The 57456-nt window shown below is 64.5% G+C and carries 47 protein-coding genes and 1 tRNA gene (2 of these 48 running past the window's edge); 28 read left to right on the top strand and 20 right to left on the bottom strand.

The features are described 5' to 3' along the window. The 5 genes from ABIB99_RS40435 to ABIB99_RS40415 all read left to right on the top strand — a co-directional run. Window positions 1–352, top strand: partial view of an encapsulin gene (locus tag ABIB99_RS40435; RefSeq protein WP_354181255.1) — the end only. 653 nt of this gene lie to the left of the window's left edge; only the last 352 of its 1005 coding nucleotides appear in the window; its start codon lies off the left edge, out of view; it ends in the stop codon at window positions 350–352. 102 nt (window positions 353–454) lie between these two features. Further along, window positions 455–895 carry a hypothetical protein gene (locus tag ABIB99_RS40430; protein ID WP_354181253.1) on the top strand — a complete coding sequence of 147 codons (441 nt, stop codon included), beginning with the start codon at window positions 455–457 and terminating at the stop codon, window positions 893–895. Between the two features lie 251 nt (window positions 896–1146). After that, window positions 1147–4092, top strand: coding sequence for an FAD-dependent oxidoreductase (locus tag ABIB99_RS40425; RefSeq protein ID WP_354181251.1), 2946 nt, complete (start codon window positions 1147–1149; stop codon window positions 4090–4092). 188 nt (window positions 4093–4280) lie between these two features. Continuing rightward, window positions 4281–4979, top strand: coding sequence for a VOC family protein (locus ABIB99_RS40420; protein WP_354181249.1), 699 nt, complete (start codon window positions 4281–4283; stop codon window positions 4977–4979). After that, complete coding sequence (locus ABIB99_RS40415) at window positions 4979–5242, top strand: hypothetical protein (RefSeq protein WP_354181247.1); 264 nt, start codon at window positions 4979–4981, stop codon at window positions 5240–5242. The genes ABIB99_RS40420 and ABIB99_RS40415 overlap by 1 nt, the downstream gene beginning before the upstream one ends. On the opposite strand, the gene ABIB99_RS40410 is transcribed toward ABIB99_RS40415, so the two are convergent. Further along, window positions 5232–8615, bottom strand: a complete 3384-nt coding sequence (locus ABIB99_RS40410) for an adenylate/guanylate cyclase domain-containing protein (protein ID WP_354181243.1) — start codon at window positions 8613–8615, stop codon at window positions 5232–5234. The two genes, ABIB99_RS40415 and ABIB99_RS40410, sit on opposite strands and share 11 nt — an antisense overlap. 261 nt (window positions 8616–8876) lie before the next feature. Between ABIB99_RS40410 and ABIB99_RS40405 the strand changes: the two genes are divergently transcribed. After that, window positions 8877–9422 (top strand): helix-turn-helix domain-containing protein, encoded by a 546-nt coding sequence (locus ABIB99_RS40405; protein ID WP_354181241.1) that lies wholly within the window; start codon window positions 8877–8879, stop codon window positions 9420–9422. Here ABIB99_RS40405 and ABIB99_RS40400 read toward each other — a convergent pair. From ABIB99_RS40400 to ABIB99_RS40390, 3 genes are all read right to left on the bottom strand, one after another. Further along, the gene (locus ABIB99_RS40400) at window positions 9408–10730 is read right to left on the bottom strand and encodes an epoxide hydrolase family protein (RefSeq protein WP_354181239.1); all 1323 of its coding nucleotides are present in this window, start codon (window positions 10728–10730) and stop codon (window positions 9408–9410) included. The genes ABIB99_RS40405 and ABIB99_RS40400 overlap by 15 nt on opposite strands. Window positions 10731–11150: 420 nt before the next feature. Next, window positions 11151–11226 (bottom strand) — tRNA-Ile (locus ABIB99_RS40395). Window positions 11227–11569: 343 nt separating this feature from the next. Beyond that, a complete protein-coding gene (locus ABIB99_RS40390; protein WP_063986651.1) occupies window positions 11570–12547 on the bottom strand; it encodes a Bug family tripartite tricarboxylate transporter substrate binding protein in 978 nt (325 codons plus the stop codon). A 107-nt stretch (window positions 12548–12654) separates the two neighbouring features. Between ABIB99_RS40390 and ABIB99_RS40385 the strand changes: the two genes are divergently transcribed. Further along, a complete protein-coding gene (locus ABIB99_RS40385; RefSeq protein ID WP_354181237.1) occupies window positions 12655–13629 on the top strand; it encodes a TAXI family TRAP transporter solute-binding subunit in 975 nt (324 codons plus the stop codon). A gap of 70 nt (window positions 13630–13699) precedes the next feature. Here the strand turns inward: ABIB99_RS40385 and ABIB99_RS40380 are convergent, their stop codons facing one another. Beyond that, window positions 13700–14929, bottom strand: a complete 1230-nt coding sequence (locus ABIB99_RS40380) for an ABC transporter substrate-binding protein (RefSeq protein WP_063985274.1) — start codon at window positions 14927–14929, stop codon at window positions 13700–13702. Window positions 14930–15027: 98 nt separating this feature from the next. Then, entirely contained in the window at window positions 15028–15921 is an 894-nt protein-coding gene (locus ABIB99_RS40375; protein WP_063985273.1) for a substrate-binding domain-containing protein, read from the bottom strand. A gap of 323 nt (window positions 15922–16244) precedes the next feature. Here ABIB99_RS40375 and ABIB99_RS40370 point away from each other — a divergent pair, with 323 nt between their 5' ends. Genes ABIB99_RS40370 through ABIB99_RS40355 form a run of 4 tightly spaced genes read left to right on the top strand, consistent with a single transcriptional unit; the run spans window position 16245 to window position 21381 of the window. Beyond that, window positions 16245–17078: an ABC transporter substrate-binding protein gene (locus ABIB99_RS40370; protein WP_354181234.1), complete on the top strand. Its 834-nt coding sequence runs from the start codon at window positions 16245–16247 to the stop codon at window positions 17076–17078. Window positions 17079–17132: 54 nt separating this feature from the next. Further along, on the top strand, window positions 17133–18239 hold the full coding sequence (locus ABIB99_RS40365) for a molybdopterin-binding protein (RefSeq protein WP_354181232.1): 1107 nt from the start codon (window positions 17133–17135) through the stop codon (window positions 18237–18239). A gap of 12 nt (window positions 18240–18251) precedes the next feature. Next, complete coding sequence (locus tag ABIB99_RS40360) at window positions 18252–20201, top strand: molybdopterin biosynthesis protein (protein WP_354181230.1); 1950 nt, start codon at window positions 18252–18254, stop codon at window positions 20199–20201. Between the two features lie 49 nt (window positions 20202–20250). Next, a complete protein-coding gene (locus ABIB99_RS40355) occupies window positions 20251–21381 on the top strand; it encodes an FAD-dependent monooxygenase (protein ID WP_354181228.1) in 1131 nt (376 codons plus the stop codon). A 33-nt stretch (window positions 21382–21414) separates the two neighbouring features. On the opposite strand, the gene mobA is transcribed toward ABIB99_RS40355, so the two are convergent. Both mobA and fdhD read right to left on the bottom strand, forming a co-directional pair. Beyond that, window positions 21415–22056 carry a molybdenum cofactor guanylyltransferase MobA gene (gene mobA / locus ABIB99_RS40350; RefSeq protein ID WP_354181226.1) on the bottom strand — a complete coding sequence of 214 codons (642 nt, stop codon included), beginning with the start codon at window positions 22054–22056 and terminating at the stop codon, window positions 21415–21417. Further along, entirely contained in the window at window positions 22037–22927 is an 891-nt protein-coding gene (fdhD, locus tag ABIB99_RS40345) for a formate dehydrogenase accessory sulfurtransferase FdhD (RefSeq protein ID WP_354181224.1), read from the bottom strand. The genes mobA and fdhD overlap by 20 nt, the downstream gene beginning before the upstream one ends. Before the next feature lie 209 nt (window positions 22928–23136). Between fdhD and mobB the strand changes: the two genes are divergently transcribed. From mobB to ybaK, 8 genes are all read left to right on the top strand, one after another. Next, the gene (gene mobB / locus ABIB99_RS40340) at window positions 23137–23664 is read left to right on the top strand and encodes a molybdopterin-guanine dinucleotide biosynthesis protein B (RefSeq protein ID WP_354181222.1); all 528 of its coding nucleotides are present in this window, start codon (window positions 23137–23139) and stop codon (window positions 23662–23664) included. A gap of 9 nt (window positions 23665–23673) precedes the next feature. After that, the gene (locus ABIB99_RS40335) at window positions 23674–24930 is read left to right on the top strand and encodes a molybdopterin molybdotransferase MoeA (protein WP_354181220.1); all 1257 of its coding nucleotides are present in this window, start codon (window positions 23674–23676) and stop codon (window positions 24928–24930) included. Between the two features lie 43 nt (window positions 24931–24973). Next, on the top strand, window positions 24974–25237 hold the full coding sequence (locus ABIB99_RS40330) for a sulfurtransferase TusA family protein (protein ID WP_014497569.1): 264 nt from the start codon (window positions 24974–24976) through the stop codon (window positions 25235–25237). 322 nt (window positions 25238–25559) lie between these two features. Then, window positions 25560–27215 carry an OFA family MFS transporter gene (locus ABIB99_RS40325; protein ID WP_166349984.1) on the top strand — a complete coding sequence of 552 codons (1656 nt, stop codon included), beginning with the start codon at window positions 25560–25562 and terminating at the stop codon, window positions 27213–27215. 110 nt (window positions 27216–27325) lie between these two features. Continuing rightward, entirely contained in the window at window positions 27326–27598 is a 273-nt protein-coding gene (locus ABIB99_RS40320; RefSeq protein ID WP_063985265.1) for a hypothetical protein, read from the top strand. 152 nt (window positions 27599–27750) lie between these two features. Next, window positions 27751–29454, top strand: coding sequence for an NADH-ubiquinone oxidoreductase-F iron-sulfur binding region domain-containing protein (locus ABIB99_RS40315; protein WP_166349986.1), 1704 nt, complete (start codon window positions 27751–27753; stop codon window positions 29452–29454). Then, window positions 29451–32219 carry a formate dehydrogenase subunit alpha gene (gene fdhF, locus ABIB99_RS40310; protein ID WP_354181216.1) on the top strand — a complete coding sequence of 923 codons (2769 nt, stop codon included), beginning with the start codon at window positions 29451–29453 and terminating at the stop codon, window positions 32217–32219. Before ABIB99_RS40315 ends, fdhF begins: the two co-directional genes overlap by 4 nt. Before the next feature lie 235 nt (window positions 32220–32454). After that, complete coding sequence (ybaK, locus tag ABIB99_RS40305) at window positions 32455–32928, top strand: Cys-tRNA(Pro) deacylase (protein ID WP_354181214.1); 474 nt, start codon at window positions 32455–32457, stop codon at window positions 32926–32928. Between the two features lie 10 nt (window positions 32929–32938). On the opposite strand, the gene ABIB99_RS40300 is transcribed toward ybaK, so the two are convergent. Continuing rightward, a complete protein-coding gene (locus ABIB99_RS40300) occupies window positions 32939–33622 on the bottom strand; it encodes a GntR family transcriptional regulator (protein ID WP_354181212.1) in 684 nt (227 codons plus the stop codon). A gap of 151 nt (window positions 33623–33773) precedes the next feature. Between ABIB99_RS40300 and tcuA the strand changes: the two genes are divergently transcribed. From tcuA to ABIB99_RS40280, 4 genes are all read left to right on the top strand, one after another. Continuing rightward, a complete protein-coding gene (gene tcuA / locus ABIB99_RS40295; protein WP_354181210.1) occupies window positions 33774–35165 on the top strand; it encodes an FAD-dependent tricarballylate dehydrogenase TcuA in 1392 nt (463 codons plus the stop codon). After that, entirely contained in the window at window positions 35152–36258 is a 1107-nt protein-coding gene (tcuB, locus tag ABIB99_RS40290; protein WP_354181208.1) for a tricarballylate utilization 4Fe-4S protein TcuB, read from the top strand. The genes tcuA and tcuB overlap by 14 nt, the downstream gene beginning before the upstream one ends. 72 nt (window positions 36259–36330) lie before the next feature. After that, window positions 36331–36489 carry a DUF5993 family protein gene (locus tag ABIB99_RS40285; protein ID WP_166349997.1) on the top strand — a complete coding sequence of 53 codons (159 nt, stop codon included), beginning with the start codon at window positions 36331–36333 and terminating at the stop codon, window positions 36487–36489. A gap of 25 nt (window positions 36490–36514) precedes the next feature. Further along, a complete protein-coding gene (locus ABIB99_RS40280; protein WP_354181206.1) occupies window positions 36515–37066 on the top strand; it encodes a disulfide bond formation protein B in 552 nt (183 codons plus the stop codon). On the opposite strand, the gene ABIB99_RS40275 is transcribed toward ABIB99_RS40280, so the two are convergent. The 3 genes from ABIB99_RS40275 to ABIB99_RS40265 all read right to left on the bottom strand — a co-directional run bounded on the left by ABIB99_RS40275 (window position 37059) and on the right by ABIB99_RS40265 (window position 41776). Continuing rightward, window positions 37059–37751 carry an esterase/lipase family protein gene (locus ABIB99_RS40275; RefSeq protein ID WP_354181204.1) on the bottom strand — a complete coding sequence of 231 codons (693 nt, stop codon included), beginning with the start codon at window positions 37749–37751 and terminating at the stop codon, window positions 37059–37061. The genes ABIB99_RS40280 and ABIB99_RS40275 overlap by 8 nt on opposite strands. Next, the gene (locus ABIB99_RS40270) at window positions 37744–41148 is read right to left on the bottom strand and encodes an acyl-[ACP]--phospholipid O-acyltransferase (RefSeq protein WP_354181202.1); all 3405 of its coding nucleotides are present in this window, start codon (window positions 41146–41148) and stop codon (window positions 37744–37746) included. Before ABIB99_RS40270 ends, ABIB99_RS40275 begins: the two co-directional genes overlap by 8 nt. A 361-nt stretch (window positions 41149–41509) precedes the next feature. Next, window positions 41510–41776, bottom strand: a complete 267-nt coding sequence (locus ABIB99_RS40265; protein ID WP_063985255.1) for a hypothetical protein — start codon at window positions 41774–41776, stop codon at window positions 41510–41512. 51 nt (window positions 41777–41827) lie between these two features. Here ABIB99_RS40265 and ABIB99_RS40260 point away from each other — a divergent pair, with 51 nt between their 5' ends. After that, window positions 41828–42460: a TetR/AcrR family transcriptional regulator gene (locus tag ABIB99_RS40260; RefSeq protein ID WP_231145213.1), complete on the top strand. Its 633-nt coding sequence runs from the start codon at window positions 41828–41830 to the stop codon at window positions 42458–42460. Between the two features lie 13 nt (window positions 42461–42473). Here ABIB99_RS40260 and ABIB99_RS40255 read toward each other — a convergent pair whose 3' ends face one another. The 4 genes from ABIB99_RS40255 to ABIB99_RS40240 form a co-directional block, all read right to left on the bottom strand. Continuing rightward, complete coding sequence (locus tag ABIB99_RS40255) at window positions 42474–45062, bottom strand: autotransporter outer membrane beta-barrel domain-containing protein (RefSeq protein WP_231144288.1); 2589 nt, start codon at window positions 45060–45062, stop codon at window positions 42474–42476. Window positions 45063–45373: 311 nt separating this feature from the next. Further along, a complete protein-coding gene (locus ABIB99_RS40250) occupies window positions 45374–46687 on the bottom strand; it encodes a GGDEF domain-containing protein (protein WP_041955081.1) in 1314 nt (437 codons plus the stop codon). Between the two features lie 246 nt (window positions 46688–46933). After that, complete coding sequence (gene pncB, locus ABIB99_RS40245; protein ID WP_028159033.1) at window positions 46934–48238, bottom strand: nicotinate phosphoribosyltransferase; 1305 nt, start codon at window positions 48236–48238, stop codon at window positions 46934–46936. Window positions 48239–48318: 80 nt separating this feature from the next. Further along, window positions 48319–49248, bottom strand: a complete 930-nt coding sequence (locus ABIB99_RS40240) for a LysR family transcriptional regulator (protein ID WP_063985254.1) — start codon at window positions 49246–49248, stop codon at window positions 48319–48321. 95 nt (window positions 49249–49343) lie between these two features. On the opposite strand from ABIB99_RS40240, the gene pcaH reads away from it, so the two are divergent. Beyond that, a complete protein-coding gene (pcaH, locus tag ABIB99_RS40235) occupies window positions 49344–50126 on the top strand; it encodes a protocatechuate 3,4-dioxygenase subunit beta (protein ID WP_354181198.1) in 783 nt (260 codons plus the stop codon). Window positions 50127–50130: 4 nt separating this feature from the next. Next, window positions 50131–50757 carry a protocatechuate 3,4-dioxygenase subunit alpha gene (gene pcaG, locus ABIB99_RS40230; protein WP_063985252.1) on the top strand — a complete coding sequence of 209 codons (627 nt, stop codon included), beginning with the start codon at window positions 50131–50133 and terminating at the stop codon, window positions 50755–50757. A gap of 24 nt (window positions 50758–50781) precedes the next feature. On the opposite strand, the gene ABIB99_RS40225 is transcribed toward pcaG, so the two are convergent. Both ABIB99_RS40225 and ABIB99_RS40220 read right to left on the bottom strand, forming a co-directional pair. Continuing rightward, window positions 50782–51396, bottom strand: a complete 615-nt coding sequence (locus tag ABIB99_RS40225) for a LabA-like NYN domain-containing protein (RefSeq protein ID WP_063985251.1) — start codon at window positions 51394–51396, stop codon at window positions 50782–50784. A gap of 400 nt (window positions 51397–51796) precedes the next feature. Further along, window positions 51797–52702: a helix-turn-helix domain-containing protein gene (locus tag ABIB99_RS40220; protein ID WP_354181267.1), complete on the bottom strand. Its 906-nt coding sequence runs from the start codon at window positions 52700–52702 to the stop codon at window positions 51797–51799. 51 nt (window positions 52703–52753) lie between these two features. Here ABIB99_RS40220 and pobA point away from each other — a divergent pair, with 51 nt between their 5' ends. Continuing rightward, window positions 52754–53926 (top strand): 4-hydroxybenzoate 3-monooxygenase, encoded by a 1173-nt coding sequence (gene pobA / locus ABIB99_RS40215; RefSeq protein ID WP_231144289.1) that lies wholly within the window; start codon window positions 52754–52756, stop codon window positions 53924–53926. Window positions 53927–54103: 177 nt separating this feature from the next. Further along, on the top strand, window positions 54104–55168 hold the full coding sequence (locus tag ABIB99_RS40210) for an SDR family oxidoreductase (protein WP_063985249.1): 1065 nt from the start codon (window positions 54104–54106) through the stop codon (window positions 55166–55168). 26 nt (window positions 55169–55194) lie between these two features. Here the strand turns inward: ABIB99_RS40210 and ABIB99_RS40205 are convergent, their stop codons facing one another. Both ABIB99_RS40205 and ABIB99_RS40200 read right to left on the bottom strand, forming a co-directional pair. Beyond that, complete coding sequence (locus ABIB99_RS40205) at window positions 55195–57345, bottom strand: adenylate/guanylate cyclase domain-containing protein (protein WP_063985248.1); 2151 nt, start codon at window positions 57343–57345, stop codon at window positions 55195–55197. 18 nt (window positions 57346–57363) lie between these two features. Then, window positions 57364–57456: the final stretch of a hypothetical protein gene (locus tag ABIB99_RS40200; protein WP_283018482.1), read on the bottom strand. It continues 579 nt past the right edge of the window; 93 of the gene's 672 nt are visible here — the last part of the coding sequence; its start codon lies beyond the right edge, outside the window — the gene reads right to left on this strand; it ends in the stop codon at window positions 57364–57366.

Raw genomic sequence — 57456 nt, 5'->3', positions numbered from 1 at the left:
AGCGCAGGGTCACTTCGGACCGTTCGCGGTGGTGCTCGACCAGGCGCTGTTTCTTGTCGCTCAGACGCCATCGCCGGCTCTTGTATTGGCGCAAGATCGCATCCTCCCGTTTCTGGGCGGCGGTCCGCTGCTACGTTCGTCCACGCTTAACGTCACTCCCGCCGTTGCGAACGGCGTGGTTGTGGCACTTGGCGGCGAGCCAGTCGAGCTAGTCATCGCCACAGACGTATGCGTCCAGTTCCTGCAGGTCACAGCCGAGCCGAATTTCGTCTTCCGTGTGTGCGAGAAGATGGCGCTCCGCATCAAGGAACACGATGCGATCGTACAGCTGATTGAAATCGGGGCACCGTAGCGATTGACATTTCCGGCGATCGCGGCGTGTACGGACAAATGTCTCGGGGCTAAGCTCACTTGATCGCTACTCGCCTCGGTACAAGACTAGGAGGAGATGCAAATGCAAATCTCAATAGGCATCGAGGATTTGAAATCTGCCCTTTCGATCGATGACGAGGCCGCCCGGCGAAAAATTGAGAAAACCTATAGAGTGAGGAGGATCGACGACAACACGCTAATCGAACCGAAGCGCCAGAAAGACGGGTTCAGAATAACTGTGGAAGCGCCGAGCAGCGGTCTATTGTTCATTGACTTAATTGACGAACACGGAGCGCCCATCGATACCCTCGCATATGATCTGAAAGCAGGAAAATTCTGTCAGCCTGTGCGAGACCCCGAACCCGCGGCTTCCGCTCAGGCCAAGCCGCAGGCCGATCCAGGGCGCGACCTTGAGCTCGCGCTGGAGATCGGTAGCAAGGCCGCGCTCATCGTGTTCTTGGACCATCATCCCGAGGGGCTCTACGCGGACCTGGCAAAGGCTAAGCTTAAGGAGATGCCGTGAAGGCCAATCGGCAAACTCGCCCAATTCCTAATGCGGATCGCTTCGAGCTCTCTACTTGGTAAAATACAGCTGGCTGCTGGCGTACGTTTGGCAACTTTGTGCAATGAAGCTCATGCTTGAAAGTGCTCGTGAGATCGTCGAGAGTGATCTGATGTATCGCGTCCCGCGCGCTCGGTGACGCCTCCAAAGCTGGCTAAAAGTCGGACTAAGTGGTCATGGCTCGGTGAAGCATGCCTACTAAGGTTATCGTCTTGGGCGGCGGTGTCGCCGGCATGAGTGCCGCGCACGAGTTGGTCGAGCGCGGCTTTGATGTCGTGGTGCTCGAGAGCGGCGATATTGCGGGAGGCAAGGCCCGCAGCATTCCCGTCTTCCACGAGGGCGAGGACACCAGCGGACATCAGGTCGCCGATGGCGCTGGGAGTTCGATCCAGCATCGGGTGCCCGGCGAGCATGGGTTTCGATTCTTCCCAGGTTTCTACAAGCACGTAATCGAGACCATGCGCCGCATACCGTCGTTTGACGGGAGCAAGGTGGCGGATCACCTGGTGCCGACCACGCGACTGGAGTTCACGCAATACGACGAGCCCCCGTTCGTCGTACCGGCGGGCTTTCCGCTCTCGCCCCGCGATGCCGGCACCACGTTGCGGGACATCCTGCTGTTGTTCGAACACTCCACCGGCCTCACACCCGACGATCTGGCATTCTTCGGTGCGCGCGTCTGGCAGATACTCACGTCGTGCCCCCAGCGCCGGCTCGCAGAATACGAACGCACGAGCTGGTGGGAGTTCGTCGGCGCCGAGCAGCGGTCGGAGTCATACCAGAAGTTCCTCGCCACCGGCATAACGCGCTCGCTGGTGGCGTCCAAAGCGCGCAAGGCCAGTGCGCGCACTATCGGCGACATCTTTGTGCAGCTGGTGCTCACGATCCTGAATCCGATCGCGGGATCGACTGATCGCGTGCTCGATGGGCCGACGAATCTCGTCTGGATCGACCCGTGGCTTGCGTATCTCGAATCGAGAGGGGTGCGGTACGTCAAGAACGCACGGGTCGAGGAGATCCTTTACGAGAGCGGACGGATCACCGGCGTCGTCGCTCGCCAGCACGGCCAGCGCATCATGGTGCATGGCGACCACTACGTGGCGGCGCTCCCGCTCGAGGACATCGCCCCCCTGGTGAGCGACCGCTTGGCGGCAGCCGACCCGACGCTCGCCAACCTGCGCGCGCTGGCTCCGAACCTGGAGTGGATGAACGGCGTGCAGTTCTATCTGCACCGCGCGGTGCCGTCGGCGCACGGGCACGTGATTCACATCGACACCGAATGGGCGCTCACGAGCATCTCGCAGCTTCAGTTCTGGCGTGATGTGCCGTCTGAGCTGTTCCGAGATAGCGATGTGCACGGCATCCTCTCGGTCGATCTTTCTGATTGGACGGCGCCGGGATCGGACGGACGCCCAGCCATGCGGTGCTCGCGTGAAGAGGTGGTGCGCGAGACATGGAATCAACTCAAGCGCTCGCTCAATGATGCCGGTGATGAGGTGCTGCGCGATGAGGATTTGCATTCGTGGTTCCTCAGCGCAAACATTGAGAACGATCCCGCACGCCCGGGCTGGCTACGGAATTCCGAGCCGCTTCTGGTGAACCAAGTCGAAACCTGGGCCTTGCGTCCCGAGGCGACCACCGCCATTCCAAACCTTTTTCTGGCGTCGGACTACGTTCGCACGCATACCGACCTCGCGACGATGGAGGCAGCCAATGAGGCAGCTCGGCGCGCAGTGAATGGCCTGCTTGACGCCGTGAAATTCGACGGAAGCCGCTGTGAGCTGTGGCCGCTGCACGAACCTGAAATCCTCCTGCCATGGCGGCTGCACGATGCTGCGCGATACCAGGCCGGCCTGCCGTGGGACGCTTCACTCGCGCAGGTAGCTGCCCACGCCTTACGCGGTGCGTCGCCGCTGCTGGAGCAGGCGAGCTCCCTGCTCGAGCAGGTATCGCCGTTCACCCATGCCGTCGCCGACACGCTCGACTCGCACAGTGCCGCCGCGGATGATGTCGGCGCGCTTGATGCGGTCGACCCGGCGACGATGGCGCGCCGCTTGGTTGATGTGCCCACCCTGCAGGATGCGTTGATCAAGGTCGCGGATACTGTGCCATTGGCCGGCGAGATCGTAGGCCCGGCCGGCTTTCTGGACCGCCTGGTGTGGTATCGCGACATGCTGGCCGATATGCTCACAGAAGGTGTACCGACGTGGGAACCGCAGCGCCACCTGTATGGGCTCGTGACGGATTTCATGGGCCGGTCAGGCAAGGGCCTTCGTCCTGCCCTCTGCATCGCGACCGCGAGAGCGCTGGGCGGCCGCGCGGAGGATGCGTTTCCTGCCGCCGCCGGCCTGGAAATGCTGCACAATGCATTTCTCGTGCACGACGATATTGAAGACGGTAGCGACTGGCGGCGTGGCGTTGCGACAATGCATCGCCGCGCCGGGATTCCAATTGCCGTGAACACCGGCGATTCCATGAACGCACTCGCTATGCGCCTTTTCCGCAAGACCGGCGAGCGGCTCGGCCCGGTGACGGCGCTGCGCATCTTCGACGAAGTCGATCACATGGTCGTCGAGACCTTGGAGGGGCAGGCCAACGAACTAGGATGGGTACGAGACAATGATCTCACAGTTACGACGGACGATTATCTGCGGCTCGTGCTCAAGAAAACGGCCTGGTACAGCTTCATTCACCCCATGCGGATTGGTGCACTCGTTGCCAACGGCGAGGACCAGAATCTCGGTCGATTTGATCGGTTTGGCTATCTGCTTGGACTGGCTTTCCAGATCACCGACGATGTTCTTAACCTGGTTGGCGACATTGGGCGTTACGGCAAGGAGATCGACGGAGATCTCTGGGAAGGCAAACGGACGCTTCTGCTCGCGCACGCCCTGGGTCGGGCGAATCCCTCTGACCGTGCGTGGATTAGCACCTTTCTGGCGCGGCCCCGCGAGCGACGTTTGCCGCGCGAAGTGCTGAGGCTACATCAGATCATCGCGGACGGCGGGAGCATCCCATGGGCGCAGCGAGCGGCAGCCGAATTTGCAGAGGCTGCAGCGCGCGAATTCCACAACTCGGCGTTCGCCGGTGTGCCTGCAGGTCCAGACCTCGAATGGCTGCGCACTTGCATAAACTTCCTGACCCAGCGCGACGCGTAATCGGGTTCAGGTTGGAATGAATGGGGACATCGTAACCCGATTGCTCTTAGATCCCTTGATTGAGTCCCGCCAGGAAAGCTGCATCTGCGCGCGACCGCGGCACAGCCGTCCTACTGCAATTTTCCAGGGTTATAGTAGGTTGTCGCGGAACGTCTGCGCGACAACGTTCGGCAGCACCGGAGAATCGTATGGAGCGCCTCAGCAAGCCAATCGATGCGGACATCCCCTTGCTTGAGAAAAGCGCTGATCAGCTCGGCTATGTGGTGCCCGATCTTGAGCAAGCCATCAAGGGCTGGATAGACCAGGGTATCGGGCCCTGGCTCACGATTGGTCCGGTGGTGGTCACTGATAACAAGTATCTGGAGAGGCCCTCACGCCCGCTGATCATGTTCGGATTCTGCCAGGTCGGCGGGGTGCAGCTGGAGCTTATTCAGCCGCTCGACAATGAGCCGTCAAGCTGGCGCGCCTTCCTTGCGGCCGGAAGGAGCGGTCTTCAGCACTGCGGTTTTTGCGTCGAGCCGCACGATTACCAGCGGTCCGTCGCGCAGACCAAGGCGTGTGGCGCGACGATCCAGCAGATGATGTCTTTTTCGGGCGCCCGCTTCACCTATTTTTCCCTGCCTGCTCGCGCCGGTCCTCTGATGGAACGAATTCGTCTTGGAGAGGTGGCGCCTGAAAAAGCAAATGCAGTGCGCAATTCCATCGCGGGGGGGTGCGAGATCGTAGAACTGATCGAGCTCCAGCCCCGTATCAGCGAGATGTTCGCAAAAGTTACGCAAGCAGCGGCCACTTGGGACGGCAAGGCCAGGCCCGTTCGTCACCTGATAGGGCCTGTCGCAAAGGCAGCAATCGGTTCGCACTTGCTCCGAACTATGCGATTCCGGTGATGTATTTTCGTGGCGGCGCGACGCACGGTATGTGGCGGCATGCTCGCCTTGACGGCGGCGCATTGGCCTTGATCGCGATCCGCTGCACCGGCATCACGCCGAACGAGCGCGGCCGGTTTGCGAGGCTTGGCGGCCAAGCTCGATCCGCCGACATCGCGCGGCGATCCTTTGAAATCGATGGTTGCGGTCATGGCGGCATCGATGCGCGCGCCTGTTCGAGCGATCAATTGCGCGACGTTTCGCTGCTCTCGCTCATGCCTTGAGCTGCTCCAGCAGCGATTTGGCCTCCTTCAAGTCCAGCGTGTCGAAACCCTCGGTGAACCAACCATAGACCGGGGCGAGAATATCGTGGGCCTGCTGTCGTTTGCCCTGATCGTACCACAGCCGCGCCATGCTCACAGCCGCACGCAGTTCCCAGGACTTTGCCTGCTGCTGACGAGCGACCGCCAGCGCATGTTCGAAATATTCTTCCGCTTTCGTTGCGTTTGGGTTGGGCGACGATAGCTCGATTTCGCCTGCCATGCGCTTGATCTCGGCCTCAAACCAACTTTCCTTGGTTGTTTCTACCTGGGTCATCGCTTCGCGAATGCAGTCCCGTGCATCATCGAAGTGGTCGAGTTCAGCATGAGCGCCCGCCAGATACGACAAGCAGAATGGCACTAGCGCTGTTGCCGCCGTTGACCGACGTGCGATGATACCCGAGTCGATCACATGGACCGCGTCTGAGGCCTTCCCAGTGAGGGCCAAGACGCAACCTTGGACCACCATTCCGAGCGACCCCCAAAACAATGAACCTCTCTCGTCTGCCAGGGGGACAAGTTCATTAGCTTCGGCGCTTGCTGCCGCATAGTTTCCGCAGCAGATATGGGTAAAGGATGTATGGAACAGGGCATACATCAAAGTGGCTGCTTGGCCGATCTCGCGCGCTTCCTTGAGCGCCTGTTCAGCGTCTCTGCCTGCAGCCTCGGGGAAGCCAAGAAGCCATAGAGCCCAGGACCGATAGGATAGGGCTGCGACCCTAATGTCCTGGCCAAATCGAGCCGCCAGCGTACGATGCTCGGCGGGTTCGTAGATCGCGATCGCCTGATCGTAGTGTGCCAGACTTTCTGCAAGGACGCCCGTACACGTCAGAGACGTAGCCATAATACGATGCCCAAGCATGAGCGGAACCATTGTTCCCTGCTTCTCGGCAAGCGCCAAGCACTCTGTCGCAAGGTCGAGGAGAGCGTCGCTTTTGAACTTTATATAGTTCGTGACCCAGAACCCATAGAGGACTGAAAACAGGAGCAACGGGTCTTCAGGGGGCTCTCCGAGTGACTCCGCTTGCGCGATGAAGGCGCGGGCTCGATCGAGAGATGCGATAGTCTCAGGGGCCGCGTGGCCCTTGGTGTTCATCAAGGCATTCACAAGCGCGACCTCCAGTTTGATCTGGTCGCCACGCAGCGCTGGTGTGCCCGGCAGCGTCGCAATCTGTGAAAGAGCGCGGATTAGCTGAACCGTCGCCTCTACTAGCGCTGAACGCGCTAGCGACCGCTGTCCCGCCTTGCCCCATAAGGCCGCCGCCCTCTCGATCAGCCCGGCCTCAGTGCAGTGATGTGCTAGCCGTTCCGGCTGGCTCTCGGCTGTTTCGGCGAATTGGCTTTCAATTGCTTCGGCAATGCGTGCATGGAGCGCGCGGCGGGGCTGGCGCAGCAACGTGCTATAGGACGCGTCCCGCACCAAAGCATGCTTGAATAGGTAAGTTGCATTCGGCGGCGAGCCTAACCTGAAAAGCAAACCAGCCTTTATGAGACGGTTCAGCACTGATCCCAGTTCCGCCGCTGGCACGCGCACCACCGCCGCCAGGAGAGCATGCGAAAACTCCCGGCCGATCGCCGCGCCAATCTGTGCCACTTCTTTGGCGGGGCCGAGCCGGTCGAGCCGCGACATCAATGAGGCGTGCAAACTTGCGGGGACTGCCCAGGCCGGGGACGGAATGACGGCAATCGTGCGTTCGACTGCGCCGTGGCCCTCCGCCTCCAGCACTGCCTTCGTCATCTCCTCCACGAACAGGGGGACGCCATCGGTACGTTCGATGATGTCCTGCCTGATGCCCGCCGGCAGGAGCTTGCTGCCGACTACGCCGTCGATCATGGCGCCGACTTGGTGTTTCGTCAGCCGATTGATCGTCATGGCGGTCACGTGCTGCCGCCCGATCCAGGGCGGATCGAATTCCGGGCGGAATATCACAATCATTAGCGCGCGAAGGGTCTCAATCCTGGCCACGATCCGGCCGAAAGCTTCTAGGCTCGTAGGATCGGTCCAATGCGCATCCTCAAAGATTATCAAGACTGGGCTTTGCCGTGTAAGCGCTTCTAATTGTGAGATGAGCGCTTCGAATGTTCGCTGCCTGTGCTGCTGCGGGGTCAATTTGAGGGCGGGATAGCGTCCATCATTCGGAAGCGACAGCATCTCGGCAAAGAGCGAAGCGTCCCCGATCGAGGTCGAGGTCTGAGCGAGCAGGGTATCAAGCTTGTCGAGCCTCGCGTGCAGTGTATCGTCGTGCGCCAGCCCGGCGGCACGTTCCATCTGCCCGATGATCGGATATAGCGCGCTGTCGGTGTGCTGCGGCGAGCAGACATAGCGCAAACGCGTATGCGGCTCTCCGGCGAGTCGTTCCAGAAGCGCGGCAGTGAGACGCGACTTGCCGATCCCAGCCTCACCGGCGATCAGGACCGCCTGGCCTTCACCTGTCTTTGCCCTGGCCCAACGCTGTAGAAGCAATTCGAGTTCTTCCTCCCGCCCGACGAGGGCAGTCAGGCCAGTTGCGTGTAGCGCCTCGAAGCGGCTCTCCACGGAGCTCGCCCGCAACGCCACCCAGGCCCGCGTTGGCGCGGCGATGCCCTTGAGGTCCTGCGGCCGGAGGTCTTGTAGCTCGAAGAGGTTTCCGAGCAGCCTTCGGGTGCCTTCGGCGATGACAACCGTGCTCGGCTCAGCGATCCCCTGCAGACGAGACGCCAGGTTCGGCGTCTCGCCCACCACCCCGCGTTCCTGGGCCTCGCCGGCACCAACGAGATCGCCAACCACGACCAAGCCTGTCGCGACCCCGATACGCACCCGGAGCGGCTCCTGGATACCCAGATTGCCGATCGCCTCGATGATCGCCAGTCCTGCGCGGACGGCACGCTCGGCATCATCCTCATGAGCGTGGGGATAGCCGAAATAGATGAGCACCCCATCGCCCATGTACCTGGCCACGAAGCCGTCGAACCGGGCGACCGTCTCCGCGACGCACTTATGATAAGCGCCGATTACCGAACGCAGATCCTCTGGGTCGAGCGTGGTCGAGAGCGCGGTCGAGCCAACGAGGTCGGTGAACATCACCGTCAGTTGGCGACGCTCGGCGTCGTCTCGCCGAGTTGGCTCGATATCCACGAGTGCAGAAGGTGCCGTTACGGCAGCCGAGACGTTGCTGAGATCGCGGATCGCATGCAGCATTTTCAACCGGTGGCCGAGCGAAACGCCAAGGTCTTTGAGATGTTGGTCGGTCAAGTCGGGGAGAACGGCCATATCAATGTCGTTCTCGGCGAACCTCTGCGCATACTCGGACATGCCGAGCTTTTTGAGCCAGTCCGCAATTTGTTGCACCGCGGTCACCGTGATCCGTGCGTCGCCTATCTAAGTGTTGGCCCGACGACTACAGAAAGAGATTACACAAGAAAGACCGCGAAAGCACGTCCTCACGGGCGCGGAATCGCGATACCAATCGAGCCCTGAATGCCCGCCCTGTGCGCTGGCGATTGGTATAGAGGACCAACAAATCAATGCATGACGTACCGACGCTCGACATGGAGCAGGCCCGGGCGCTATTCCGACAGTTTGCCGAATCCGTGCCCGCGCGGACCTCGGACCAGCGAATTGCTGATCGATGCGCTGGCGAAGATCGCCTGCCCGGGCCCCCCGGCAAAATTGATTTGCCGCTCGGGGCACCGGACCGTTCTCTGGAAGTCGACGACCTTGCTTCACGCAGTCGATGCAGATGAACACCGCATCGATCCAAGAGCGCAACTGCGTCCGCCCACACCCGCCGCAGTAGCGAACATGTTGCCCGCTAGACTAGGCAAATCCGCCGAGGCGCTTGGCGATGCGGTGCGGATGGCAAGTGATTTTGCTCAGCGCGTCGACATTGTCGAGCGCTGGGTCGGGTCGATGCTCGAAAGCGGCACGCAGGACTGCGCGATCGGCCTCTCGTCCCGGATGATGGTCGCCGCCGGCGGCCGCGCGCGGATCAAGGACAGTGTTGCAAAATCCGGCCTTAGCGCCAGTCAATTCCAGCGCCGGTTTGCGACGCAAGTCGGAATGGCACCAAAGCTGTTCGCACGCACCATCCGGTTCGACCGGGCGCTGGCGTCTCGTCGCAATACCCCGAGCCGTCGAGCCTCTGGTCCGTTATTTGCGCAATGATCTGAAGGCTGCGCGTACCTCATCTGAAAACAGCTTCGGCTCCTCCCAGGCGGCGAAATGTCCGCCACGTTCGACCTCGCTGAAGTAGGCGAGGCCGGGGTACATAATCTCGACCCAACTTCGGGGCGCAGCAAAGATTTCGCCGGGGAACGTCGAAAATCCCACGGGAACCGCGACCGCAGGAGGAGACTTGCCGGCCGCACGGGCTGCGGCCTGTCCGGCCTCCCAGTACCACCGTGCGGCCGAGGCCCCAGTGCCCGTCAGCCAGTACAGCGTGATGTTGTCGAGGATGCTGTCCCGGGTGAGATTGCCCGCGGGCTTACCCTCCACGAACGCTTGGGAAATCTTGTAGTAGCTGTCCGTGTCATGGTCGAGCATCCAGCTCGCGAGCCCGAGGGGTGAATTCAGCAGGGAGTAGCCGATCGTCTGTGGCCGCGTCGACTGCTCTAGGAAGTAGCCAAAGCCACTCGCCCTAAACGTCGCGGCCGCCTTCTGCGCCGCGCGTTCCTTCTCGGATTCTGCGGGCAGCTTGTCGGACATTGCCGCCACACCCGCGAGCAAGTTGACGTGGATGCCGAGAAGTCCCTTGGGTGCCTGGCGCCCCATCGCATCCGTTACTGCCGCTCCTACGTCGCCACCCTGGGCGACGTAGCGCGTGTAGCCGAGGCGATCCATTAGCCCCGCCCACGCACGCGCGATGCGCGCGGCGTCCCATCCGAGTTCGGTCGGCTCACCCGAGAAGCCGTAGCCTGGCAAGGACGGCAGCACCAGGTGGAATGCATCGTCGGGAGTGCCACCATACTTGGTCGGGTCAGTCAGGGGACCGACGGTATCGAGGAGTTCGATGACCGAGCCAGGCCAGCCGTGCGTCATGATCAGCGGCAGCGCGTTCTCATGCCGGGACTTGACGTGGATGAAATGGATCTTCACCCCGTCGATCACGGTCGTGAACTGTGGCAACGCGTTCAGCCGTGCCTCGCACTTGCGCCAGTCGTACTCAGTCGACCAGTAGCGGGCGAGCGCCCGCAGCGTCGCCAGTTGCACACCCTGCGACCGATCCTCAACGAGCTCTTTGGTGGGCCAGCGCGTGGACGCGAGGCGCCGGCGGAGATTAGCGAGGTCTTCACCCCGGACATTGACTCGGAAGGGAAGAATTGCGTCGGCTTTGGTAGTACCAAACGGGGACCCTCCTTGCTTCGATTGCGCGCGTGCGGCGACGAAATGTATTGGAAGCAAGCCGACGGCACCAGTTGCGACTGACCCTGCGAGGAGGCTGCGCCGGGTGGGTGAAGAGGAGATTGCAGTCATGTTCGGCCTCCTTGTTTACAAGCCCGCTCCTAGACTAGTGAACTGCGATGCGTCGCTCTGACCCACAAAAGGTTGGCCGAGACATAGGCCCGGTAGGCTCGCACATACTCGCGGAACTCTCGAACCCACTCACGCACAGGGCTCTAACGCCTGATGTTTGCCGCTCGCCTTGACGATTTTACTCTACTTGCGAACGGCACGCCGCCAAATTCAGCGATCCTTGCTCGGCGCAGCTTGTTGAACCAGGGCCCCAGCGCTCGGCCATCGAAGTGATCCGCGATTAGCGCGCGACCTCCCTGTGATGCCCCAGGTTCGTCGGCATGGTAGTCAGCGAAAGTGAACTCACGGTCGGTATTGGCCCGAACGCGAAGCCCTGGAATCGAATCGGACCCAATTTGGCGCGACAAAGCGAGCGAAGGCTGGTGGGCCCGGCAGGACTCGAACCTGCAACCAGACCGTTATGAGCGGCCGGCTCTAACCATTGAGCTACAGGCCCCGCCGCGGGACGGCCGCGGATGTGCGGCCAGCAACGGTGCGCGGTTCGTTTACAGGGATGGAGGCGGGGGTGCAATGCTGGCTCCGGCGGACGGAAACCCCTGGCGCAGCATTGCCGGTGATTTTTGAATTACCGAAATTGACGATGGTGCCCTTATGCTCCTGTTTTGCCCGACGAGTCAAATCGGCTCGCGAAGGCCCTTTTTTCGCTTCCGTAACCCATTGTGATTACGTGGCTTTTCTACTGTGCATGGGGTTGTTTTCGCACATTGTGATTCCGGAGGGGCCTGCAGGTCCCTCCGAATGCTTTGCTGGCGCGCTACGGGCGCCGCGCAGGGCCACCCCTAGTCGACCGATACCCCGGCGAACTCCACCACCTTCTTCCACTTCTCGGTCTCGTCAGCGACCAGCTTGCCGAACTCGGCTGATGTCATCGGCTTCGGGATGCCGCCGTTCTCGGTCAGCCGCGCGATGACCTTCGGGTCCTTGAGGACTTCGCCGACGGCCTTGTTGAGGATCTCGATCACTTCGGGCGGCGTGCCCTTCGGCGCGGAGATGCCGTAGAAGCCGACCGATTCGAAGCCCGGCACGGTCTCGGCGATCGCCGGCACGTCGGGCACGGTTGGCCAGCGCTGCGGCGAGGTGACGCCGAGGGCGCGGACAGTGCCGCCGCGCGACTGCTCGAGCGCGGAGGGGAGGTTGTCGAAGATCAGCTGCACCTTGTTGGAGATGATGTCGGGGAAGGCGATCGCCGAGCCGCGATAGGGCACGTGCACCATGTCGCACTTGGTCATCACCTTGAACAGCTCGGCCGACATGTGCACCGAGGTGCCGTTGCCGGACGAGGCAAAGGAGATCTTGCCGGGATTGGCCTTGCAGTAGTCGATGAACTCCTGAACCGTCTTCACCGGCATCGCATTGGAGACGACCAGCATGTTGGTGAGCTGCATGATGCTCGCGACCGGCACGGTGTCGCGCAGGAAGTCGTAAGGCAGCTTCTTGTAGAGCGAGGTCGAGATCGCGTTGTTGGGTGCGACGAACAAGAGCGTATAGCCGTCGGGGGCTGCGTTGATCGCGGCGGCGGCCGCGATGTTGCCGCCGGAGCCGGCGCGGTTCTCGACGATGAATTGCTGGCCGAGGCGATCCGAGAGCGCCTGCGCCATGATCCGCGCCACGATGTCGACCGGGCCGCCGGCGGCGAAGCCGATCATCCAGTGCACGGGGCGGTCGGGGTAGCCGGCGGCGGAGGCGGGAGGGGAGGCGTTGAGGAGAGTTGAAAGAAACAGCAGCCCAAAAACAGTGTTACGCAAAATTCGCAACATGACGTCTCCCATTGTTCTATTGTCGTTGGGCTGCATGCTTTCACAAAAACCGCCCGCTGCCTACATCGCCGCAAGTCGATGTTGACGCGGGGCGGCCGGGACTCATCATGAGATTCGCAATCGCAATTCTTCTCGGCGCGGCGCTGCTCGCACCACTCGCAAGCCCCGCTGCTGCTCAAACCGGAGGCAACGCCATTCCGACCACGACACTCAGCCTGGGCACCGCGACGCCCGGCGGCGGCTTTCCGCTCTACGGCAACGCGTTTGCGGAGGCGATGAACGCGGCCGATCCGCAAATCACCATCGCGCCCCGCAACACCAAGGGCAGCAACGAGAACATTCCGTTGCTGGAGAAGGGCGAGCTTGATCTCGCGCTGGTCGCGGGCGAGCCCGCCTACGAGGCGTTTGCCGGCATCGGCCGCGCGCCTGTGCGGTTGAAGATCCTCACCGCGATCTATTCCAACCCCGGCATGTTCGTGGTGCGGGCGGACAGTCCGTACAAGACCATTCGCGATCTCGTCGGCCAGCCCGTCGCGTTCGGCGCCAAGGGCTCGGGCCTGCCGATCCTGGCGCGCTACGTGCTCGATGGCCTCGGCCTGAAGCAGGACGAGGATTTCAAGGCGATCTATCTCGACCGCGCCGGCGATGGGCCGGCGATGGTCGAGGACGGCCGCGTTGCCGCGCTGTGGGGCGCGGGCATCGGCTGGCCCGGTTTCGCCGCGGTGGCATCGAGCGCGTCAGGCGCGCGCTTCATTGCGCCGACCGCTGAAGAGATCACGCGCATTCGCGCCAAGCATGCGTTCCTGAAGCCGCTGCGCGTGCCGGCCGGCTCCTATCCGAAGCAGGCCGAGCCGATCGCCTCGCTCGGCTCGTGGAGTTTCGTCCTCACGCGCGAGGATCTCCCCGATGACGTCGCCTATCGCCTCGCGAAGACGCTGCACGGCGCCGAGGCGGCCTTCTGCAAGCAGCTCGCACAGGCCTGCGAGACCACGGCGTCGAACACGGTCGCGGCAGCGCCGAAGCCGGAGCTGATCCATCCGGGCGTGATGAAGTATTTTCGCGAGATCGGGGTCGTCAAATAGCGAATGGCGAGTGGTGAGTAGCAAATGGAAGCGTCCCCATTCGCCACTCCCTATTCGCCATTCGCCAAACCTACTTCTTCACCAGCGGACACGCCGGGTCCGGCGGCCCGAACGCCTTCTCGCCCGAGATGGTCGTGAGGATCTTGTAATAGTCCCACGGATATTTGCTCTCCTCCGGCGTCTTCACCTGCACCAGCCAGAGGTCGTGCACCATCAGATTGTCCTCGCGCAGCTTGCCGTTGCGGGCGAAGAAATCCTCGATCGGCTTTTCCCGCATCTTCGCCGCGACCTTGAGCGGATCGTCGGTGCCGGTCTCCTTGATGGCGTTGAGATAGTGCATCACGCTCGAATAGACGCCGGCCTGCCACATCGACGGCATCTTGTTCATCTTGGCGAAATAGCGCTTCGACCATTCGCGGGTCTTGTCGTCCATGTCCCAGTAGAACGACGTGGTCAGCAACAGCCCTTGGGCGGCCTGCAGGCCGAGGCCGTGGATGTCGGTGATCAGCGCCAGCAGCGCCGCCATCTGCTGGCCGCCCTTGAACACGCCGAACTCCGAGCCGGTCTTGATCTCGTTCATGTTGTTCGGGGGACCTGCGGCAATGCCGATGATCTTGGCCTTGGAGGCCTGCGCCTGCAGCACGAAGGAGGAGAGGTCGGGTGTTGCCAGCGGCGGCCGCACCGAGCCCAGCACCTTGCCGCCATTGGCGGTGACGACGCTGGAGGCGTCGCGCTCCAGCGAATGGCCGAAGGCGTAGTCGTCGGTGATGAAGAACCAGCTGTCGCCGCCGCGCTTGACCACCGCATCCGCAGTGCCGACCGCGAGCGCGCGGGTGTCGAACACCCACTGGATCGCATAGGGCGAGCAGAACTTGCCGTGGAAATCCGCCGTGCCGGTCGAGTGGGTGATGAACAGCCGCTTCTTCTCGTTGGCGATGTTCTGCACCGCGAGCCCGACCGCGGAGACCGGCACGTCGACGATCAGGTCGACCTGATCAACGTCATACCAGCGCCGCGCGATGCCGCCGCCGATATCGGCCTTGAGCTGGTGGTCGCCGATCACGATGCTGATCGGCTTGCCGAGCACTTTGCCGCCGAAATCGTCGATCGCCATCTGCGCCGCCGTGACCGAACCCTGGCCGGTCGGCGCGGAGGCGGGGCCGTTCATGTCGGTGAGCACGCCGATCTTGACGATGTCGTCGGAAACCTGCGCCGACGCCGTACCCGGCAGCAGCGCCGCCGCCAGGAACGTCGCTGCAAAGCCGGCCGCGACCGGCAGTCCAAATCTCGTTGGATTCACGCTTGTCCTCCCCTGATCCGGCTCGTTGGCCGGTGTTGCCCGGGTATGGCCCGGCTGAATTGGTTTCTTTTGCAACTATTTGGGGGCGGGCGTCAACGTCAGGCCGCGAAGCGGATCTGTCCCGCCGGCGAGGGATCGTAGCCGGTCAGCTCCTCGGCGCGCTGTCGCAGCCGCCTTTCGCTGAGGAACCGGATCAGGGCCTGCATCGGCGGGCGGAAATAGCTGCGTTGCCGCATTGCGAGATCAAAATTCTCCCAGACCAGCGGCACGAAATCGAGCCCCGCCGAGCGCGCCGCCGCACGCGTCGCGATTCCGCAATCGGCCTGTCCTGCGCGGACGATCTCGGCGAGATCCGGCCCGGTGAGGGCCGGCGTCTCGATCCGGCGCAGATCGCGCGTCGAGGCGCCGGCGCGCTTCAACAGCACGTCGAGCAGCATCTGCGCGCCTGTGCCCTGTTGTCGCATCGCCATCCTGACACCGAGCGCAAGCACGTCGGAGAGGCCGCGCAGCCGTTTCGGATTGCCCGGCGGCAGCACGAGACCCTGCTCGCGGCGCACGAATGCGACCAGCACCGCATCATGCAGGTCAGGCGCGTCACGCAGCGTCGTCGCACTGGCGTCGGAAGCAAGATTGCCGTCGGCCTCCAGGCTGTGGAAGTGCACCGCCGCCGCCATCACCTCGTCGCGTTGCAAGCGCTCGAGCCCGCGCGCGCTGCCCTCGCTCATCGATCCCAGGCCCGAGCCGGATTCACGCAGGCTCCAGTCCAAAAGCTCGTCCTGGCTGCCGCCCACGACCGGCGGCGGCTCCGCAGTCAGCATGCCGGCCGGACGCGCCAGTCCCGACAGGACCCAGAGGTCGAGCTCGTGCCGCGGGAAGAGCCACTTCCCGGTCACCTTGGTGCAGGGAATCGCGCCGGTGGTGACGAGTTCGTAGAGCTTGCGTTCGCCGAGCCGAAGGTAGTCGGCGGCTTCGCTGGTCGTCAGGAATTCCATCCTGCATTCCTATGCAAATTCTTGCTTCTTTTTGGCGTTCGACGCAGGTGGAATTCTGCATTTCAATTTACGTCCGCCAGGACCATGCCCGATCATCTCGCTGCTTTGCAACACATCCTCACGCGCGATCTCTGCTTTGGTGAACGATCCTGAAGCACCCGCGTGGCGCGGGCCTTGCGGCCATCGCGCTCGCAATTGCAATGGGCGCACCGCGCGGGCCGCATTGCCGAAATATCCCGAGTGGGGAGCGCAACGCGCAAACGCGTCACGAGTGTGGCGCAATCGATCATCATGATTGCGTCATAGCCAATGGGAACCCGATCATGGTCGTCCGCCGCCTGTCCGTTGCACTCGCGCTTCTCTGCGGCCTCGCCGCGGGCGTGGCGGCGTCATTTGCGGAGGACCGCGCGATCGTGCTGGCCTCGACCACGGCGACACAGGAGTCCGGCCTGCTCGATCATCTGCTGCCGATCTTCCGCGAGAAGACCGGCATCGAGGTGACGGTGATCGTGCGGCGTGCCGATGAAGTGCTCGACGGCGCGCGCAGGGGCGAAGTCGACGTCGTGCTGATGCACGCACGGCCGCAGGAAGAGAAGTTCGTCGCCGACGGTTTTGGCGTGAAGCGTTTTGACGTGATGTACAACGACTATGTGCTGATCGGACCGAAGAGCGATCCCGCCGCCGTGAAGGGCAAGGACATCGCCACCGCGCTGAAGGCGATCGAGGCCAAGGGCGCTCCGTTCGTGACGCGCGGCGATCGCTCGGGCACCCATGGCGCGGAGCTCGCGCTCTGGATCGTCGCCGGCATCGATATCTCCGCTGCCAAGGGCGCATGGTATCGCGAAGTCAAGCAAGGGATGGACGCAGCCCTCGACGCGGCGCGCACGGCGAACGCCTATGTGCTGTCCGACCGCGGCAGCTGGATCGCCTTCAAGGATCGCGGCGATCTCGACATCGTCGTCGAAGGCGACAAGCGGCTGCTTAATCAGTACGGCGCGATGCTGGTGAACCCGGAAAAATTTCCGAACGTGAAGAAGGAGCTGGGGCAGACCTTCATCGACTGGCTGATCTCGCCGGAGGGGCAGGCGGCGATCGCCGGCTACAAGGTCGACGGACAGCAGCTGTTCTTCCCCAATGCGGCCAAGTCCGGTGGCTGAGCTCCGCGTTGCCAGCGGTTGCCAAACCGGGCGATGCATGGTCCATCATGGCGCATGACCCAGCGCCTGCCGCCATCGCTGACGCCGCTCGACACTGCGCTCGCCGCGTTGCTGCGAGGCGTTGATCCGATCGCGACGATCGAGTTGCCCCTGACGGAGGCCGCCGGCTGCATCGCGGCAGGGACGCCGCTGCTTGCGGCCTGTCCGTCGTGCGACATCGCCGCTGCGGACGGCTGGGCGCTCTGCGCCAACGATATTGTCGGCGCGTCCGCCTATTCGCCGCTGCCTCTGACGACGGCGCCCGTTTGGGTCGATGCCGGCGACGCGATGCCGCCGGGATGTGATTGTGTGCTCGATGCCGACGCAGTCGAGGTGTCGGGTCCACTCGCTCAGGTGCTGGCGGAGGGCGTGCCCGGACAGGGCGTCAGGCGCGCCGGAAGCGACATCGCCGGGCGGGCACCCGCCGTGGCAGAAGGGCATTTGATCCATCCCGCCGCCTTGCTGCTCGCGCGCACCGCCGGTGTTGAAAAGCTGAGCGTACGGCGGCCGCGGCTGTGCATCGTCCACGTGCCGGGTGCGGCCGTTACGGCGCACATGATTGCCGAGATCGCGCGAGCGGCAGGGCTGCAGGTGCAAACGCGCGAAGCTGCTGCGCGAGATGCGGCATCGATCGCGGAAGCGCTCGGCGATCTCGCCTGCGATCTCGTCGTGACGGTCGGCGGCAGCGGCGCAGGCCGCCGGGATGCCGCGGTTAGCGCGCTGGCCCGGCATGGTGACGTGCTCGCCCATGGCCTCGCGCTCCAGCCCGGACGCACCGCCGCGGTCGGGCGGCTCGGACCGGTTCCAATCGTCGCCTTGCCCGGCTCGCCCGATCATGCGCTTGCCGCCTGGCTCGCGCTCGTGCTGCCGCTCGTCGATCGGCTGTCGGCGCGGCAGCTGCGCCGACGCATGACCTTGCCGCTTGGGCGAAAAATCGCATCCAGTGTCGGCATCGCCGAAATCGCCCTGCTGGCCGAGGAACATCATGCGTGGCTCCCGCTTGCGTTGGGGGAATGGCCGCTTCAGGCCATTGCCCGGGCCGATGCATGGCTGCTCGTTCCCGCCAGCCACGAGGGATTTGCGGCAGGAACGCCGGTCGATGCCTATCTGATGCGGGAGTGATATGGGTTTGGCATGACGATGATCCCGCAATCGCAAGACCGCAGCGCGCTCGAGCAGGAGCAGTTCCTCAAGATCCTCTCGCGTGAGGACGCGCTGGCGCGCTTTGAAGCTGCGTTGTTCCCGCGCGCGGTCCCGAGCGAGGCGCGCAAGCTTGCCGATGCGCTCGGCGCGGCGCTCGCCGAAGACATCACGGCGCCGATCGATGTTCCGCCGTTCGACCGTTCCAACGTTGACGGCTTTGCCGTGCGCTCGGCCGATCTCGCCGCGGCCGGCGAAGGCGCGCCCGTTCGCCTTGCGCTGAACGGCGAGACCATTCACTGCGGCACCGCGCCGAAGCTGCAAGTGGCGACGGGAACCGCAACGCCGATCGCAACCGGCGGGCCGTTACCACGCGGCGCCGACGCCGTCGTTATGGTGGAGCACACCCAGCCCGCCGGATCCGATGCGATCGACGTCCGGCGAGCCGTCTCGCCGGGACAGTTCGTGTCCTACGCAGGCTCCGACATCGCGCGCGGCGAGGCGCTGCTGCGCGCCGGCACGATCATCGGCTCGCGCGAGATCGGCATGCTGGCGGCTTGCGGCATCGCCGAGGTGACTGTCGCGCGCAAGCCGCGCGTTGCCGTGATCTCCACCGGTGACGAATTGGTTCAACCCGGCGAGGCGCTCGCGCCGGCTGCGATCTACGACACCAACGGCGCCATCGTTGCTGCCGCGATCGACGAGAATGGCGGCGAGGCGGTGTTCCTCGGCGCCATTCCCGACGATGAGGCAAAACTCGAAGCCGCCATGCGCCGCGCGCTGGCGGACGCCGACATGCTGGTGCTCTCGGGCGGCACCTCGAAGGGCGCGGGTGACGTGTCCCATCGCATCATCGGCCGGCTCGGCCAGCCCGGCATCATCGCGCATGGTGTTGCGCTCAAGCCCGGCAAGCCGCTGTGCCTTGCGGTGTGCGACAGCAAGCCGGTGGTGATCCTGCCGGGCTTTCCGACCTCGGCGATGTTCACCTTCCACGACATGATCGTGCCGGTGCTGCGCAGGATGGCCGGGCTGCCGCCGCGCTCCGATGCCAAGGTGAACGCAACCGTGCCGGTGCGCGTCGCCTCCGAGCTTGGCCGCACCGAGTTCGTCATGGTGTCGCTGGTCGGCGGCAAGGACGGCCTGATCGCCTATCCCTCCGGCAAGGGGTCGGGTGCGATCACGTCGTTCGCGCAGGCCGACGGTTTTCTGCGCATCGACGCGCTCGCCGACCAGATGCCGGCAGGGACCGACGCCGAGGTGACGCTGTTCACGCCGCATGTGCGGGTGCCCGATCTCGTCATCGTCGGAAGCCATTGCACCGGCCTCGATCTCGTCACCGCACAGCTCGCGCATGCGGGGCTGACCGTGCGCTCGATCGCGGTCGGCAGTCTCGGCGGGCTCGCTGCGGCGAAGCGCGGCGAATGCGATCTCGCGCCGATCCATCTGTTCGACGACAAGAGCGAGACTTACAACACGCCTTACCTCGTTGAGGGGCTCGAGCTCGTGCCGGGTTGGCGGCGGATGCAGGGCATCGTGTTCCGGAAGGGCGACAAGCGTTTTGAGCGGCTCGGTGCGAAGGAGGCCGTCGCTGCCGCGCTCGCGGACCCCGCCTGCATCATGGTCAACCGCAACCAGGGCGCCGGCACGCGCATCCTGATCGACCGGCTGCTCGGCGGTGCGCGCCCGGAAGGTTACTGGAACCAGCCGCGCTCGCACAATGCCGTGGCTGCGGCTGTCGCGCAGCACCGCGCCGACTGGGGCATGACGATTGCGCCGGTCGCCCATGCGGTCGGCCTCGGTTTCATTCCGTTCGCGGAAGAGCATTATGATTTCGCGCTGGTGACGGCGCGCAAGCAGCGGCCGGCCGTGCAGGCCTTTCTCGACGCACTCGGCTCGGATGAGGCGCGTACGGCGCTGGAGCGAGCGGGCTTCCGGCCTGCGTAGAGGCGGCGACGACGCGGCGTTCAAGCCGCGCGACAGGGTGGGGGACGCGATGGCGAGGCCGCTTTCGGTTGCGATCGTCGGTGCCGGCATGGGCGGGCTCGCGACGGCCGCGGCGCTTCGGCGCGTCGGTATCGATGTGATGGTCTACGAGCAGGCCTCCCAGTTCGCCCGCATCGGCGCCGGCATCCAGATCGGCTGCAACGCAATGAAGGTGTTGCGCGCGCTGGGGCTGGAGGCGCGGATGCGCGAGCACTCGTTCTATCCACGCTCCTGGAACAACCGCGACTGGAAGAGCGGCGACATCAAGTTCGACATGATTTTTGGCGAGAGCGCGGAAGAGAAGTTCGGCGCGCCCTATCTGCTGGCCCATCGCGGCGATCTCCATGCGGCGCTGGCGAGCGTGGTGCCGAACGAATTTGTGAGGCTCAGTCACAAGCTCGTCGGTCTCGACCAGACTGGCGATGGTGTCCGGCTGACCTTTGCCGATGGCACGTGTGCCATCGCCGATGCCGTGGTCGGCGCGGACGGCGTCCATTCGACGGTCCGCGATCTCCTGTTCGACACCGCGCCGGCCAAATTCACCGGTCGCATCGCCTATCGCACCACTTATCCCGCCGCGCTGCTCGGCGGCGCAGGGATCGACGACTGCACCAAATGGTGGGGCGAGGACCGCCACATCGTGATCTATTACGTCAAGCCTGATCGCAGCGAGGTCTATCTCGTCACCAGCCAGCCCGAGCCGGACTTTCGCATCGAGTCCTGGTCGGCGAAGGGCGACGTGCGCGATCTGCGCGCATCATTCGAAGGTTTTCATCCGCAGGTCACTCGGGTGCTCGCCGCCTGTCCCGACGTGCACAAATGGGCGATCATGGATCGTGACGCGCTGGAACGCTGGGCCGACGGCAAGGTGACGCTGCTCGGCGATGCCTGCCATCCGATGACGCCCTACATGGCGCAGGGCGCGGCCATGGCAATCGAGGACGCCGCCGTGCTGTCGCGCTGCCTCGACGGTGTCGGCCGCGACGGCGTCGCCAATGCGTTCCGCCGCTTCGAGGCGACCCGCAAGGTGCGCACGACGCGGGTGCAGGAGACCTCGCGCGCCAACATCTGGCTCAAGGAGAGGACCGATACGAGCTGGGTTTACGGCTACGACGCCTGGGAAGTGCCGCTGGCGGCTTGAACCGTCTGCTCGCGCTTGCGCCGACGCTTCTTGTCAGGAGGCCGCATCCAGCGCGGCCAGCCGCTCGGCTTCGGCGATGTCCTCGACCGTGTTGGCGTTGAAGAACGGATCGAGCGGCTCGGCCGGCCATGTCACCGTTGCGAGCGGATAGCGCGCGGTCCAGCGGTCGATCTTGCGGAGGTCCTCGACGACCAGCGCGTGACGCAGCTCGTCGCGCAAGGCGACGCGCCACAGACCGATCACAGGATGCGACTGATCGCCTGATGCGGCGACCGCGAGCTGTGCGTTCTCGCGCTCCCGCTGCTCGTGCAACTGCGCCACGAGATCGCGTGGCAGGAACGGGCAGTCGCCTGCTGCGCTCAGCACCCATTCGATGTCAGGCCGGTTCGCCGCCGTCCAGTCGAGCGCGGCGAGAATGCCGGCGAGGGGCCCAGGAAAGCCGGGGACGTCATCGGCGACAACGGCCAGGCCGAATGCCGCGAAGCGTGCGGGATCGCCGTTCGCATTGAGGATCAATCCGCTGCATTGCGGCGTCAATCGCGCGATCACGCGCTCAAGGATGGTGCGGCCGCCGATGGTCCGCATCGGCTTGTCGCCGCCGCCCATGCGCCGCGCGAGGCCGCCTGCGAGCAGCACGCCCTGCGTTGCCGGAAAGTCAGTCGTCACCACCTTCACCCTTGCGTTTGTGCTTCGTCGATTCCTCCTCGACGTAAGCAAGGTTCTGGTCGTAGACGATCCGCTCTTCGCCCGCGAGCGCGATGAAGCGCTTACCGCGCGTGCGGCCGACCAGCGTCAGTCCGACCTGGCGAGCGAGATCGACGCCCCAGGCGGTGAAGCCGGAGCGCGACACCAGGATCGGAATGCCCATGCGCACGGTCTTGATCACCATTTCCGAGGTGAGCCGTCCCGTGGTGTAGAGGATCTTGTCGGAGGCATCGACGCCGTGGCGGTACATCCAGCCGGCGATCTTGTCGACCGCGTTGTGACGGCCGACGTCCTCGGTGTAACAGAGCGGCTCGCCCTCCTTGCACAGCACGCAGCCATGGATCGCGCCGGCCTCCAGATAGAGCGAGGGCATGGTGTTGATGGTCTGCGTCATCTGGTAGAGCCAGGAGGTGCGCAGCTCGGCCTTCGGCAGCGCGACGCTCTCGACCGCCTCTAACAGGTCGCCGAACGCGGTGCCCTGCGCGCAGCCCGAGGTCTGGGTGCGCTTCTTCAGCTTGGCTTCGAAATTGGTGTGATGTGAGGTGCGCACCACCACCACCTGGAGGTCGTCGTCGTATTCGACCTCGGTGACCTCGTCATTATATTTCAGCATGTTCTGGTTGAGCAGATAGCCCAGCGCCAGATATTCCGGGTAGTCGCCGATCGTCATCATGGTGACGATCTCCTGCGAATTCAGGTAGAGCGTCAGCGGCCGTTCCATCGGCACCTTGATCTCGACCTTGGCGCCGGTCTGGTCGGTGCCGGTCACGCGCTCTGTCAGGCGCGGGTCGTCAGGGTTCGGAACGATCAGGGGCACCGGGGCTTTGTCGATCTTCATCATGGCCGCGACGTTAGCATGACATTCGGGTCAAGCCGATATAAGCATGACGGGGAATGGGTGAAATGCCTCCGTTCGTCATTGCGAGCGCAGCGAAGCAATCCAGAATTATATCCGCGGTGGCAGTCTGGATTGCTTCGCAGCGCTCGCAATGACGGGGAGAGGCCAGGGGTTCCATCGGCTGACGAGCCGTTGGCGGAGATCGAACGGTTATGAAAGTCATCGGCCTTGCGGGCTGGAGCGGTGCGGGCAAGACCACGCTGTTGACGCGGCTGATCCCGCATTTCAACGCGCAAGGCCTGCGCGTCTCCGTCATCAAGCATGCCCATCACCAGTTCGACGTCGACGTGCCCGGCAAGGATTCCTGGCGCCACCGCGAGGCCGGCGCGGCCGAGGTGCTGGTTGCGTCGTCGAACCGCTGGGCCCTGATGCGTGAATTGCGCGGCGCCGAGGAACCGCGGCTGCCGGAGCTCCTGAGCAAGCTATCAGCCGTCGATCTCGTCGTGGTCGAGGGCTTCAAGCGCGAGCCGCACCGCAAGATCGAGGTGCATCGCGCCGCCAACGGCAAGCCGCTGCTGTTTCCCGATGATCCCGGGATTGTCGGGATCGCGACCGACATCGCCATTGAAACCCGCCTGCCGACCGTCCATCTCGATGATATCGAGGCTGCCGCGGCATTGCTGCTGCGTGCGGCGATGCCGGTCGAGGAAGCGGTGGCAAAAAGCGCCGCGATACGCTGACGAGGCACCATGGCGCAACTGTCGGACGATTGCTTTGCCTTCGGCGGACCGATGATGTCGGTCGACGAGGCCGTTGGTCTGATCACCACGCGCGTCAATGCGATCGCCGATATCGAGACCGTGGCACTCGTTGACGCCGATGGGCGCGTGCTCGCGCGCGATATCGCGGCGCCCCTGCCGCTGCCGCCCTTCACCAACTCCGCCGTCGACGGTTACGCCGTGCGCAACGCCGACCTTCCGGAAGGCGCGGAACGGGCATTCCCGCTCGACGGCCGCATCCAGGCCGGCGGTCTTGCGCAGGCGCCGATCAAGGCCGGCCACACTGCGCGCATCTTCACGGGCGCGCCGATGCCGCCTGACGCCGAGACCGTCTTCATGCAGGAAGACGTCCGCCTCGATGAGGCCGGCAGAATCGTGCTGCCGCCGGGGCTGAAGCCCGGCGCCAATGTCCGCCCGGCGGGCGAGGACATTCCACAAGGGCACGTCGCGCTGCGGGCCGGCCAGCGGCTGCGGCCGCAGCATGTCGCGCTTGCTGCAGCATTCGGCCTGACCCGGCTCGACGTCGTCAGGCGCATCCGCGTCGCCGTGTTCTCGACCGGTGACGAGCTGGCTTCGCCCGGCGAGCCGCGCGCGGCCTCACAGCTGTTCGATTCCAACCGCTTCATGCTGATGGCGATGCTGCGCCGGCTCGGCTGCGAGGTCTCCGACCTCGGCATCTTGCGCGACGAGCGCAATGCGCTCGCGGATGGATTGAAGCAGGTTGCAGGCAGCCACGATCTGATCCTCACCACCGGCGGCGTCTCGACCGGCGAGGAGGACCACGTCAAGGCGGCTGTCGAGAGCATCGGCTCGCTGGTGCTGTGGCGGATGGCGATCAAGCCCGGCCGTCCCGTTGCGATGGGCATCATCGGCGGCACGCCGCTGATCGGCCTGCCCGGCAATCCCGTCGCCAGTTTTGTCACCTTCGTCCATGTGGTGCGGCCGACGGTGCTGGCGCTCGCGGGCAGTCTGCCGGAGCCGCTGTTGCCGATCCCGGTGCGTGCCGCGTTCACCTACAAGAAGAAAATCGGCCGCCGCGAATATGTTCGCAGCTCGTTGCGGCGCGGAGAGGACGGCGCGTTGGAAGCGGTCAAGTTTCCGCGCGAAGGCGCAGGCCTGTTGTCGTCGCTGGTCGAGACCGACGGCCTCATCGAACTCGGCGACGACATCACGCGTGTCGAGCCGGGCCAGAGCGTGGGTTTCTTGTCCTATGCGGATTTGCTCTGAGCCTCGCGTTGACGCCATCGCCTCACCCCGCCATGTTGCGCCCATGACCAGAACCACGCTCGATCTCACCGGGTTGAAATGCCCGCTACCTGCCTTGAAGACGCGCAAGGCGCTCAAACCGTTACAGCCAGGCGATCAGCTCGAGGTGCACTGCACCGACCCCTTGTCGGTGATTGACATTCCGAACCTGATCCGCGAGACGGGCGACACGGTGGAGATCACCGAGCGCAACGAGGCGCGCATCGTGTTCTTGATAGAAAAGATCAATGGATCGATAGAGAAAACCAATGGTGCGCTGCGTTCGTAGTGCACGGTCACTCTGCTGATACCTACCTTTTGTCTATCGACATCAATCGTGGCTTCTGCCCCAATTGACAACCTCCGTGCAGGCGCGGAGGTTGAGTCTTGTCTGCGATACGCGGATGAACGGGCCAAGCTCACGAAGCCTGCACGGTGTATCGGCATAGAGCCCCGCTCGAGGGGTTAACGACTCGGACGCGCGTGACGATCCTGGCGCGCGTCGAATGATTGTGCGGAGCAGCAGGGACCGTTGGCTGCGCCGCAACGGGCTGAGGACCAGGATTGCAGCGGCAGGCTTGCTCAGAAGGGCAACTGCAGGGGAGGACTACATGGCAACAATCGAGAGCGCTGGAACACTTTCGGGTGCCGGCGCAGGTTTTCTGGATCGCGAGCGAACCATCGCGACCGCCGGCTTCAATCGCTGGCTGGTGCCGCCGGCTGCGCTGTGCATCCATCTCTGCATCGGCATGGCCTACGGCTTCTCGGTGTTCTGGCTGCCGCTGTCGCGCGCGATCGGGGTGACCGCGCCGAAGGCGTGCGCAGACATGTCGCTGTTTCAGGAGCTGTTCACGACCAGCTGCGACTGGAAGGTCGCCAGCATGGGGTGGATGTACACGCTGTTCTTCGTGTTGCTCGGTATCGCGGCTGCAGTCTGGGGCGGCTGGCTGGAGCGCGTGGGACCGCGCAAGGCCGGCTTCGTTTCGGCGCTGTGCTGGTGCGGCGGTCTCTTCCTCGGTGCGATCGGAGTCTACACCCATCAGCTCTGGCTGTTGTGGCTGGGCTCGGGCGTGATCGGCGGTATCGGTCTCGGCCTTGGCTATATCTCGCCGGTGTCGACGCTGGTGAAGTGGTTTCCGGACCGCCGCGGCATGGCGACCGGCATGGCCATCATGGGCTTCGGCGGCGGCGCCATGATCGGCGCGCCGTTGGCGAACCTGTTGATGAACTACTTCAAGACCCCGACCTCGGTCGGCGTCTGGGAGACCTTCGTCGCGATGGGCGTCATCTACTTCGTGTTCATGATGATCGGCGCGTTCCGCTATCGCTTGCCGCCGCCCGGCTGGCAGCCCGAGGGCTGGACTCCGCCGTCCAAGGCCAACGCGATGATCTCGAAGAGCAACGTCCATCTCAACGACGCGCACAAGACGCCGCAGTTCTGGCTGATCTGGTGGGTGCTGTGCCTGAACGTATCGGCCGGCATCGGCGTGATTGGCATGGCCTCGCCGATGCTCCAGGAGATCTTCGCCGGCAAGCTGATCGGCCTGCCTGAAGTCGGCTTCAACGCGCTCGACGCCGGGCAGAAGGCGCAGATCGCCGCGATCGCCGCGGGCTTCGCCGGATTGCTGTCGCTGTTCAACATCGGCGGCCGCTTCTTCTGGGCATCGCTGTCGGACAAGATCGGGCGCAAGAACACCTACTACACGTTCTTCATCCTCGGCATCGTGCTCTACGCGCTGGCGCCGACGTTTGCAGCGATGGGCTCGAAGCTCCTGTTCGTGCTCGGCTTCGGCATCATCCTCTCGATGTATGGCGGCGGGTTCGCCACCGTGCCGGCCTATCTTGCCGACATGTTCGGGACCCAGTTCGTGGGCGCCATCCACGGCCGGCTGCTGACGGCGTGGTCCACCGCGGGCATCATCGGTCCCGTCGTGGTGAACTATATCCGCGAGTTCCAGCTCGCGGCGGGCGTGCCGCGCGATCAGCTCTACAACACGACCATGTACATCCTGTGCGCGATGCTGATCGCGGGCCTGATCTGCAACTACCTGATCAAGCCGGTCGATTCGAAGTGGCACATGAAGGACGCCGACGTCGCCAAGCTGCAAGCGGCGAGCGCCAGCGCCGCTGCCGCGGGGCCGCACGGCTCCTACGGCATCGGATTTGGCGGGCTTGACGTCAAGGCGGCGATGTTCTGGGCCTTCGTCGGCGTTCCCCTGCTTTGGGGTGTCTGGAAGACGCTGGAGAGCGCGGTCAAGATCTTCTGATCGCCGTCGAGACTGCCGCGGGATGCTGATCATCGGCGTCCCGCGGCGTTTGCCTTTTAGACATCATCGAGAGTCGGACTTAATCAAGAGTGGGACTTAGGGGGATTGAAATGCTTCGCACCCGAATTTGCCTTGTGGCCGTGTTGCTTGTCGCTGGCCTTCATGCCGCATCCGCGCAGACGACGCCGCCGGCGGCGCCTGCCGCAACGACCGAAGCCAAGCCGGGCAAGATCAAGCTCACCATGCAGAAGCTGAAGGACATGAAGGCGAAGTGGGCGGCCAACAAGCCGAAGCTCAAGGCCTGCCGCGCCGACGTGAAGTCCAAGGGCCTCGCTGGCGACGACCGCTGGTTCTACATCGAAGAGTGCATGAGCAAGACGTGAGGTCGCGCCACAAATCGGATCGATGAAGGGGCATGGAGCCGCGCGGCTGCATGCCCCTTAAATGCTTATCGGAACGCATGAATTCTCTTGGCATCTGGTATGCCACAGGCTAGAGTTGGACTCGTTCTAAAGAAGAGATACGAGACGCATCGATGAGTCACGACGTGCACGAGGTCCGCTCGTTCGAACACCCGGGCGAGGGACGGAAGCGAGCCAAGGCCACGCCCAAGGGGCGGCAGGTCGATCCCACCGCCGCGCACGAGATCGAGCAGCTGCTCGGCGACAGGCCGCGGCGGCGCGACCTCCTGATCGAATATCTGCACCTGATCCAGGACAAATATCACCAGATCTCGGCCGCTCATCTCGCCGCGCTTGCCGACGAGATGAAGCTTGCCTTCGCCGAGGTGTTCGAGACCGCGACCTTCTACGCGCATTTCGACATCGTGAAGGAAGGCGAGCCTGATATCGCGCCGCTGACGATCCGCGTTTGCGATTCTCTCACTTGCGCGATGCTGGGCGGCGAGAAGCTGCTCGCCGATCTGCAGAGCACATCGGGTCCGGGCATCCGCGTCGTGCGCGCGCCCTGCGTCGGCCGCTGCGATACGGCGCCGGCGGCTGAGGTCGGCCACAACTTCGTCGATCACGCGACCGTGGCCAATGTGATGGCGGCGGCGAAGGCCGGCGACACCCATGCGCATCTGCCTGAGTACGTTGACTACGACGCCTATGTCGCCGGCGGCGGCTACAAGCTGCTCAATCGCGTGCGCTCGGGTGAGTTGCCGAAGGACGATCTGCTGAAGGCGCTAGACGACGCCTCGCTGCGCGGCCTCGGCGGCGCCGGCTTCCCCACGGGCCGGAAATGGCGCGCGGTGCTGGGCGAACCCGGCCCGCGGCTGATGGCGATCAATGGCGACGAGGGCGAGCCTGGCACGTTCAAGGACCGCGTCTATCTCGAAAGCGATCCGCATCGCTTCATCGAAGGCATGCTACTCGGCGCGCATGTCGTGCAGGCCTCCGACGTCTACATCTATCTGCGCGACGAATATCCGGCATCGCGCGAGATCCTCGAGCGTGAGATCGCAAAGCTTCCTCCGGGCGGTCCGACGCTGCACATGCGCCGCGGCGCCGGCGCCTATATCTGTGGCGAGGAATCCTCGCTGCTCGAAAGCATCGAGGGCAAGCGCGGATTGCCCCGGCACAAGCCGCCTTATCCGTTCCAGGTCGGCCTGTTCGGCCTGCCGACGCTGATCAACAACATCGAGACGCTGTGGTGGGTGCGCGACATCGTCGAGAAGGGCGCGGACTGGTGGAAGGGCAATGGCCGCCATGAGCGTCACGGCCTGCGCAGCTTCTCGGTCTCGGGCCGCGTCAAGAACCCCGGCATGAAGCTGGCACCCGCCGGCATCACTGTGCGCGAATTGATCGACGAATATTGCGGCGGCATGGCCGACGGGCACCAGTTCTATGCGTACCTGCCGGGCGGCGCGTCGGGCGGCATCCTGCCGGCGTCCATGGACGACATCCCGCTCGATTTCGGCACGCTGGAGAAATACGGCTGCTTCATCGGCTCGGCCGCGATCGTGATCCTGTCGCAAAAGGACAGCGTGCGCGCGGCGGCGCTGAACCTGATGAAGTTCTTCGAGGACGAGAGCTGCGGCCAGTGCACGCCGTGCCGTGTCGGAACCCAGAAGGCGGCGCAGCTGATGCAGAAGCCCGTCTGGAACCGCGCACTTCTGGAAGAATTGAGCCAGGCGATGCGCGATGCCTCGATCTGCGGGCTCGGACAGGCGGCATCGAATCCGCTGTCTACTGTGATCAAATATTTCCCTGACGAGTTCAAGGAAGCGGCCGAATGACCAAAATTACGTTCGAGCTCGACGGCAAGCAGGTCGAGGCCAAACCCGGCGAGACGATCTGGCAAGTTGCAAAACGCCAAGGCCGCGAGATTCCGCATCTGTGCTATTCGCCAGCGCCCGATTACCGCCCCGACGGCAATTGCCGCGCCTGCATGGTCGAGATCGAGGGCGAGCGCGTGCTCGCCGCCTCCTGCAAGCGCACCCCGGCGGTCGGCATGAAGGTGAAGACCGAGTCCGCGCGTGCGGTGTCGGCGCAAAAGATGGTGATGGAGCTGCTCGTCGCCGACCAGCCGGCGCGCGAGACCTCGCACGATCCGGATTCGAAGTTCTGGCACTGGGCCGAGACCACAGGCGTCACCGAAAGCCGCTTCCCCGCCGCCGAGCGCTGGGCGACCGATGCCAGCCATCCCGCGATGCGCGTCAATCTCGATGCCTGCATCCAGTGCGGCCTCTGCGTGCGTGCCTGCCGCGAGGTCCAGGTCAACGACGTCATCGGCATGGCGTATCGCAGCCATGGCTCGAAGATCGTGTTCGACTTCGACGATCCCATGGGCGAGTCCACCTGTGTCGCCTGCGGCGAGTGCGTGCAGGCCTGCCCGACCGGCGCGCTGATGCCGGCCGTCATGCTCGACGAGAAGCAGACCCGTGTCGTCTACGCCGACAAGAAGGTGGATTCGCTCTGCCCGTTCTGCGGCGTCGGCTGCCAGGTGACCTACGAGGTCAAGGACGAGAAGGTGATCTACGCGGAAGGCCGCGACGGCCCCGCCAATCACAATCGTCTCTGCGTCAAGGGCCGCTTCGGCTTCGACTACATCCACCATCCGCATCGTCTGACCAAGCCGCTGGTTCGGCTGCCGAATGCGAAGAAGGATTCCAACGACCAGGTCGACCCCGCCAATCCCTTCACGCATTTCCGCGAAGCGAGCTGGGAAGAAGCGCTCGACATCGCAGCCAAGGGCCTCGTCAGGATCCGCGATGAGAAGGGCGTGAAGGCGCTGGCCGGCTTCGGCTCGGCCAAGGGCTCGAACGAAGAGGCCTATCTGTTCCAGAAGCTGGTGCGCACCGGCTTCGGCTCGAACAATGTCGATCACTGTACGCGGCTCTGCCACGCCTCGTCGGTGGCGGCGCTGTTCGAAGGCCTGAGCTCGGGCGCGGTGTCGGCGCCGTTCTCGGCTGCGATGGATGCCGAAGTCATCATCGTGATCGGCGCCAACCCGACCGTGAACCATCCGGTCGCCGCGACCTTCATCAAGAACGCGGTCAAGCAGAATGACGCAAAGCTGTTCGTGATGGATCCGCGCCGGCAGACGCTGTCGCGCCATGCGACCAAGCATCTGCAATTCAAGCCGGGCTCCGACGTCGCCATGCTGAATGCGATGATCAACACGATCATCGCCGAAGGCCTGACCGACGACCAGTATATCGCCGGCTACACCGAGGGATTTGAGGACCTCAAGGAGAAGATCAAGGAATTCACGCCGGAGAAGATGGAGGCGATCTGCGGCATCCCGGCGCAAACGCTGCGCGAGGTTGCGCGCACCTATGCGCGGGCAAAGTCGTCGATCATCTTCTGGGGCATGGGCATCAGCCAGCACGTCCACGGCACCGACAATGCGCGCTGCCTGATCGCGCTCGCGCTGATCACCGGCCAGGTCGGCCGTCTCGGCACAGGTCTGCATCCGCTGCGCGGCCAGAACAACGTGCAGGGCGCCTCCGACGCCGGCCTGATCCCGATGTTCCTGCCGGATTATCAGCCGGTCAGCCGCGACGATCTGCGCGGCAATTTCGAAAAGCTGTGGCACCAGGATCTCGATCCCGTCCGCGGTTTGACCGTGGTCGAGATCATGAACGCGATCCATGCCGGCGAGATCACGGGCATGTATATCGAGGGCGAGAATCCCGCGATGTCCGATCCCGATCTCCAGCATGCGCGCCAGGCGCTCGCCATGCTCGATCATCTCGTCGTGCAGGATCTCTTCGTCACCGAGACCGCGTTCCATGCCGACGTCATCCTGCCGGCCTCGGCCTTTGCCGAAAAGGACGGCTCGTTCACCAACACCGATCGCCGCGTGCAGCTCGCGCGCCAGGTGATCAAGCCGCCGGGCGATGCGCGGCAGGATCTCTGGATCATCCAGGAGATCGGCAAGCGGATGGGCCTGCCCTGGAATTATTCCGGCCCCGGCGACGTCTACACCGAGATGGCGGAGTTGATGCCCTCGCTCAAGAACATCAGCTGGGAGCGGCTGGTGCGCGAAGGTGCCGTGACCTATCCGGCCGACGATCCGAACAAGCCCGGCAACGAGATCATCTTCACCACGGGCTTCCCGACCGCGAGCGGCCGCGGCAAGATCGTGCCGGCCAAGGTCATCCCGCCGGATGAGCTGCCCGACGCCGAATATCCGATGGTGCTCTCGACCGGCCGCGTGCTCGAGCATTGGCACACCGGCTCGATGACCCGCCGCGCGCAGGTGCTCGACCAGATCGAGCCGGAAGCGGTCGCGTTCATGTCGCCGAAGGACATGCACCGGAAGAAGTTGGCGCCCGGCGATTTCATCCGGCTGGAGACCCGCCGCGGTGCAGTCGAGGTCAAGGTCCGCTCCGATCGCGACGTGCCGGAGAACATGGTGTTCATGCCGTTCTGCTACGCGGAGGCGGCGGCCAACCTGTTGACCAACCCGGCGCTTGATCCCTTCGGCAAGATCCCGGAGTTCAAGTTCTGCGCGGCCAGGGCCGAGCGTGCGGAGATGCGGGACGCGGCGGAGTAGGCGATTCGCCGTTTGGCAGCACGGTCTCGCCAACCCACCGCTGTCGTCCCCGCGAACGCGGGGATCCATACCGCGTGATCCATCGATTGCGGACGGTCGCGATCCCGGACCATGAGCCTCCGCCAAACTTCTCCCTGTGGTTATGGGTCCCCGCGTTCGCGGGGGACGACACCGAATGTGTGGCGGGTATATACCCGACATCGCCACGGCTTCGCTCCGGTGGTAAACTTGGCGCATGTCCAAAGTCACCCCCGCGACGCGCGCGCTCACGGCCGCCGGCCTCGCCTTCACCGTCCATAGCTACGACTACGATCCCGACGCCGAGAGCATCGGCCTGCAGGCCGCCGCTGCGCTTGGTGAGGACCCCGCGCGCGTGCTGAAGACGCTGATGGCGCTTGTGGACGGCAAGCCGATCTGCGTCGTCGTCCCGTCCGACCAGGAAGTCTCCATGAAAAAGCTCGCCGCTGCCGCGAGCGGCAAGTCGGCGCAGATGATGAAGCCGCCCGAGGCCGAGCGCGTCACCGGCTACAAGGTCGGTGGCATCAGCCCGTTCGGGCAGCGCAAACCTGTGCGCACCGTGATCGAGCAGACCGCGCTCGCGCATGATCAGGTCTATCTCAACGGCGGCCAGCGCGGCTTGCAGGTTCGGCTGAAGCCGGGCGACGTGCGGGATGTCCTGAAAGCGGTCGTCGCGGATGTGGTCGCGTGAGCGCCGCGCGCTACTGCTTCTGCAGCAGCTTGAGCCGGCAGCGCAGTGCCTCGCGGATATGCGCCCTCGCAAGCTGCTCGGCCTTGTCGCCGTCGCGCGCGGCGATGGCGTCGATGATGGCCTGGTGCTCGCCGTGACTGGTCGAGGGACGGCCCGTCACCGTGAAGGTGGTCGGGCCCAGCAGCGCGATCCAGTCCTGCAATTCGCGCGAGGCGTTGTCGAGATAGCGGTTGCGCGCGGCGCGGCAGATGGCTTCGTGGAAGGCGCGGTTGAGCCGCGCCATCTCGGCAGCGTCTGACGCCGACGCCTCGACAAAGGCCTGCTCGATATCCCTGAGCGCGTGGACTTCGGGAGTGGAGGCGTGCTCGGCGGCCAGGCGCGCTGCAGCACCTTCCATGATCTCGCGCATGGCGTAGAGCTCGAGCACCTCGGAAATGTCGAGGTCGCGCACGATCAGCCCGCGGCCGCCGGCGGGCTCGACGAAGCCGCGGGCCGCGAGACGGCCAAGCGCCTCACGGACCGGCGTGCGGCTGACCTTCAACCGCTGCGCGACCTCTTCCTCGCGCAGCCGGTCGCCGGCACGGTAACTGCCGGCCTGGAGCGCCTCGCACAGCGAGCGGAACACGGCTTCGCCCAGTGCCACGCCGCCGCCGCGTGTGATCGATCCGCCTGACTTTGCCACGCGCTTGGCCATGTTCCCTCACGGCGCATCCTGCCCATGCAGAGATGGCACTTGCAGCGCCGATGTATATCTTTGTATACAAAGGTACGCAATGGCTGCCCTTGGGTCGATCGGGGTCCTCGGCGGCAGAATGTCTCTAACTTCGTCGCATCGGGCAGACGGGATGAGCAGCAAATACGACGTGCTGGTGATCGGCGGCGGCAATGCGGCACTGTGCGCGGCGATCTCGGCGCGCCGCGGCGGTGCCTCGGTGCTGGTGCTGGAGGGCGCGCCAAAATTCTATCGCGGCGGCAACACCCGCCACACCCGCAACATGCGCTGCGCCCATGATGCGGCGACTGAGATCCTGACCGGTCCCTACACCGAAGAGGAATTCTGGCAAGATCTGCTGCTGGTGACGGGCGGCCAGACCGACGAGCTGCTCGCGCGCCACATGATCCGGGAGTCCAAGGATATCCTGAACTGGATCGTGGAGCAGGGCGTGCGCTGGCAGCCCTCGCTCGGCGGCACGCTGAGCCTTGGCCGCACCAACTCCTTCTTTCTCGGCGGTGGCCGCGCGATGCTGAACGCGCTCTATCTCACCGCCGAGCGGCTCGGCGTCGATGTCGAATACGATGCCGAGGTCACCGATCTCGTGATCGACGACGGCATGTTCCTCGCCGCGCGCCTCAAGCGGCCGATCAAGGGCGAGAGCGAGATCCGCGCGACGTCGCTGGTCGCCGCAGCCGGCGGGTTCGAGGCCAACATCGAATGGCTGAAGCAATATTGGGGCGAGGCCGCTGACAACTTCCTGATCCGCGGCACGCCCTATAATCGCGGCTCGATCCTGAAGATGCTGCTCGACAAGGGCGTGCAGGAGGTCGGCGATCCCACCCAGTGCCATGCGGTCGCAATCGACGCCCGTGCGCCGAAATTCGACGGCGGCATCATCACCCGCCACGACTCCGTCGTGTTCGGCATCGTCGTCAACAAGCATGCCCAGCGATTCTACGACGAGGGTGAGGACATCTGGCCGAAGCGCTATGCGATCTGGGGCCGGCTGGTCGCGGCGCAGCCCGACCAGATCGCCTACATCATCTTCGATTCCACCGTCGTCACCAGCTTCATGCCGACGCTGTTCCCGCCGATCGCCGGGCAGACCGTCGCCGAGCTGGCCGGCAAGCTCGAGCTCGATCCGGCTGCGCTGGAGAAGACCGTCACCGAGTTCAACGCGGCCGTGCGGCCCGGCACCTTCGATCACACCATTCTGGACGACTGCGTGACTGAAGGTATCACGCCGCCGAAGACGCATTGGGCACGCAAAATCGAGACGCCGCCTTATCTCGCCTATCCGGTGCGGCCCGGCATCACCTTCACCTATCTCGGCACGCGCGTGACCAAGGAGGCGCGCATGCTGATGGCTGACGGCAGGCCGTCCGCCAACATGTTCGCGGCCGGCGAGATCATGGCCGGCAACGTGCTCGGCAAGGGTTACGCGGCCGGCATGGGCATGACCATCGGCAGCGTGTTCGGGCGGATCGCGGGACGGGAAGCGGCGAAACATGCACGGAACTAGAATTCTGGATGAAGCCGACCGTCTGATGACGGTCTGTAATTCCTGCCGCTACTGCGAGGGTCTTTGCGCGGTATTTCCCGCCATGGAGATGCGGCGCGCCTTCTCCGACGGCGACCTCAACTATCTCGCAAACCTCTGCCATTCCTGCGGCGCCTGCTACGTCGACTGCCAGTTCTCGCCGCCGCACGAGTTCAACGTCAACGTCCCGCAGACGCTTGCGGTTGCGCGTGCCGAGTCCTATGCGGCCTATGCCTGGCCGCAGGCGTTGTCGGGTGCCTTCGCCCGCAACGGGCTCGTCATCAGCGTCATCGCCGCGCTCAGCATGGCTGCCTTCATCCTCGGCTTTGCCGCCCTCAACGACCACAGCGTGTTGTTCGGTGTGCACACCGGCCCTGGTGCCTTCTACAAGCTGATGCCGCACAACGCGATGGCCGCATTGTTCAGCGCCGCCTTCCTCTACGCGATCCTCGCGCTGGTCATGAGCGTGCGTGCCTTCTGGCGCGACATCGGCACCCCCATTGGCGGTCGCGCCGACGGCGGCTCGATCTTCCAGGCTGTCCGCGATGCCGGCGAGCTGCGCTATCTCCACGGTGGCGGCGTCGGCTGCTATAACGAGGACGACAAGCCGACCGATCGGCGCAAGCTTTTCCATCACTTGACGTTCTACGGTTTTCTGCTGTGCTTCGCCGCGACGTCGGTGGCGACGCTCTATCACTACCTCTGGGGCCGCGAGGCGCCGTATCCCTGGTGGGACCTGCCTGTCGTGCTCGGCACGCTCGGCGGCATCGGCCTCATCGTCGGTCCGATCGGGCTCTTCGCCGCGAAGATGCGCCGTGATCCGGCGCTGCTCGACGAGCAGCGCTACGGCATGGACGTCGGCTTCATCGCCATGCTGTTCCTGACCGGTTTCACCGGCATGGCGCTGCTTGTGCTGCGCGAGACCGCGGCCATGGGGCCGCTGCTGGCCCTGCATCTCGGCGCAGTGTTCGCGCTGTTCATCACAATGCCCTATGGCAAGTTCGTGCACGGCATCTATCGCTTCGCGGCGCTGGTGCGTTATGCGCAGGAGCGGCGCAGCGAAGCCGGCTCTTGAGAGGCATGCGCGGCTGACGTATCTCTTGGGCCCGTTCGCGCAGAGAGCGAATCGCTTTGGGAGCCCGCGCTCATGTACATGTTTCTGCCTTTTCTGCTGGCGCTCGCGGGCTGCGCGAGTGTCTGGCGTTCGCGCGCGGGACTAAGCTATGCGCTCTGGAGCGCAACAGTCGTGGTCACGGTCGCATGGTTCTTCCACCACGCGACCGATCCGCTCAAATTCTCGTTCTGACGGTGTCGAGATGGGCACTGCAGAGATGAGCGAGCAACGGCCGGTCGGCGCGATCCTGAACATGCTTGGGCTGCTCGGGATCTCGTTGATCCTGACGGTGGCGTTCACCTATCAGCTTGCGCTCGGCGAGCTGCCCTGTCCGCTTTGCCTGTTGCAAAGGGCCGGGTTCATCGCGGTCGGCATGGGGTTCCTGTTCAACATGCGCCTCGGTGAACGCGGGTCTCACTACGCGATGATTCTCGTTTCCAGCCTCGTCACCGGCTGCATCTCGATGCGGCAGGTGTCGCTGCATCTTGCGCCCGGCGATCCAGGATACGGCTCGGCGCTGTTTGGGTTGCATTTCTACACCTGGGCGCTGATCGCGGCGATCGGGATCGTCTGTTATGTCGCGCTCGTCTTCATCCTGAAGGATGTGACCGGCAAGCGAGACGGGGACGCGCCTTTGAACGGTGCGGCATCGAACACGGTCTTCGCGATCTTTGCGTTGCTGGTCGCCGCCAATCTCTTGTCCACCGTGCTGGAGTGCGGCGCGGGGCAGTGCGACGACAACCCGGTTCGCTATCTCCTGCTCAAGTGATCGGATTGAAGCGGCCGTCGTGCAGGAACGCGATCGTCTGCTCGATCGCGACGGTGTTTCGTGGCAGTCCAGTGTGCGATGCCTTGACGACGATGTGGTCGGCCATGTCGGCCAATTTCGCGCTTGCGACGGAAACCCGTCCGTCATTGGGCCGCGGCAGGACAAAGGCCGAGGCGATTGGCGCGATGGTGCGGCATCCCGCGATGACGCCGATCGCATAATCGGGCGGCGGCAGGGCGGCGATCACAGGGGGCTGGGCTGTCGAAAGCTGCAAGCCGGCCGGCCCGAAAACAGCGCGGTAAAGCGAGAGGTCCTTCAGGAGATCGGCGACTTCGCTGCCACCGTTGGGCGTGCCCAGCATCACGACGCGGCCGAGCCGCACCGGTCGATATCGCGCGATGTAAACCCTCGTGAGCAACCCGCCCATGGAATGGGCGACGAAGTGGATCGCGCCGTCGCATTGCGCTGCAAACGTGGCGACCGGCGCGTGGATGTCTTCCGCAAGCTCCTCGAGCGGCTTCTTGCGGCTGGGGTAGCCGAGATTGAGCGTGGCGAAGCCGTGACGCTGCAACGCTCGATCCAGCCTCTTCAGTGTCCAGGCACCGACGCCGATGCCGTGAAGCAGGACCACGCCGTCGCACCGGGCTTCCGCCGGAGCGACGGACGTGGGCTGGATCTCACGCAACCTCGCGCTCCGGCGAGGACGCCTGCTCGCGGGCCATCGTCGTTGCCGTGACATAGTCGGTCTTGCCGGTGCCGAGCAACGGCACCTTGTCGACCACCATGATCGCCGCGGGCACGGTCAGCTCGGACGCGCCGATTGCCTTGGCCTGGCCCTGCATCGCGCTGCGCTCGGCGGTCTTCTCCGTCGTCAGCAGCACGATGCGCTCGCCCTTGCGCTGGTCGGGGATCGACACGGCGACCGAGGCGGCCTGCGGCCATAGCGCCGTCGCGATGCTCTCGACCGCCGACAGCGAGACCATTTCGCCTGCGATCTTGGCGAAGCGCTTGGCGCGTCCCTTGATGGTGATGAAGCCGGCCGCGTCGATCGCCACGATGTCGCCGGTGTCGTGCCAGCCCTCGGCGAGCGGTTCGAGCACGCCGGGATTTTCGGCCCTGAGGTAACCGAGCATCACGTTCGGTCCGCGCACCGACAGGCGTCCGCCTTCCTCGATGCCGGGGACCGGATCGAGGCGGCTTTCCATCAGCGGTGACAGGCGGCCGACGGTGCCGGGACGATTGGCCATCGGCGTGTTCATCGCCAGCACCGGCGCCGTCTCGGTGACGCCGTAGCCTTCCAGGATGCGGATGCCGTAGCGTTCCATGAACACCTGACGTGTGCGATCCTTCACCGCCTCCGCGCCGGCGATCACCAGGCGCAGCGTGCGGAAGTCGTAGGCGTGCGCCGAACGGGCGTAGCCGGTGAGGAAGGTGTCGGTGCCGAACAGGATCGTGGCGCCGGTCTGGTAGATCAGCTCCGGCACGATGCGGTAGTGCAGCGGCGAGGGGTACATGTAGATCGGAATGCCAGCGAGCAGCGGCATCATCATTCCGCCGGTCAGCCCGAACGAGTGGAACACCGGCAGCACGTTGAACACCTTGTCATTGGCGTTGGCATCGACCCGGGCCAGCGCCTGCGCCGCATTCGCAAGGATGTTGCGATGGGACAGCACCACGCCCTTGGGCGTGCCTTCCGAGCCCGAGGTGAACAGCACGACAGCCGGATCGTCGGCCTGGCGGGCGACGCGCGGCGCAGTGCCCGCGAGCAGCCCCTTGATCTTGTCGGCCGTACCGATCGAGGCGCGGACGTCCTCGAGATAGACGACGCGGGCCTCCGCGGAGATCGCGGCCATCAGCTTGTCGAGTTTGCCCTTCTCGATAAAGGCCTTCGACGTTAGCACGGTCTTGACCTGCGCGGCCTTCATGGCGGCGAGGACGTTGACCGGTCCGGCCGAGAAGTTGAGCATGGCCGGGACCCGGCCGATGCTTTGCAGCGCCATGAAGACGACGGCGACGCCTGCGGAATTCGGCAGCAGCACGCCGACATTCTCGCCGGCCGTGGTGCCGGCTTCGAGCTTGCGGCTCAAGACCTGCGCGCCGAGGATCAGCTTGCGATAGGTCAGCTTGGTGCCGAGCGCGTCCTCGATGATGACCTTGCCGGTGTCACGATCGCGATAGGCGTGTCCGAGTGCTTCGAACAGCGTGTGATCGAGCATGGCGTTCTTCACCATCGCATCGATCATCACGTCCTGAAGTGCGGCGCCCGCGGCATTGCGGCGTGCCTTGCCCTTCAGCGTCGGATCGACCGGAAGCTTGACCGGCGGCAGGATCGTGACCGTCACCCGCGGGAACCACGAGCGTTTGATCTGGCTGCCGTTGAGATAGCTGAGATGCGAGCGCTGCGCGCCCTCGATGCGAATGGGCACGACCACCGCATCGGCCTTGTCCGCGATCATCGCGGTGCCGTCGTAGACCTTCATCAGCGAGCCGGAGACGGTGATGCGTCCCTCCGGGAAGATCACCACGGGCTCGCCGGCGGCGACGAGCTTGATCAGGTCGCGGGCGGCCAGCGGCTTGGTCGGGTCCATGGTGTAGTGCTTGACGACGCGCAAGAACGGCTTGGCCCACCAGGCCTTGGAGATGCCGGTATCGACCGCGAAGCTGGCGTCGATCGGCAGCACGGCGTGCAGCAGCGGGCCATCGATCAGGCTGACATGGTTCGGTGCGATCAGCATGCGCGTGCCCGGAGGCGGCAGGTTCTCGAGGCCACGAACCTCGGTACGGAACAGCGCGCGGAACAGCAGCCCGCCGAAATCGCGTACGCCTTCCTTGCCCCACTTGGTCAGCACGAACCACACCGCGCCGAAGCTGGCGACGCCGAGGCCGAAGAAGATCCAGCCGATATGGAGGCCAGCTGCCTGGAGCAGTGCGACGAACAGCGAGCCGACCACCATGAAGGCAGCCTGCAGCACGTTGCCGGCGGCGATGATGCGAGCGCGCTCGGTCGGTTGCGACCAGGCCTGGACGGCAGCAAAGGACGGAACGACGAACAGGCCACCGCCGAATGCGAAGGCGACGAAGTCGATCAGCATGCGCAGGCCGGCGAACGAGGTTGCGAAGTCGACCGCGGCGATGTCCTGCCCCTTGGCGGTCACACCGATGGCCCAGGCGAGATCAAGGCCGGCAAACCCCATGATGATCGCGCCGATCGGCACCAGCGCGAGGTTCGGGCGGACGTGGCTCAGGCTGGCCGCGAACAGCGAGCCGATGGCGATGCCGATCGCGAAGGTCGCAAGACACAGCGTCACCACGCCTTCGGTGCCACCGACGACCTCCTTGACCAGCGCCGGCAGCAGCGACAGCACGATGGCGCCGACCAGCCAGAACCACGAGACGATCACGGTGCCGTCCCACAGCCGCTTGTCCGCGTAGAGCGTCTTCAACAGGCCGACCGTCGAGGTCCAGGGATTGGCGGTGACGGGCAGGTCGGGGGCGGATGGCGTCGTCTGCGGAATGCGGGAGGCGAAGGCCCAGGACAGCAGGGCCAGCAGGACCACGGCCGATGCAACCCAGCCCATATGCGCGGAGCCGGCCACGAACTGGCCGCCGGCGACGGTGCCGAGCAGGATGGCCATGAAGGTGGCGCCTTCGACCAGCGCGTTGCCGGTTGCGAGCTCACCGAGCTCGAGCTGGTCCGGCAGCATGGCGTATTTCACGGGACCGAACAGGGCGGCGATGACGCCGAACAGCGCGAGCGCCGTGAACAGCAGCGGCACCGAGTGCAGGAAGAAGCCGGCGGCGGCAAAGGCCGCCGCAAAGATCTCCGCGAATTTGAGCCGCCGAGCAACGACGGATTTGACGTATTTGTCGGCGAGCTGGCCGCCGAGCCCCGACAGGATGAAATAGGGGAAGATGAAGACGGCGCCTGCGACCGTCACCAGCGCGTCGCCGTGGCCGGTCGCGGCACTGTAAAGCAGGATGATGACGAGTGCGTTCTTGAGCACGTTGTCATTGAGCGCCGAGAAAAATTGCGCCCAGAACAGCGGCGCAAAGCGGCGTGACGACATCAATTCCCTGATCATGACAAGTCCTGTTTTGGGAAGGCAGCCTGAGATTGTTACGTTGTCGGTGAGGCGTCACGACCGGAAGCTTACGGGACGAACGATGGCTGGATGACGACGGTCGCCGGCCTGCTCTGTCCCCTCGACCCTTCCGATCCTGTTGGTCTCCAAATGGTCTCGTTAGGTTCGCAAATATCTGGTCGCAGCCGTGGTTCGGACGGACTGGCCGCGCTTTTCCGGATACCGCGCGGAGCGATGAGGAAAAGTTGAACCGCATCGCCAAAGGCCGCGACATCGGCTGCGAATGTCGGGACATGGTAAGTCCTTCCTTGCAACCGGGTCTTGCATTCGAGCCGACCGGAACGTCCCGGGTGCGCACGCCTCAGGTGAGATGAGCGAGGTGGCGAAAGGGCGAGAGGCGGCCGAGCAGGCTGAACCGACGGCCCGCGTGACGGCTACGGGCGCGGCTCGCCCGCCACATCCGAAAGGTCGCGCGGCGCTCGGTGAGCACGCCAGCGATGTCGCAGGCATTTGCGATGCGATCGATCGGTTGCATCGCGAACTTGAGGACGGCCCGGCCAAGGCCGGCCACGAGAGCTGCGGCGTCGTCGACGAAGGTGGTGGCGATATCAACAGCGAGGGTTTGCATTTTGCAGATCTCCGGGTTAATTTGAACAATGTTCACATGAGTAGCTTGAAAATGAACAATGTTCAAGAAGAATCGCCACGCGACCAGAAAAAAAATCGGCGGAGGCTCCAGATCCTGGAGATCGCCCGCGACATTATTTCAGCTAAGGGGCTGAGATCATTGAAGGTTCGTGACGTTGCGGAGGCTGCCGGCTGCTCGGTGGGCAGCGTCTATAACGAGTTCGGCGACTTCGACGGGGTGATCCTGACGGTCAATCGGGAGACGGTTCAGGCGCTCACGGTGCGGCTTGGCGAGGTCCCGGGGGAAGATCCCGTTCGCCAGCTCTACGGGCTGGCCGCGACCTATCTCGAATTTTTCGCCGAGCACGCAAACCTGCTGCGCTCGTTGTTCGAGCATCGGATGGAGGACGACCGTCCTTATCCCGACGACATCCTTCAGATGGTGATGGACGCTTTCGCGCTGATGCATCCACCCCTGGTGCGGCTGCTACCGGCTGCGGACGACGTGCGGATCGCGCTGCTGTCGCGCACGCTGTTTTCCGCCGTGCACGGAATCATCTCGCTCGGCCTCGAGGAGCGCATGGTGGCGGTGCCGCCCCAGATGCTGCGCCAGCAGGTCGAGCAATTCGTCGATACGCATCTCGCCGGCCTCGGGATCGTGCCGGTCGGCGCACGGTCGCCTTGAGGAGGCCAAGCGGCTACCAAGCGTATCGCAGGCTCGCGGTGCCGGAATAAGTGGTGCTGCGCGCCGCGAACTCGCCGTCGAACTTCGCCGACAGGGCAACGCCGTTCGAAAACTTCAGCTCGGCACCGGCAGATGCGAGCGCGGTGTTCTTGGCCGGCGTTGCGCCATTGACGATGAAGCTCGCGCCGGGCAGCGTCTGGAATGCGGCGACGAGCGTCGGATCGCTCACCCAATCATGGGCCCAGGCCGCGCGGCCGCGCAACGTGAGGACCGAGTTCGGCGTGACCAGCGTCGCGCGATCGAAGCGCGCGCCGAGCTCACTCCGTGTGTCGGAGGCCGTGCGTCCCTGATAGGTCAGGCCAAAGCCGCTGCCGGCCAGATCGGCCTCGGTATAAGTCGGTGTGCGAAAAGCCTGCGCCTGCGCCGCCACGTACGGCGTGAAGCCGCCAATCGGCGTGGCGAAGCGATAGCCGCCCTCGATGCGGCCTCCGACGGTTTGCGCGTCGAATTTGGCGGTGAGCTGGTTGCCGAACGGAGCGAGCCGGTCTGTCGACATCCAATGATTGGCCACGGCGAGAGAGGCGGCGAAATAGGCCGGCCCTGTACGCACGGCGGTGTAGACGCCGGCCTGGATTGCATCGCTCTTGCCGCCGCCGATCGCCTGCGCGAGGTCCCATTTGGTGCCGCCGCCCGACAGCGCGAAACCGACCAGCGCATCGCGGCCGAAATGATAATCGGCGCCGGCCGCGACGCCGCCGGTGCGCGCGCCGAGGTCGTGACTGCCGATCACGACGGGGTCGCCGCTGGTGCGGTTGGTACCGCCGAACGCCGTGCCCCAAGCCGTCCAGCGCTCCGCAAAGACCGGCGCTTTCATGGCAGGCGTCCCCAGCACCTTGTTGTAGGCGAGGGCGATATCGTCCGGCAGCGCGGCGCGTTCGGGGCTGAAACCAAGCGCCGTGTCGCCGGTGCTCATGCCACTGCGTCCACCTACGAACGGATCAAGCATGAGGCCGAGGAATTGGCTCGTGAACTGGAAGGCGCCCTGCTGGGCGCCGGTGGCGGCTTCACCCGAAAGCTGGTCCAGACTGTAACGGAGTTGGGCGTCGCTCTGGCCTGCGAAGGAGGAGAGGAAAGGCAGGTTGGGACCGAACGCGCTCAAGGCGCCGGCCACGGCCTTCTGGTTCTGCGTCTGGGCGAGGGAGAGGAATGCGGCGTTGTTGTAGTTGAGCGTCAGGAAGACGCTGAACCCGTCATAGCTGAGGGAGGAAGCGAAGAGCAGCGGATTGTATCCGCTGACAGTCACGCCCGAGAAGCTGCCGGTGACGCCAGTCGTCGTGCTCAGGATCGTGTATTGCGTCGAGGGGTTATAGGCGCCGGCGATCGTGTTGACTGCGACGGTGCCGCCGTTCAACGCTGCGCTGACCGCGAGGATCTTCTCGGATTGTCCGGTAGCGGTGACGGAGATCGCGTAGGTCGAGCCGGCGTTGAATGTGACATTGCCGGAGCTCGTCAGCGTACCGAGATTGCCGGGCAAGACCGTGCCGCCCGATAGCACCGTGATATTGCCGATCGCGCCGTTACCGCTGAGGATGCCCGCGCTGACGGTCGTCGCGATGTTGGGCATCGAGCCGTTCACCTCGACGGTGCCGGCCAGGACATTCATGGTCGCGATCTCCGTCGTCGAGCCGTTCATCGTCCAGGTGGAGCTGCCGGTCTTTTCCAGCACCTCGAATTCCCGGAACTGACCGGCCGCGCCGAATATGCTGAGATTGAACGCTGCGTTGGTGGCCCCGCCCAGGCGCAGCGTGTCCGTTCCGTTGCCGCCGAGGACCCATCCCGTGATGCTCGATCCCGCTCGCAACTCGAAGACGTCGTTGCCTCCCTTCAGGTCGACAGCCGTGCTGACGCCACCGCTGATGATCGTGCCTGAGTTGATGATGGTGTCCTGATTGGCCGAGCCGATGATTGCCGTGCCCGAGGCACTCGAGATCGTGCCGGCGTTGCTGACGACGTTGCCGTCGGCCGCGCCGCTCAGATCGACGGCCGCGACATTGATGGCATGGACAAAGCCGCTCGACAGGATGTTCGCCTGATTGTTCGCCGACCCGGCACCGATGCTGATGCTGATGGCTCCGGTGACGCCGTTTCCGACCGTACCTCCGATCACGATGATGTTGTTGCTCGAATTGGCCAGTGCGAGCCCCGACGTGCCGAGGCTCGATGACCCAACCATGGCGCCGGCATCCACGGTGATGGTGTTGCCGCCGCCGCCGATCACTGCAATGCCGTCGCTGTTGGCGGATGTGACCGTTGCGTTGCCGAAGACCTTGGCCGCGCTATTGGATGCCGCCTCGAGGACAACGCTGGCAAAGGTCGGGTCATTCAGAGAGGTCGCGGTGCCGTCTCCAATGTTGACGGTGACACCGCTGACCACGGGCGCCGTCTTGATCTGGGTGTTGCCCGCTCCGGTGCAGGTGATCGAATCGCCTGACTGCAGCGCTGCCTGCGCGCCGCTTCCAGTCACCACACAGGCCGCCTCTGCCGGCGTCGCGAGCCACGGCAGCGCACCACCTGCGGCAACAGCGCCGATCGCGGTGCTCAAGAGAAACGCACGCCGCCGACACGTCTTCGCGCGACGGATCCGGGGCGGGGGCAACAAACCATTCCAGGGCACCTGCAAACTCCTCTTTCGGCACGGTCCGGGCGGAATTCGGACCGCAACGTTGGCTGGTGCCATGCTTAGCGAGGGAGGTTCTGGCCATCGTGGATCAGCGCGCAAGGCGGTGTGGCGGAAAGCGAAAGACGCAGTTTTTTGGGAGCAATGTGGCCGCGGCGTCACATAGCCGCGCCGCTGCGACGCCGTTGGACGATGTCTGCAATCGGATGCCGGGGTTGAGAGGGCGCCGGCGCCTGTCAACCTCGCGCTGCGACGGCCTCGCGCGGACGGGCTGCAACGACGACGACGTCCGGTCTGCCATTGTCGACCTGTACCCGGTTGCGCCCCTTTTCCTTGGCGCGGTAGCAGGCGGCATCCGCGCGCCGCATGGCGTCCTCGAGCGTGGTGTTGCCGTCCGCGATACAGGCGACGCCGATGCTGGCAGTCACCGCGAAGCAACGATCGTCCCAGGCGAAGGTGAACAGCTCGAGCGATCTGCGCAGGCGTTCGGCGATATCGACGGTGGTCGAGGGCGAGCACTGCGGCAGGATCAGGCCGAATTCGTCGCCGCCGAGCCGGGCCACCAGATCATGCGGCCCCCGGTCCTGTTGCAGCAGGCGCGAGACCTGGCAGAGCAGGCGGTCGCCGGCGAGGTGGCCGCAGGTGTCGTTGACGCTCTTGAACTGGTCGAGGTCGAGCAGGATCAGGCCCAGCGAACCCGCCGCGGTGGTGTCCAGCACGCTTTGCAGGCGCGCCTCGAAGGCGCGGCGGTTGGACAGGCCGGTCAACCAGTCGTGCGATGCCTGCCATGCCAGGCGCTCCTTCTCGGCATGCAAAGCATCCTCGAACGCCTGTCGTTGCAGCATCAAGCGCCGCGTGTGCCAGATCAGGAGCAGGATCAGCGTCGCGGCCGCCACGATGTTGATGCACGTCAGCGTGACCTTGATGGCGCGCGAGCCTTCGCCGAGGACGGTCGAGAACCGCTTTGCATGCACCGTGAACTGCGTGTTGAGTTCCGAGAGCCGCGACGACAGCAGCCGCAGGCGGTCGCGGTCCTCAATGGGTCCGTGCGCCAACTCGGACCGGATGACCTCGCCGAAGACGCTGAGCTCCAGCAACATGGGATCGGTGGCCGCCCACTCGTGGATCGCTTCCTGGAGGAAGCTGACGCGGTTGAAATAGCGGAACAGCCAGATCAATCCCGGAACGTCATCGGGATGGTTGCCGCCTTGCAGAAACCCGACGCGGGCGGCCTCGACGTCGACCGGATCGCGCTCGAGTGCCCAGCGCGCGAACTCATCGCCGATGGGAACGGCGAGGGACGCCTGGTAGTGGGTGAACTGGCTCGGTTCGCCTGAATGCAGATAGAGATTGAGGAAATAGACCGCGTTCTTCTGTGACCGCGACCACATCGCTTCGCCCGCGACATAGGCGCGGACCGATGACATCACCTCGAGGCTGAATCCCGCGATCGTTGCCTGGAGCACGACGACCATCACGAATGGCGAGACAAGTTTGATGACGTGAAGGAAACTACGCCCCTTCGTCGACGTCGCTGTTCTGCGAAACACCCTGCATTCCCCAAATCGATCAACGACCCCACCGGAGCGTCGCGCCTGCAACGCCAAGTAGAGGGGAAAGTTGCTTAACTCGACCCCAAGGACGCAGGCGACTGCACTGCAGGGTGAAAGCGTCGTGAAGCGGATGCCCGCAGATCGTTGCAAATGCCGACCAACCGGAACCGATGCGGTCGTGGCGAACCAATGCCTCGCATTCGTCCTGCGCGGTTTACCTGATCGAGAGAGTTTGGTCCGGCGCTAGACCAGCACCGGCTTGCGCACCCGGCCAGCGTCGCCGAACACGCGCAAATAGCGTTCGATCTCGGAGGGCATGCCGGTCGCCTTCTCCGGATTGTCCGAGAGCTTGACGGCCGGGTGGCCGTCAACCGACGACACCTTGCAGACCAGCGAGATGGGATCGAGATTGAACGAGCCGTCCGGCGGGCAGCCGACGAAATCATTGGTGAGGTTGGTGCCCCAGCCGAACGAGAGCCGCGAGCGACCGGAGAAGTGGTGATAGGTCTCCTCAATCGAGCCGACATCCATCGCATCGGAGAAGACGAGCAGCTTGTCCTTGGGGTTGCGGCCCTTCTTTTCCCACCAGGCGATGATCTCCTCGCCGGCCTGGATCGGTGGCGCGCTGTCGGGGCGGAAGCCGGTCCAGTCGGCGACCCATTCCGGCGCATCGCGCAGGAAGGATTTGGTGCCGAAGGCGTCGGGCAGCGCGATCAGGAGATTGCCGCCATAGGTCTGGCGCCATTGGTCGAGAATGCGATAGGGCGCCCAGCGCAACTCCTCGTCGTCCTTGGCAAGCGCAGCCGCGACCATCGGCAGCTCATGCGCATTGGTGCCGATGGCTTCGAGATCATTGTCCATCGCCAGCAGCACGTTGGAGGTGCCGATGAAGGACGGGCCCAGGCCTTCCTTCACCGCCTCGACGCACCAGCGCTGCCAGAGGAAGCCGTGGCGGCGGCGGGTGCCGAAGTCGGAGAGCCGCAAATTCTCGAGCTGGCGCAGCCGCTCGACCTTGGTCCACAGCTTGGCCTTGGCGCGGGCATAGAGCACGTCGAGCTCGAAGCGGCCGCGGCCCTTCATCGCGGCGCGCGACCGCAACTCGTTGAGGATGGCGAGCGCCGGAATTTCCCACATCGTGGTGTGGGTCCAGGGGCCGTGGAAATGCAGCTCGTACTGGCCCTCGACCTTGCGCAGCTCGTATTCGGGCAGCCGGAATTCGGCCAGCCAGCGGATGAAGTCCGCCGAGAACATGTGGGTCTTGCCGTAGAAGGTGTTACCGGCAAGCCAGATCAGCTCTTTCTTGGCGAAGCGGATGGTGCGGGCGTGGTCGAGCTGGGCGCGCAGCTCGCCCTCGTCGATGATCTCGGCCAGCCGCACATGGCGCGAGCGGTTGATGACCGAGAAGGTCACCTGCTGATTCGGATAGTCCTCCCGAATCATCTGCAACATCAATAGCTTGTAGAAGTCGGTATCCAGCAGGCTGCGGATGATGGGGTCCAGCCGCCAGCTATGATTGTAGGTCCGGCTCGCAATATCGGTCACTGTCATGGGACAATTCTAGCGTGGCGGCCCTCGCGCAACCAGTGGGTTTGGCGAAGGGCAGACTTCCCTGAAACCGTAACCGAGGCTCAGTCTCCGGCCGCCGTTGCCGCCACGGTTTCGAGCTGGCCGCGGATCCAGCGATGGGCCGGGTCTTTCTGATAGCGCTGATGCCAGACCATGAACATCGGCAGCTCGGCCAGCGTCTTTGTCCGCGACGCCAGCGGAATCGGTACATGCGCAAAGCCGCGCATCACACCGGAGGCGAGCAGGCTCGGCATGCTGGCCAGCATCTGCGAGCCGTGCAGGAAGGGCGGCACGCCGGAAAAGCTCGGCACGGAGATGGCGATGTCACGAAGAAAGCCGTTCGCCGCCAGCCGGCGGTCGAAGTCGAGCCGCTCGTTGTCGGTATAGACCACCGTGATGTGGCGTGCTGCGAGATAGGCGCTGCGGCCGGCCGGCGCGGTGCGCGCCTTGGGATCGAAGTAGCAGACGTAGTGATCGCTGAGCAGCCGCTTCTGCACGATGTCCACGCCGGATGGCGGCAGCGGCGTGACCATGAGATCGCAGCGGTTTTCGCGCAGCATCGCGGGCGACGGCGATTGCGAGGGGATCACGCGCAGGTTCAGGCTCCTGACCTGTCCCGCGACATGATCGAAGAACCGCGGCAACAGCAGATCGCGCTGGAAATCATTGGCGGCGATCGTCAGCGAAAGCTGCGCGCGCGCCGGCTCGAAGGTGACGCCGCCGGCAAAGCTGCGCATCTCGTCGATCAGCGCCCGCGCTTTCGCAGCCAAGGCCTGGGCATGGGCGGTGGCGACGATGCCGCGGCCGGATTTGGCAAACAGCGGATCGCCCGCGATCCGCCGCAACTTGTTCAGCCCGTGACTGACCGCCGATTGCGTCAGACCAAGCCGCGTCGCTGCCGCCGTGACCGAGCCTTCCTCCAGCACGGCAAGGAACAGTTCGAGGGCGTGGCCGTCGAGCGCCAAATGATCGATTTCCTTCATGTAATTCATTATAATCGATCTATTTATCTTGAGAATAGATCGTCCCATGATCTCCCGATAAGCCGCGCCCCCGGACCCGGGCGCCACAGGGAGAGACAACGCCGATGAACGTCCAGGCGCCAGCCTTGCAGGATCCCCGCCTCAACCGACCCGAGCCGTTCAGCCTTCGCGACGGCGGCTTCTTCCAGCGCGACCGCTCGATCCATCCACCGGCACATGCGCCCGGCTACAAATCCTCGGTGCTGCGCTCGCCGCGCCAGCCGCTGCTGTCGATCGAGAACTCGGTCTCGGAGATCACGGGTCCGGTGTTCAGCCACAACGATCTCGGCCCGCTCGACAATGATCTGATCCGCAACTACGCCAAGGATGGCGATCCCGTCGGCGAGCGCATCATAGTCCATGGCCGCGTGCTGGACGAGACCGGCCGCGGCGTGCCGAACACGCTGGTCGAGTTCTGGCAGGCCAATGCCGGCGGTCGCTACCGGCACAAGAAGGACACCTATCTCGCCCCGATCGATCCGAATTTCGGCGGCTGCGGCCGCGCGCTGAGCGACGACACCGGCTACTATTATTTCCGCACCGTGAAGCCGGGTCCCTATCCCTGGCGCAACTTCGTCAACAGCTGGCGTCCCGCCCACATCCACTTCTCGGTGTTCGGCTCGGGCTTTGCGCAGCGGCTGATCACCCAGATGTATTTTGAGGGCGATCCCCTGATCCCGGTCTGCCCGATCCTGACGACGATCCCGGACAAGGACGCGCTCGACCGCCTCGTGGCGCCGCTCGACCTCAACGCCTCGACGCCGTTCGACTCGCTCGCCTACCGCTTCGACATCGTGCTGCGCGGCCAGCGTTCCACCTATTTCGAAAATCGCACCGCGGGGAACTGAGCCAATGCCGCAGCCGCTCGACTATCTCAAGGAAACCGCCTCGCAGACCGCCGGGCCCTACGTCCATATCGGCCTGATCCCGGCCATGGCCGGCTTCGACATTTTTAAGAAGAACTTTTCTAACGTGCTGGTGACGCCGAACACGCCAGGCGAGCGCATCACGCTGGAGGGCAAGGTGTTCGACGGCAGCGGCACGCCGCTGCGCGATGTGCTGCTCGAAATCTGGCAGGCCAACGCAACCGGCCGCTATAACCATCCGGCCGATCGCCCGGCCGGCCCGGTGGACGAGGAGTTTCGCGGCTGGGGCCGCGCCGGCTCCGATTTCGAGAGCGGGTTGGTGACGTTCGAGACCATCAAGCCGGGCGCGATCACGGACAAGGCAGGCCGCAAAGGCGCGCCGTACGTCAATATCTGGATCGTCGCGCGCGGCATCAACATCGGTCTCAATACGCGGCTCTATTTCTCCGACGAAGAAGCCGCGAATGCCGCCGACCCCGTGCTCAACCTGGTCGAGCCGCCGGTGCGGCGCGCGACGCTGATCGCCACGCGCGGTGAGCGCGCCGGCAAGGTCGTGTACTCCTTCACGATCAATCTGCAGGGGGCGGAGGAGACGGTGTTCTTCGACGTCTGACGATCCGCCGATCGCCCCGCAGGATCATTCCACCTGGTCGCCTCGATTGATCGATCCGCGCGTGGTGGCTTGCGGTGGTTGCGGGCGCATCTCGCGCGATCCCGGCCGCTCGGCCGGGGCGCGCCCCACTCTTGGCTTCAGCTCTGTCAAATCGATGAAGACGTCGGCCTGCCGGCGCAGTTCGTCGGCAACCATGGGAGGCTGGCTCGCAAGCGTGGAGACGACCGTCACGCGGACGCCGCGGCGTTGCACGGCTTCCACCAGTGAACGAAAATCCCCATCGCCCGAGAACAGCACGATCTGATTGACGTGCTCGGCGAGTTCCATGGCGTTCACGGCGAGTTCCACATCCATGCTGCCCCTCATCTTGCGGCGGCCGGTCGTGGCGTCAACGAACTCCTTGGCGAGCTTGGTGACGACGGTGTACCCGTTATAGTCGAGCCAATCGATCAATGGGCGGATTGACGAGTATTCCTGATCCTCGCTCACGGTCGTGTAGTAGAAGGCTCGCAGCAACGTACCTCGGCCGTGAAATTCGCCGAGCAGGCGCCTGTAGTCGATATCGAAACCGAGCGCCTTGGTGGCGGCATAGAGATTGGGGCCATCGATGAAGACCGCAATCTTCTCAAACGAAGACATTATGCACTAATCCCCAGTTCCGCATTGAAGCCGGCAGGTTCAGCCGCCAGGGCTGTGTGCCGGCCGGAAAACGTCGAAGTCGCCGATGGCCCGCGGAAAAAGGCGGCGCAGACGGCCGGAGGGGGGGCCGTCCCGCGCCAGTTAAGGGAGGTTGCTGCTATCAGCGCCAGGATTCCGAATGCAGTCACGTTAATGCGTGCGCATGCCACGCTCAATTGTACGGAGGTAAACGGCGCGTATCCAAAGGGTTGGATGCTCTATACGAAGGTAAGTGGCGCGCTGGTTCGGATCTCGACAGCCCGGCGCGATCGCGGATACGACCGGCCGCAAATGCGCGCCGCACGTCGATGTCTGGATTGTTGCGCGCACCCGAGGACCGGATCATCGACGTGGGATGGCCTCAAGCCTCGCCGCCATGGAGTTGGGCGCGAAAGGCGCGCGGCGACAGGCCCGTGGCCGCGGCATAGACGCGGCTGAAATAGGCGGGATCCTCGAAGCCGAGCGCGTAGGCGATCGTCGAGACCGGCAAATTGGTGTAGACGAGGTTGCGACGCGCCTCGCGGATCAGCCGGTTGAGGATCAGGTGGGAGGCGGTGTCGCCGGTCGCCGCCCGCGTCAGCCGGTTGAGATGGGTCGGCGTGATCGACAGCGCGCCGGCATAGTCCGCAACGCTCCAGCGTTCCAGATGATGCTGTTCCAACAGCGCCTCGAAGCGGCGGAACAACCCGCTTTCCGCCGTGCCGTTGCCGCCGCTCTCGCTGGTGAGCGCGCGGGCCACCAGCCCGATCATGGCCGCCGACAGTGCACGCAGCACGTGCGCGCGGCCGAAAGCGCGCGCGGCGTGCTCGGCGAAGATCTGCTTCATGGTGGTGCGGATCTGCGGCGTGCCGCGCACCACGGCCGATCGGGACAGGGCGCCGCGCAGTCCTTCCGAGGCAAGCAGTGCCTCGTCCAGAATTTCCGCAGCGATGGTCAGCACCCAGCCCTGGGTATCGGGCTCGAAGCGGAAGCCGTGGACATGGCCGACCGGCACATTGACGACCTGCATTGGCCGGAGCGGCACCACGCGCCCGTCGAGCGTCGCCTCGCCACCACCGCGCTCGATCAGCAGCACCTGGTGCAGCCGGGCATGGCGGTGCACGGCCAGCGTCCAGTCGTGCAGCACCGAGCGTGACGCGATCGTCTCGCAATGCACGACGTCGGGCAGATCGCCGGACTCGCCGAAGAGGTTGTAGACCCGGATTGCCGGGGCTGAGGCTGCGCTTTTCATGTTCGAATAGTACAAGACAAAGACGAAACCCTCCATCGGTTTGCGGCGGCGGATCTGCAAAAAACGCAGCGACGGGAGGACGTAAAAATGAAAGTTCAGGTCTGCATCATCGGCGGTGGGCCGTCCGGGCTGCTGTTGTCCCAGCTTCTGCACCTGAAGGGCATCGATACGGTCGTGCTGGAGAAATACAGCCGCGACCACGTTCTCGCCCGCATCCGTGCCGGCGTGCTCGAGCACGGCTTCGCCAGGTTGATGCGCGAGGCGCAGTGCGGCGAGCGGATGGACCGCGAGGGCGAGATCCACAACGGTTTCGAGATCGCGCATGACGGCGTGCTCTCCCACATCGACCTGCACAAGCATTCCGGCGGCAATTCGGTGCTGGTCTACGGCCAGACCGAGCTGACGCGCGACCTCTACGAGGCGCGCGATCGCCTCGGCGGCAAGGTCGTGCACAACGCCGAGGACGTGACGCCACACGATCTGACGTCGGACCGGCCCTACGTGACCTATCGATCGAACGACGAGATCGTCCGCATCGATTGCGACTACGTCGTTGGCGCCGACGGCTTTCACGGCGTCAGCCGCAGGTCCATCCCGAAGGACGTGCTGCGCGAATACGAGAAGGTCTATCCGTTCGGCTGGCTCGGCGTGCTGTCGCGCACGAAACCGGTGTCGCCCGAGCTGATCTATGTGAAGCATGAACGCGGCTTTGCGCTCTGCTCGCTGCGCTCACAAGTGCTGAGCCGCTACTACGTCCAGGTGCCGTTGACCGACAAGGTGGAGGACTGGAGCGACGATGCGTTCTGGACGGAGCTGAAGCGTCGCCTGCCGGACGAGGTCGCCGGCCACCTGATCACCGGGCCCTCGATCGAGAAGAGCATCGCGCCCCTGCGCAGCTTCGTCGCCGAGCCGATGAGCTACGGCCGCCTGTTCCTCGCCGGCGATGCCGCCCACATCGTGCCACCGACCGGCGCGCGCGGGCTCAACAGCGCCGCCTCCGACATCTACTATCTCTACCACGCCATGCTTGCGCATTATCAGCACGGCGACGATTCCGGCCTTGCGGGCTATTCCGCCAAGGCGCTTGCGCGGATATGGAAAGCGCAGCGTTTTTCGTGGTGGATGACGATGCTGCTGCATCGTTTTCCCGACCGTTCCGAATACGAGGACCGGCTTCAGCAGACGGAGCTCGAGTACCTGCTCTCGTCCGAGACGGCGCAGCGGCTGCTCGCGGAGAATTATGTGGGATTGCCGTTTTAGCGACGGTTTGTGACCGCTCAGCTGACGTTGCCGCTCCAAAGGGGAGCTCTCCTCGCGGCACGAGGCGAGTTCGCCTGTCAGGCCGGTTCCCTTTCAATAAGTGGTGACGGACGCCGAAATGCTCTGTTGCCTCGTGCGATCGTTCCTACCTCCTCAACCGAACAGGAGGGCGTAGCGATGACGAACACAGCGCTTGTGGTCGGCGCCAGCGGTATTGTCGGCAGCAATCTCGCCCGCCATCTCAGCGATCGCGGCTGGCAGGTGCTTGGGCTCGCAAGGCGCCCACCAAGCGGCCTCGATGGTGTTCGTCCCATCGCGGCCGATCTGCAGGATCCGGCCTCGCTTCGCGACATCCTGGCGAGCCTTCGTCCCACTCACGTGTTTCTCGCCACATGGCTACGTCAGCCAACCGAGGCGGAAAATATCCGCGTTAACGCTGCGATGGTGCGCAACGTGCTGGGGGCACTTTCCGGCGCAGATACGCTTTCTCATGTCGCGCTGGTCACCGGGCTAAAGCATTACCTGGGACCGTTCGAGTCCTACGGTAAAGGCAGGCTGCCCGCGACGCCATTCCGCGAGGAGCAACCGCGGCTCGATGTCGAGAACTTCTACTACGCTCAGGAGGACGAACTATTCGATGCGGCCAGGCGCGGTGGTTTCAGCTGGAGCATTCACCGCCCGCACACGATCATCGGTTATGCGATAGGCAACGCCATGAACATGGGAACGACGCTTGCCGTCTACGCGACGATCTGTCGAGAAACGGGGCGGCCATTTCTCTTTCCAGGCTCGGCGATGCAATGGACCGGCTTGACGGATATGACGGATGCCAGATTGCTGGCGCGGCACCTGGAATGGGCCGCGACGACGACGGTCGCGCGAGACCAGGCATTCAACGTCGTAAATGGCGATGTCTTCCGATGGAGCTGGATGTGGGCGCGACTGGCCGGCTGGTTCGGGTTGCAGCCTGCCCCCTTTCCAGAGGAAATTTCGCCGCTTGAGCGTCAGCTTGCCGATTCAGGTCGTATATGGGCTGATATCGCGCTCAAGTATGATCTCGTCGAAAGAGACCTCTCCGTCCTTTCGTCGGCATGGCACACCGATGCCGACTTGGGCCGACCTATCGAAGTCGTCACCGATATGAGCAAGAGCCGTAAGCTCGGTTTCCTTGAATATCAGGCGACGGACGACAGTTTTTTCGATCTCTTTAGCAGGTTGCGTGCCGCGAACGTCATTCCTTGAGCCTTCTGACGAAGAGTAAACAACCGCTACTTTCCTTCCAGCGTATTGACTGGCGTCCACTCTGGCGATGGTGGATTTGCGGCGAGGGCTTTTGCGCGCTTGGCGAACAGCGCCGACGCCGGGTCGATCTTCGCGACGCCGTCGAACGCCTCGGCCGCCTTCGCAAACTCCCTTGCCCGCCAGCACGCCAGCCCCTCCGCATACGCTGTGGCCACCTTCGTCTGCTCGGCGCTCTCCGCGCCCTTGTCCGCGAGCGGCTCGAACACCTGGATCGCCTCGCCGCGGCCGAGCACCCTGATCGCATCGAGCTCACGCCAGGCGAAAGTGTCGCCGGTCTGCGCCATCGTCGTTTCCGAGGCCATGATGGCGGTGCCGTAATATTTGTTGGCGCCCTCGAGGCGCGAGGCGACGTTCACGGTGTCGCTCATCACGGTGTAGTTGAAACGGCGGCGCGAGCCGATATTGCCGACCACGGCTTCGCCGCTGTTGAGCCCGATGCGGTGCGACAGGCCGTGGCCTGCGAAGGCGGGATTGCTGGCGTTCAATTCCGCGAGCTTCTCGTGGCACTTCAGCGCGGCGTGAACCGCGTTGCGCGCGTGGGCCGGATCGTCGGCCGGCGCGCCGAACATCGCGACGATGGAATCGCCGATATATTTGTCGACATAGCCGCCATGGCTCTCGATGATGTCGGTCATGGCCGAGAGATATTCGTTCATCAGGGTCACCAGCTCGCCCGGCGTCATCGTCTCTGCGATCGAGGAGAAGCCGCTGAGGTCGGAGAAGAACATGGTGACGTTGCGCATCTCGCCGCCGAGCGCCGGCATCTTGCCGGAGGCAACCATGGTGTTGATCACTTCGGGCGCGAGATAAAAGGCGAAGCTCTTGCGCAGAAAACGCTCGTCGCGATCGGCCAGCATGAAGCGGTAGCCGATCATCATCGCGAGCGCCGCCAGGCTCGCGAGCGCGGGCTCTGTCAAGGGCAGCGCCAGGGCATGCACGAACGCGCCGACCGCCACGGCGGCGTAAACGGCGGTGAGGGCGAGCCAGGCGATCACCGCGCCGCCGGGTGCGAGCATGCAGGCCGCGCAGGCGATGATCGCCGCGAACGCAATCGTGAGGACGGTCCGCGCCGGAAAGCCGAGCTCCGTCACGGCGTCGCGCTCGATCAGGTTTCGCACGACGGTAGCATGCACGAACACGCCGGCGATGTCGCTGCGGGCCTTCTGCGCGGTGCCGGCCGGGGCGGGCAGGGCGCAACGCGGTGCGGGCGAGCCGTCATATCCGCCGGAAAGCCGCATCGAGGTGAGCTTGCGGTCCTCGAAGTTCAGGACGGTGCCGAGCAGCACAACCTTGCCGTCGAAGGCGCGGCGGAAGAAATCGCGGTCGCCTTTCTCGACGCAGGCACGCAGGTCGGCGAAAGAATAGGCCGGGACGTCGCGGCCCATGCCACGGTAGTTGAGCGTCAACGTGTTGGGGACCGCGCTCGGGATCGTGTAGCCGGGCAGCTGCATCGCGCCGGATGGTCCGTTCCCGGGCGTCGTGCCGAGCGCACGCGCGGCGAGTTCGACCGCCATCGCAGGGACAGGCTTGCCGTCGATGGCAAAGCTCAGCGGCATCCGCCGGATCACATCATCGGTGTCGGTATGCACGTTGAGGGCGCGGACATTGTTTTTCACCGCAAGTCGTTGTGCGGGGTAGGGTACGTCCGGATGGTCATTGCTGAGGATCTCGCCAAGCACCAGCTTGCCGCCGTCGGAGAGTTGCCGGAGTGCGATGAGGTAGTCCCGGTCAAAGCCCTTCAAGCGGCTGCCGAACGACGCATCGCCGAACGGAATCTCCGATTGCTCGATCGAGCTTGGAAAGATCACGTCGAAGCCGATGACCTTGGCGCCGCCTTCGGTGATGCTTCCGAGCACCCGGCCGATCTCGCGCGTCCAGGTCTGGGTCGGCGATCCCTTGAAAGGGGGAGTGTCGTAGGTCTCCCCGTCGATCGCAACCACGACGACCGGCGATGTTGCGGGATCACGGTGGTCGCCGACCAGCTTGCCGCGCATCGCGGTGAGGATATCGAGCGAGAGACCTTGCAGTGTCTGAAGCGGCGGGGACGTGAAGATCGCGCCCGCAACGAGCGCAATCAGGATGGCCGCAACGATGTCCCGTCCCCCGATCCGCCGCATCGCCCCGTCGCAGACCGCCTATTCGAGCCGCAGCAGCCGACCGACGATCGGCGTCGGCGATGACGTGGCGCTGGCATCGACCTGGAAGGCGTAGCGCTTGGCGCCAAGGAT

The organism is Bradyrhizobium sp. LA6.1 (assembly GCF_040547805.1).
Taxonomy (GTDB): Bacteria; Pseudomonadota; Alphaproteobacteria; order Rhizobiales; family Xanthobacteraceae; genus Bradyrhizobium; species Bradyrhizobium barranii.
The sequence above is the reverse complement of the archived record's forward strand: the minus strand, read 5'-3'. Positions and strand labels throughout refer to the sequence as shown.

Excerpts from the sequence above, each read along its gene's own strand:
- ABIB99_RS40430 (WP_354181253.1), top strand. The coding sequence starts at position 455 with ATGCAAATCTCAATAGGCATCGAGGATTTGAAATCTGCCCTTTCGATC.
- ABIB99_RS40420 (WP_354181249.1), top strand. The coding sequence starts at position 4,281 with ATGGAGCGCCTCAGCAAGCCAATCGATGCGGACATCCCCTTGCTTGAG.
- ABIB99_RS40415 (WP_354181247.1), top strand. The coding sequence starts at position 4,979 with ATGTATTTTCGTGGCGGCGCGACGCACGGTATGTGGCGGCATGCTCGC.
- ABIB99_RS40400 (WP_354181239.1), bottom strand. The coding sequence starts at position 10,730 with ATGACTGCAATCTCCTCTTCACCCACCCGGCGCAGCCTCCTCGCAGGG.
- ABIB99_RS40390 (WP_063986651.1), bottom strand. The coding sequence starts at position 12,547 with ATGTTGCGAATTTTGCGTAACACTGTTTTTGGGCTGCTGTTTCTTTCA.
- ABIB99_RS40385 (WP_354181237.1), top strand. The coding sequence starts at position 12,655 with ATGAGATTCGCAATCGCAATTCTTCTCGGCGCGGCGCTGCTCGCACCA.
- ABIB99_RS40375 (WP_063985273.1), bottom strand. The coding sequence starts at position 15,921 with ATGGAATTCCTGACGACCAGCGAAGCCGCCGACTACCTTCGGCTCGGC.
- ABIB99_RS40370 (WP_354181234.1), top strand. The coding sequence starts at position 16,245 with ATGGTCGTCCGCCGCCTGTCCGTTGCACTCGCGCTTCTCTGCGGCCTC.
- ABIB99_RS40365 (WP_354181232.1), top strand. The coding sequence starts at position 17,133 with ATGACCCAGCGCCTGCCGCCATCGCTGACGCCGCTCGACACTGCGCTC.
- ABIB99_RS40360 (WP_354181230.1), top strand. The coding sequence starts at position 18,252 with ATGACGATGATCCCGCAATCGCAAGACCGCAGCGCGCTCGAGCAGGAG.
- ABIB99_RS40355 (WP_354181228.1), top strand. The coding sequence starts at position 20,251 with ATGGCGAGGCCGCTTTCGGTTGCGATCGTCGGTGCCGGCATGGGCGGG.
- fdhD (WP_354181224.1), bottom strand. The coding sequence starts at position 22,927 with ATGATGAAGATCGACAAAGCCCCGGTGCCCCTGATCGTTCCGAACCCT.
- mobB (WP_354181222.1), top strand. The coding sequence starts at position 23,137 with ATGAAAGTCATCGGCCTTGCGGGCTGGAGCGGTGCGGGCAAGACCACG.
- ABIB99_RS40335 (WP_354181220.1), top strand. The coding sequence starts at position 23,674 with ATGGCGCAACTGTCGGACGATTGCTTTGCCTTCGGCGGACCGATGATG.
- ABIB99_RS40330 (WP_014497569.1), top strand. The coding sequence starts at position 24,974 with ATGACCAGAACCACGCTCGATCTCACCGGGTTGAAATGCCCGCTACCT.
- ABIB99_RS40325 (WP_166349984.1), top strand. The coding sequence starts at position 25,560 with ATGGCAACAATCGAGAGCGCTGGAACACTTTCGGGTGCCGGCGCAGGT.
- ABIB99_RS40320 (WP_063985265.1), top strand. The coding sequence starts at position 27,326 with ATGCTTCGCACCCGAATTTGCCTTGTGGCCGTGTTGCTTGTCGCTGGC.
- ABIB99_RS40315 (WP_166349986.1), top strand. The coding sequence starts at position 27,751 with ATGAGTCACGACGTGCACGAGGTCCGCTCGTTCGAACACCCGGGCGAG.
- fdhF (WP_354181216.1), top strand. The coding sequence starts at position 29,451 with ATGACCAAAATTACGTTCGAGCTCGACGGCAAGCAGGTCGAGGCCAAA.
- ybaK (WP_354181214.1), top strand. The coding sequence starts at position 32,455 with ATGTCCAAAGTCACCCCCGCGACGCGCGCGCTCACGGCCGCCGGCCTC.
- ABIB99_RS40300 (WP_354181212.1), bottom strand. The coding sequence starts at position 33,622 with ATGGCCAAGCGCGTGGCAAAGTCAGGCGGATCGATCACACGCGGCGGC.
- tcuA (WP_354181210.1), top strand. The coding sequence starts at position 33,774 with ATGAGCAGCAAATACGACGTGCTGGTGATCGGCGGCGGCAATGCGGCA.
- tcuB (WP_354181208.1), top strand. The coding sequence starts at position 35,152 with ATGCACGGAACTAGAATTCTGGATGAAGCCGACCGTCTGATGACGGTC.
- ABIB99_RS40285 (WP_166349997.1), top strand. The coding sequence starts at position 36,331 with ATGTACATGTTTCTGCCTTTTCTGCTGGCGCTCGCGGGCTGCGCGAGT.
- ABIB99_RS40280 (WP_354181206.1), top strand. The coding sequence starts at position 36,515 with ATGAGCGAGCAACGGCCGGTCGGCGCGATCCTGAACATGCTTGGGCTG.
- ABIB99_RS40270 (WP_354181202.1), bottom strand. The coding sequence starts at position 41,148 with ATGATCAGGGAATTGATGTCGTCACGCCGCTTTGCGCCGCTGTTCTGG.
- ABIB99_RS40265 (WP_063985255.1), bottom strand. The coding sequence starts at position 41,776 with ATGCAAACCCTCGCTGTTGATATCGCCACCACCTTCGTCGACGACGCC.
- ABIB99_RS40260 (WP_231145213.1), top strand. The coding sequence starts at position 41,828 with ATGAACAATGTTCAAGAAGAATCGCCACGCGACCAGAAAAAAAATCGG.
- pncB (WP_028159033.1), bottom strand. The coding sequence starts at position 48,238 with ATGACAGTGACCGATATTGCGAGCCGGACCTACAATCATAGCTGGCGG.
- ABIB99_RS40240 (WP_063985254.1), bottom strand. The coding sequence starts at position 49,248 with ATGAATTACATGAAGGAAATCGATCATTTGGCGCTCGACGGCCACGCC.
- pcaH (WP_354181198.1), top strand. The coding sequence starts at position 49,344 with ATGAACGTCCAGGCGCCAGCCTTGCAGGATCCCCGCCTCAACCGACCC.
- pcaG (WP_063985252.1), top strand. The coding sequence starts at position 50,131 with ATGCCGCAGCCGCTCGACTATCTCAAGGAAACCGCCTCGCAGACCGCC.
- ABIB99_RS40225 (WP_063985251.1), bottom strand. The coding sequence starts at position 51,396 with ATGTCTTCGTTTGAGAAGATTGCGGTCTTCATCGATGGCCCCAATCTC.
- ABIB99_RS40220 (WP_354181267.1), bottom strand. The coding sequence starts at position 52,702 with ATGGAGGGTTTCGTCTTTGTCTTGTACTATTCGAACATGAAAAGCGCA.
- pobA (WP_231144289.1), top strand. The coding sequence starts at position 52,754 with ATGAAAGTTCAGGTCTGCATCATCGGCGGTGGGCCGTCCGGGCTGCTG.
- ABIB99_RS40210 (WP_063985249.1), top strand. The coding sequence starts at position 54,104 with ATGACGAACACAGCGCTTGTGGTCGGCGCCAGCGGTATTGTCGGCAGC.
- ABIB99_RS40205 (WP_063985248.1), bottom strand. The coding sequence starts at position 57,345 with ATGCGGCGGATCGGGGGACGGGACATCGTTGCGGCCATCCTGATTGCG.